The organism is Planktotalea arctica (assembly GCF_002105285.1).
In the GTDB taxonomy this organism is placed as follows: Bacteria; Pseudomonadota; Alphaproteobacteria; order Rhodobacterales; family Rhodobacteraceae; genus Planktotalea; species Planktotalea arctica.
In genome coordinates this window covers 339885-397555 of sequence record NZ_MUHR01000006.1, presented here as the reverse complement: position 1 = coordinate 397555, position 57671 = coordinate 339885, and the positions used below count along the sequence as shown (strand labels likewise).

Annotated in this window: 53 protein-coding genes (1 of these 53 only partly in view); 24 read left to right on the top strand and 29 right to left on the bottom strand. The window is 58.2% G+C overall.

Features of this window, described 5'->3' with window-relative positions; genetic code table 11:
* From gap (B9P63_RS09165) to gap (B9P63_RS09160), 3 genes are all read left to right on the top strand, one after another.
* Positions 1-903: the 3' portion of a type I glyceraldehyde-3-phosphate dehydrogenase gene (gene gap, locus B9P63_RS09165; RefSeq protein WP_085308239.1), read on the top strand. The gene continues 102 nt to the left of window position 1, outside the view; only the last 903 of its 1005 coding nucleotides appear in the window; its start codon lies off the left edge, out of view; it ends in the stop codon at positions 901-903.
* 113 nt (positions 904-1016) lie between these two features.
* Positions 1017-1160, top strand: a complete 144-nt coding sequence (locus B9P63_RS19190) for a hypothetical protein (RefSeq protein ID WP_176219129.1) — start codon at positions 1017-1019, stop codon at positions 1158-1160.
* 82 nt (positions 1161-1242) lie between these two features.
* Complete coding sequence (gene gap, locus B9P63_RS09160) at positions 1243-2244, top strand: type I glyceraldehyde-3-phosphate dehydrogenase (RefSeq protein WP_085308238.1); 1002 nt, start codon at positions 1243-1245, stop codon at positions 2242-2244.
* Between the two features lie 87 nt (positions 2245-2331).
* Here the strand turns inward: gap (B9P63_RS09160) and B9P63_RS09155 are convergent, their stop codons facing one another.
* Both B9P63_RS09155 and B9P63_RS09150 read right to left on the bottom strand, forming a co-directional pair.
* The gene (locus tag B9P63_RS09155; protein WP_085308237.1) at positions 2332-3126 is read right to left on the bottom strand and encodes a phytanoyl-CoA dioxygenase family protein; all 795 of its coding nucleotides are present in this window, start codon (positions 3124-3126) and stop codon (positions 2332-2334) included.
* Positions 3123-4127: a type I glyceraldehyde-3-phosphate dehydrogenase gene (locus tag B9P63_RS09150; protein WP_085308236.1), complete on the bottom strand. Its 1005-nt coding sequence runs from the start codon at positions 4125-4127 to the stop codon at positions 3123-3125. Before B9P63_RS09150 ends, B9P63_RS09155 begins: the two co-directional genes overlap by 4 nt.
* A 168-nt stretch (positions 4128-4295) precedes the next feature.
* On the opposite strand from B9P63_RS09150, the gene B9P63_RS09145 reads away from it, so the two are divergent.
* Genes B9P63_RS09145 through B9P63_RS09135 form a run of 3 tightly spaced genes read left to right on the top strand, consistent with a single transcriptional unit; the run spans position 4296 to position 8285 of the window.
* Positions 4296-5456, top strand: a complete 1161-nt coding sequence (locus B9P63_RS09145; protein WP_085308235.1) for an acyl-CoA dehydrogenase family protein — start codon at positions 4296-4298, stop codon at positions 5454-5456.
* A gap of 1 nt (position 5457) precedes the next feature.
* A complete protein-coding gene (locus B9P63_RS09140) occupies positions 5458-7503 on the top strand; it encodes an acetate--CoA ligase family protein (RefSeq protein ID WP_245830601.1) in 2046 nt (681 codons plus the stop codon).
* Positions 7500-8285, top strand: coding sequence for a carnitinyl-CoA dehydratase (locus B9P63_RS09135; protein ID WP_085308233.1), 786 nt, complete (start codon positions 7500-7502; stop codon positions 8283-8285). The genes B9P63_RS09140 and B9P63_RS09135 overlap by 4 nt, the downstream gene beginning before the upstream one ends.
* A gap of 52 nt (positions 8286-8337) precedes the next feature.
* Here the strand turns inward: B9P63_RS09135 and B9P63_RS09130 are convergent, their stop codons facing one another.
* The 9 genes from B9P63_RS09130 to B9P63_RS09090 form a co-directional block, all read right to left on the bottom strand.
* Entirely contained in the window at positions 8338-8616 is a 279-nt protein-coding gene (locus B9P63_RS09130) for an HlyU family transcriptional regulator (protein ID WP_085308232.1), read from the bottom strand.
* Positions 8617-8633: 17 nt separating this feature from the next.
* On the bottom strand, positions 8634-10610 hold the full coding sequence (rpoD, locus tag B9P63_RS09125; protein ID WP_085308231.1) for an RNA polymerase sigma factor RpoD: 1977 nt from the start codon (positions 10608-10610) through the stop codon (positions 8634-8636).
* A gap of 177 nt (positions 10611-10787) precedes the next feature.
* The gene (gene dnaG, locus B9P63_RS09120; protein ID WP_085308230.1) at positions 10788-12746 is read right to left on the bottom strand and encodes a DNA primase; all 1959 of its coding nucleotides are present in this window, start codon (positions 12744-12746) and stop codon (positions 10788-10790) included.
* A gap of 36 nt (positions 12747-12782) precedes the next feature.
* Positions 12783-13091 carry a hypothetical protein gene (locus tag B9P63_RS09115; protein WP_085308229.1) on the bottom strand — a complete coding sequence of 103 codons (309 nt, stop codon included), beginning with the start codon at positions 13089-13091 and terminating at the stop codon, positions 12783-12785.
* Between the two features lie 53 nt (positions 13092-13144).
* Positions 13145-13666, bottom strand: coding sequence for a sarcosine oxidase subunit gamma (locus tag B9P63_RS09110; RefSeq protein ID WP_245830600.1), 522 nt, complete (start codon positions 13664-13666; stop codon positions 13145-13147).
* The gene (locus tag B9P63_RS09105; protein ID WP_085308227.1) at positions 13659-16589 is read right to left on the bottom strand and encodes a sarcosine oxidase subunit alpha family protein; all 2931 of its coding nucleotides are present in this window, start codon (positions 16587-16589) and stop codon (positions 13659-13661) included. Before B9P63_RS09105 ends, B9P63_RS09110 begins: the two co-directional genes overlap by 8 nt.
* Positions 16586-16858 carry a sarcosine oxidase subunit delta gene (locus B9P63_RS09100; RefSeq protein WP_085308226.1) on the bottom strand — a complete coding sequence of 91 codons (273 nt, stop codon included), beginning with the start codon at positions 16856-16858 and terminating at the stop codon, positions 16586-16588. Before B9P63_RS09100 ends, B9P63_RS09105 begins: the two co-directional genes overlap by 4 nt.
* A gap of 80 nt (positions 16859-16938) precedes the next feature.
* Entirely contained in the window at positions 16939-18192 is a 1254-nt protein-coding gene (locus B9P63_RS09095) for a sarcosine oxidase subunit beta family protein (protein WP_085308225.1), read from the bottom strand.
* 162 nt (positions 18193-18354) lie between these two features.
* Complete coding sequence (locus B9P63_RS09090; protein ID WP_085308224.1) at positions 18355-19785, bottom strand: Glu/Leu/Phe/Val family dehydrogenase; 1431 nt, start codon at positions 19783-19785, stop codon at positions 18355-18357.
* A gap of 341 nt (positions 19786-20126) precedes the next feature.
* Between B9P63_RS09090 and B9P63_RS09085 the strand changes: the two genes are divergently transcribed.
* The 3 genes from B9P63_RS09085 to B9P63_RS09075 are packed head-to-tail and all read left to right on the top strand — an operon-like array spanning position 20127 to position 22641.
* Entirely contained in the window at positions 20127-21536 is a 1410-nt protein-coding gene (locus B9P63_RS09085) for a TadE/TadG family type IV pilus assembly protein (protein ID WP_085308223.1), read from the top strand.
* Positions 21533-22078 (top strand): TadE/TadG family type IV pilus assembly protein, encoded by a 546-nt coding sequence (locus B9P63_RS09080; RefSeq protein ID WP_085308222.1) that lies wholly within the window; start codon positions 21533-21535, stop codon positions 22076-22078. The genes B9P63_RS09085 and B9P63_RS09080 overlap by 4 nt, the downstream gene beginning before the upstream one ends.
* Positions 22079-22083: 5 nt before the next feature.
* The gene (locus B9P63_RS09075) at positions 22084-22641 is read left to right on the top strand and encodes a TadE/TadG family type IV pilus assembly protein (RefSeq protein WP_085308221.1); all 558 of its coding nucleotides are present in this window, start codon (positions 22084-22086) and stop codon (positions 22639-22641) included.
* A 60-nt stretch (positions 22642-22701) separates the two neighbouring features.
* Here B9P63_RS09075 and B9P63_RS09070 read toward each other — a convergent pair whose 3' ends face one another.
* Positions 22702-23205 (bottom strand): hypothetical protein, encoded by a 504-nt coding sequence (locus tag B9P63_RS09070; RefSeq protein ID WP_085308220.1) that lies wholly within the window; start codon positions 23203-23205, stop codon positions 22702-22704.
* Positions 23206-23282: 77 nt separating this feature from the next.
* Positions 23283-24287: an NAD(P)-dependent oxidoreductase gene (locus B9P63_RS09065; RefSeq protein WP_342743585.1), complete on the bottom strand. Its 1005-nt coding sequence runs from the start codon at positions 24285-24287 to the stop codon at positions 23283-23285.
* A gap of 269 nt (positions 24288-24556) precedes the next feature.
* On the opposite strand from B9P63_RS09065, the gene B9P63_RS09060 reads away from it, so the two are divergent.
* Both B9P63_RS09060 and B9P63_RS09055 read left to right on the top strand, forming a co-directional pair.
* The gene (locus tag B9P63_RS09060; RefSeq protein WP_085308219.1) at positions 24557-25729 is read left to right on the top strand and encodes a reductive dehalogenase; all 1173 of its coding nucleotides are present in this window, start codon (positions 24557-24559) and stop codon (positions 25727-25729) included.
* A gap of 209 nt (positions 25730-25938) precedes the next feature.
* A complete protein-coding gene (locus B9P63_RS09055; RefSeq protein ID WP_085308218.1) occupies positions 25939-27024 on the top strand; it encodes a YeeE/YedE family protein in 1086 nt (361 codons plus the stop codon).
* Here the strand turns inward: B9P63_RS09055 and B9P63_RS09050 are convergent.
* From B9P63_RS09050 to B9P63_RS09020, 7 genes are all read right to left on the bottom strand, one after another.
* Positions 26957-28240 (bottom strand): DUF3422 family protein, encoded by a 1284-nt coding sequence (locus B9P63_RS09050; RefSeq protein ID WP_085308217.1) that lies wholly within the window; start codon positions 28238-28240, stop codon positions 26957-26959. The genes B9P63_RS09055 and B9P63_RS09050 overlap by 68 nt on opposite strands.
* A 114-nt stretch (positions 28241-28354) precedes the next feature.
* The gene (locus B9P63_RS09045) at positions 28355-28861 is read right to left on the bottom strand and encodes a hypothetical protein (RefSeq protein WP_085308216.1); all 507 of its coding nucleotides are present in this window, start codon (positions 28859-28861) and stop codon (positions 28355-28357) included.
* Positions 28862-28988: 127 nt separating this feature from the next.
* A complete protein-coding gene (locus tag B9P63_RS09040; RefSeq protein WP_085308215.1) occupies positions 28989-30422 on the bottom strand; it encodes an NAD(P)(+) transhydrogenase (Re/Si-specific) subunit beta in 1434 nt (477 codons plus the stop codon).
* Positions 30423-30435: 13 nt separating this feature from the next.
* Positions 30436-32007, bottom strand: a complete 1572-nt coding sequence (locus tag B9P63_RS09035) for a Re/Si-specific NAD(P)(+) transhydrogenase subunit alpha (protein WP_085308214.1) — start codon at positions 32005-32007, stop codon at positions 30436-30438.
* Positions 32008-32153: 146 nt separating this feature from the next.
* A complete protein-coding gene (locus tag B9P63_RS09030) occupies positions 32154-32606 on the bottom strand; it encodes a methyltransferase family protein (RefSeq protein ID WP_085308213.1) in 453 nt (150 codons plus the stop codon).
* Complete coding sequence (locus tag B9P63_RS09025) at positions 32599-33018, bottom strand: rhodanese-like domain-containing protein (protein ID WP_245830599.1); 420 nt, start codon at positions 33016-33018, stop codon at positions 32599-32601. The genes B9P63_RS09030 and B9P63_RS09025 overlap by 8 nt, the downstream gene beginning before the upstream one ends.
* Positions 33015-33959 (bottom strand): MBL fold metallo-hydrolase, encoded by a 945-nt coding sequence (locus tag B9P63_RS09020; RefSeq protein WP_085308341.1) that lies wholly within the window; start codon positions 33957-33959, stop codon positions 33015-33017. Before B9P63_RS09020 ends, B9P63_RS09025 begins: the two co-directional genes overlap by 4 nt.
* 133 nt (positions 33960-34092) lie before the next feature.
* On the opposite strand from B9P63_RS09020, the gene B9P63_RS09015 reads away from it, so the two are divergent.
* Positions 34093-34845, top strand: coding sequence for an SDR family NAD(P)-dependent oxidoreductase (locus tag B9P63_RS09015; RefSeq protein WP_085308211.1), 753 nt, complete (start codon positions 34093-34095; stop codon positions 34843-34845).
* Positions 34845-35204, top strand: a complete 360-nt coding sequence (locus B9P63_RS09010) for an MmcQ/YjbR family DNA-binding protein (protein WP_085308210.1) — start codon at positions 34845-34847, stop codon at positions 35202-35204. Before B9P63_RS09015 ends, B9P63_RS09010 begins: the two co-directional genes overlap by 1 nt.
* 88 nt (positions 35205-35292) lie before the next feature.
* Here B9P63_RS09010 and B9P63_RS09005 read toward each other — a convergent pair whose 3' ends face one another.
* Positions 35293-35874: a TetR/AcrR family transcriptional regulator gene (locus tag B9P63_RS09005; RefSeq protein ID WP_085308209.1), complete on the bottom strand. Its 582-nt coding sequence runs from the start codon at positions 35872-35874 to the stop codon at positions 35293-35295.
* 89 nt (positions 35875-35963) lie between these two features.
* On the opposite strand from B9P63_RS09005, the gene B9P63_RS09000 reads away from it, so the two are divergent.
* The 3 genes from B9P63_RS09000 (at position 35964) to B9P63_RS08990 (ending at position 41206) form a co-directional block, all read left to right on the top strand.
* A complete protein-coding gene (locus tag B9P63_RS09000) occupies positions 35964-36428 on the top strand; it encodes a (2Fe-2S)-binding protein (RefSeq protein ID WP_085308208.1) in 465 nt (154 codons plus the stop codon).
* Between the two features lie 3 nt (positions 36429-36431).
* Positions 36432-38672, top strand: a complete 2241-nt coding sequence (locus B9P63_RS08995; RefSeq protein WP_085308207.1) for a xanthine dehydrogenase family protein molybdopterin-binding subunit — start codon at positions 36432-36434, stop codon at positions 38670-38672.
* A gap of 215 nt (positions 38673-38887) precedes the next feature.
* A complete protein-coding gene (locus tag B9P63_RS08990) occupies positions 38888-41206 on the top strand; it encodes a Hint domain-containing protein (RefSeq protein ID WP_085308206.1) in 2319 nt (772 codons plus the stop codon).
* On the opposite strand, the gene B9P63_RS08985 is transcribed toward B9P63_RS08990, so the two are convergent.
* The 5 genes from B9P63_RS08985 to B9P63_RS08965 form a co-directional block, all read right to left on the bottom strand.
* On the bottom strand, positions 41207-41986 hold the full coding sequence (locus B9P63_RS08985) for a gamma-glutamyl-gamma-aminobutyrate hydrolase family protein (RefSeq protein ID WP_085308205.1): 780 nt from the start codon (positions 41984-41986) through the stop codon (positions 41207-41209).
* Between the two features lie 166 nt (positions 41987-42152).
* The gene (locus B9P63_RS08980) at positions 42153-42572 is read right to left on the bottom strand and encodes a GlcG/HbpS family heme-binding protein (protein ID WP_425439741.1); all 420 of its coding nucleotides are present in this window, start codon (positions 42570-42572) and stop codon (positions 42153-42155) included.
* Positions 42573-42625: 53 nt separating this feature from the next.
* Positions 42626-44770, bottom strand: coding sequence for a malate synthase G (locus tag B9P63_RS08975; protein ID WP_085308203.1), 2145 nt, complete (start codon positions 44768-44770; stop codon positions 42626-42628).
* 82 nt (positions 44771-44852) lie between these two features.
* Positions 44853-45023 carry a DUF2256 domain-containing protein gene (locus B9P63_RS08970; protein WP_085308202.1) on the bottom strand — a complete coding sequence of 57 codons (171 nt, stop codon included), beginning with the start codon at positions 45021-45023 and terminating at the stop codon, positions 44853-44855.
* Positions 45024-46535, bottom strand: coding sequence for an FAD-binding domain-containing protein (locus tag B9P63_RS08965; protein WP_085308201.1), 1512 nt, complete (start codon positions 46533-46535; stop codon positions 45024-45026). It abuts the gene before it with no gap.
* 96 nt (positions 46536-46631) lie between these two features.
* On the opposite strand from B9P63_RS08965, the gene pepN reads away from it, so the two are divergent.
* The 3 genes from pepN to B9P63_RS08950 are packed head-to-tail and all read left to right on the top strand — an operon-like array spanning position 46632 to position 50345.
* On the top strand, positions 46632-49184 hold the full coding sequence (pepN, locus tag B9P63_RS08960; RefSeq protein ID WP_085308200.1) for an aminopeptidase N: 2553 nt from the start codon (positions 46632-46634) through the stop codon (positions 49182-49184).
* A complete protein-coding gene (locus B9P63_RS08955) occupies positions 49181-49918 on the top strand; it encodes an SDR family oxidoreductase (protein WP_085308199.1) in 738 nt (245 codons plus the stop codon). Before pepN ends, B9P63_RS08955 begins: the two co-directional genes overlap by 4 nt.
* Positions 49908-50345: a hypothetical protein gene (locus tag B9P63_RS08950; protein ID WP_085308198.1), complete on the top strand. Its 438-nt coding sequence runs from the start codon at positions 49908-49910 to the stop codon at positions 50343-50345. The genes B9P63_RS08955 and B9P63_RS08950 overlap by 11 nt, the downstream gene beginning before the upstream one ends.
* A gap of 3 nt (positions 50346-50348) precedes the next feature.
* Here the strand turns inward: B9P63_RS08950 and B9P63_RS08945 are convergent, their stop codons facing one another.
* A complete protein-coding gene (locus B9P63_RS08945) occupies positions 50349-51080 on the bottom strand; it encodes a transglycosylase SLT domain-containing protein (RefSeq protein ID WP_085308197.1) in 732 nt (243 codons plus the stop codon).
* 171 nt (positions 51081-51251) lie between these two features.
* On the opposite strand from B9P63_RS08945, the gene B9P63_RS08940 reads away from it, so the two are divergent.
* The 3 genes from B9P63_RS08940 (at position 51252) to B9P63_RS19185 (ending at position 55320) form a co-directional block, all read left to right on the top strand.
* Positions 51252-52529, top strand: coding sequence for a hypothetical protein (locus tag B9P63_RS08940; RefSeq protein WP_085308196.1), 1278 nt, complete (start codon positions 51252-51254; stop codon positions 52527-52529).
* 436 nt (positions 52530-52965) lie between these two features.
* A complete protein-coding gene (gene gatB, locus B9P63_RS08935; RefSeq protein ID WP_085308195.1) occupies positions 52966-54477 on the top strand; it encodes an Asp-tRNA(Asn)/Glu-tRNA(Gln) amidotransferase subunit GatB in 1512 nt (503 codons plus the stop codon).
* 429 nt (positions 54478-54906) lie between these two features.
* Entirely contained in the window at positions 54907-55320 is a 414-nt protein-coding gene (locus B9P63_RS19185) for a DUF4177 domain-containing protein (RefSeq protein WP_085308194.1), read from the top strand.
* A gap of 79 nt (positions 55321-55399) precedes the next feature.
* Here B9P63_RS19185 and B9P63_RS08925 read toward each other — a convergent pair whose 3' ends face one another.
* The gene (locus B9P63_RS08925; protein ID WP_085308193.1) at positions 55400-55663 is read right to left on the bottom strand and encodes a BolA family protein; all 264 of its coding nucleotides are present in this window, start codon (positions 55661-55663) and stop codon (positions 55400-55402) included.
* Positions 55664-55734: 71 nt separating this feature from the next.
* Here B9P63_RS08925 and B9P63_RS08920 point away from each other — a divergent pair, with 71 nt between their 5' ends.
* Positions 55735-56361 (top strand): J domain-containing protein, encoded by a 627-nt coding sequence (locus tag B9P63_RS08920; RefSeq protein ID WP_085308192.1) that lies wholly within the window; start codon positions 55735-55737, stop codon positions 56359-56361.
* A gap of 4 nt (positions 56362-56365) precedes the next feature.
* Positions 56366-57061, top strand: a complete 696-nt coding sequence (locus B9P63_RS08915) for a DUF2161 domain-containing phosphodiesterase (RefSeq protein WP_085308191.1) — start codon at positions 56366-56368, stop codon at positions 57059-57061.
* An 85-nt stretch (positions 57062-57146) separates the two neighbouring features.
* On the opposite strand, the gene msrB is transcribed toward B9P63_RS08915, so the two are convergent.
* The gene (gene msrB, locus B9P63_RS08910) at positions 57147-57638 is read right to left on the bottom strand and encodes a peptide-methionine (R)-S-oxide reductase MsrB (protein ID WP_085308190.1); all 492 of its coding nucleotides are present in this window, start codon (positions 57636-57638) and stop codon (positions 57147-57149) included.
* Positions 57639-57671 lie beyond the last annotated feature (33 nt).

The following is a 57671-nucleotide window of genomic DNA, read 5'->3' as shown; positions in this document are numbered from 1 at the left end:
AACGCGACGGGCCCGCTGGAAACCTCTGCGCATTTGCTGCGCTATGATAGCATCCACGGGCGTTTCGCCAACGAAGTCAAAGTCTCCGGCAATACAATGGACTTGGGCCGCGGCCCGATGGAAATGTTTTCGACCTATGATCCGCAAGAGCTCGACTGGTCCGGCTGCGACGTGGTTCTTGAATGCACCGGCAATTTCAATGACGGTGACAAAGCCAGTGTCCATCTCGAGCGCGGTGCAAAATCCGTTCTGATTTCTGCCCCTGCCAAGAACGTGCAAAAAACCATTGTATTCGGCGTGAACCACCGCGATCTCGCCGCTGGCGATACGATGATCTCCAATGGGTCCTGCACCACCAACTGCCTTGCGCCCTTGGCCAAAGTCCTTGATGAGGCGATCGGCATCGAGCGCGGGATCATGACCACGATCCACTCCTACACGGGCGATCAGCCGACGCTGGATCGCCGCCATGATGATCTCTACCGCGCACGCGCTGCCGCCATGGCGATGATCCCCACCTCCACCGGCGCCGCCAAGGCGCTTGGCGAAGTGCTGCCGAACCTCAGGGGCAAGCTCGATGGCACCGCGATGCGCGTGCCGACACCGAACGTCTCAGCGGTAGATCTTACTTTCGAGGCAGGCAAAGACGTCACGGTCGAGGACGTCAACGCGATCATGGCTGAAGCCGCCGCTGGCCATATGGGCGCTGTACTGTCCTATGACCCCGAGCCCAAAGTTTCTATTGATTTCAACCACACCACGCACAGCTGCATCTTTGCACCGGATCAAACCAAGGTTGTGGGTGGGCGCACCGTGCGCGTGCTGGCCTGGTATGACAACGAGTGGGGGTTCTCCGCGCGCATGGCCGATGTGGCCGCCGCGATGGGGCGTTTGAACCAGTAAGGTTTTCACCGAATGCAAGCAACGTGTCCGCCGCGCGGGGGCGTTTGCGCCCTTGGCTTTTCGCCCCGCTTGGCTCATGTTGGCGTTGTGCAATTATCAGAGTGCCAAGCCGCATGACAAATACGCTCGCGATCATCCTGGGTAGCCTCGTCATCCTTGCCTTGTTCGCAGATGTGATCCTGACCGACAGCACCAACATCCTCTTTCTTGCCAAGAAGTTTACCGAATTCACCGAATGGATGGCCTTCTGGCGCTAATTGCGGCGGGTGGGGCTTGCTCCCCTTGACTTTAACGGCTCAATCTAATTGTTAGCGCTAACTGAACATGAGGGAACGCAACATGGCCGTAAAAATTGCAATCAACGGATTTGGACGTATCGGACGCAATGTGCTGCGCGCGATCATCGAAAGCGGGCGCACGGATATCGAAGTAATTGCGATCAATGATCTCGGGCCAGTTGAGACCAATGCACATCTTTTGCAATTCGACAGCGTGCATGGGCGCTTTCCGGTCAATGTCAGTCACGATGATAAATCTATCGACGTCGGGCGCGGCCCGATCGCCGTCACTACGATCCGCAACCCTGCCGATTTGCCCTGGGGCGATGTGGATATTGTGTTTGAGTGCACCGGTATTTTCACAGACAAGAAAGATGCGATGGTGCATCTGAAAAACGGCGCAAGCCGCGTTCTGGTCTCGGCCCCGTCAAAGGGCGCCGACAAGACAATCGTATATGGCGTGAACCATCAAAGCCTCACGGGCGATGATCTGATCGTGTCCAATGCGTCCTGCACAACCAATTGCCTTGCCCCTGTCGCAAGCGTTTTGCATGCAGAATTCGGCATCAAACGCGGCTTCATGACCACAGTTCACAGCTATACGGGTGATCAACCGACGCTGGACACGATGCACAGCGACCTCTACCGCGCACGCGCCGCCGCGATGAGCATGATCCCAACTTCCACAGGAGCGGCCAAGGCGGTCGGTCTGGTCCTGCCCGAGCTTGCAGGCAAGCTCGATGGCGTGGCGATCCGCGTGCCAACGCCGAATGTCTCCGCCGTCGATCTGACGTTTGAGGTAGAGCGCGATGTGACGGTCGAAGACATCAACGCAGCCATGCAGGCCGCCGCGAGCGGGCCACTGAAAGGCGTGCTCGATTATACAGAGCGTCATCTGGTGTCGATTGATTTCAATCACGATCCGCACAGCTCGATCTTTGCCGCAGATCAAACCAAAGTCATGGACGGTAACCTGTGCCGCATTCTGGCATGGTACGACAATGAATGGGGCTTCTCCAACCGCATGGCAGACACTGCCGTGCATATGGCGAAATTTATTTAGGGGCCAAAACCCTCTGCGAAGATTTTTGTAACACATCCTTCGCAGAAGGATGTGGGACTCGCCTTTTTGCGCAGAAAAGTTAGACCCTTAGCGCTTTAGCAGCACGGGGAACCAATCCTCGCGCAGCTTTTGTCCTTGGGTCATGTCATGCCCCGGAAACGGCGGTGAGGTCGGGCCGGGCCGCTCCACATAGCGCGCATCATCCCCGAGCAAGCGCAGCGAAAACGCGCGCCGGCGCAGGCCCGTTTCGTTGCCGCGCGCGCCATGCAAAATGGAATAGTTAAACGCCACCGCATCCCCCGGCTCCATCTCCCACTCGCGCACTTCCATGCCCTCGCTGTCCGGATCCGGTACGGGCATATATTTGTCCTCATCGGGGTAAAAGTTAGTTTCCGAAAGCCAACGTGTCGGCAGCACAGGTTTTTCCCAAAGATGCGAGCCAGCCACGCAGCGCAACGAGGCCTCCGTCACAGGATCGAGGGGCGACCAGAAACTTACGGTTTGCCGGCCTTCAACGAAATAATACGGCCCATCCGTATGCCAGGGCGTCGGCTTGGACGTGCCGGGTTCTTTCACCAGCACGTGATCGTGAAACATCTGCACCGTTTGCGAACGCATCAAATCTGCCGCAACCTCCGCCGCCGGACTGTTTTTGATCACCTCTTCAAACTCGGGAATCCGCGTCCAGTTGCAATAATCATCAAAAAACCGGCCGCCCTCGCCCGCTTTGAGGTTTTCCGCAGCAAACGGCCCCGGCTCTGCCATGTTGCGCTCCACACCTTTGCGCAACGTCTCTACATGATCGGCGAACAGCCCTTTGATCAACACCACGCCATCGCGCTGATAGGCGTCGACATGCGCCTGCGTTACCATTGAATTCATTGTATTTCCTCCCGCTGCGCCATGCGCTTCGCCAGTTCCAGCATACGCATCGAAAAGCCCCATTCATTGTCGTACCAGCCGAACACCCGCAGCAATCCCCCTACAGAGACCGATATTTCCGGCCCCACCAACACAATCGATTCCGGGCGCATACGCAAGTCAGAAGACACAAGTGGCTGCTGTGTCCAGCCCAGTATCGGCCCGGTCGCTGCGCGTTTCAAATGATCGCGCACGCCCTGTGTCGTCACGCTTGCGCGGGTTTGAACCGTCAGATCAATCGCCGACACGCTTGCAGTCGGCACGCGGATCGCGCGCGCTTCGATACGTCCTGCGAGATGGGGCAGCACCTCGTCCGTTAGACGCTGCGCGCTGGTCGTCGTGGGCACCATCGACAGAGCCGCAGCACGGCTGCGCGCAAAATCGCCGCGCGGTTTGTCCACCGTCGGCTGGCTACCCGTATAGCAATGCACAGTCGTCATATGCCCGCTCTCCACCCCGTAGCTTTCGTCCAGAATACGTAAAAGCGGCGCAAGCGCGTTGGTCGTGCACGACGCGTTGGACACGATGCGCGCATCGCCCAATTCGCCCTCGTTCGCGCCCAGCACGATCGTCTTGTCGGCGGTATCAGAGGGACCAGAAATCAGCACGGCCCCTGCTCCCGCATCAATCCCGCGCGTCGCAATCGCGCGGTTTCCCGCAAGGCCGGTGCACTCCAGGACCACATCGATTCCGCTAAGGTCAAGAGTGCTTAAATCAGTAACATGATGAAACGCGATCAGCTCTCCATCAAGGACCAAAGCCCCGTCGACAAAGTTTACGTTTCCAAGATAGCGGCCGAAAACACTATCGTATTCAAAGAGATAGGCGCAGGCATCGAGCGGCTCTATATCGTTTATCAAGGCCAGCTCGAACGGCAGATCGTGGCTGCGCAAAATGCGCAGGATCGAGCGGCCGATGCGGCCAAAACCATTCAAGGCTATGCGGGTTTTTCTATTCTCCATGGGGGCAGTCTTTACTCAAAGCGCGCGCTATTCCAAGCGCGCAATTGTACCAAAAGGATGCGCAATTCGTGCGTGCCGTCGCAAACGGGCACTGCATGTCGCAGCCAAGCAGGCGCTTGTCTAACCCCTGCTGCGTCATGGAAGGGACACATTAGAAAAGGCCGCCCTATGCAATTTGGACTGAGCGAAGAGCAAAGCATGATCGTCGATACGGTGCGCAGCTTTGTCGAGAACGAGATTTATCCCCACGAGGCAGAGGTCGAGCGCACAGGCCACGTGCCTGAAGAGCTTGGTGCGCAGATCAAGCAAAAGGTGATCGATCTGGGGTTTTACGCCTGCAATTTTCCCGAAAGCGTCGGTGCGGCAGGGCTGAGCCATCTTGATTTTACGCTGGTGGAGCGCGAACTCGGCCGCGGCTCTATGGCGCTCACGCATTTTTTCGGGCGCCCACAGAATATTCTGATGGCCTGCGAGGGCGAACAGCGCGAGCGCTACCTGTTTCCCGCAGTGCGCGGCGAGCGGATGGATGCGCTCGCCATGACAGAGCCGGATGCAGGATCAGATGTGCGTGGGATGAAATGCAGCGCAGTGCGCGATGGCGGCGATTGGGTGATCAATGGCTCCAAGCATTTCATTTCAGGCGGTGAGCATGCTGATTTCTTCATCGTCTTTGTGGCAACGGGCGAAGATCAAACTCCAAAAGGCCCAAAGAAACGCATCACGGCCTTTCTGGTGGATCGCGGCACCAAAGGGTTTGAGCCTCGGGAGGGATATCGCTCCGTTTCTCATCGTGGCTACAAGAATTACATCCTCGATTTCACCGATTGCCGCCTGCCCGATGCGCAGGTTCTGGGCGAGGTCGATGGCGGTTTCGCAGTAATGAACGAATGGCTCTATGCAACGCGCTTGACCGTCGCCGCCACCAGCGTCGGCCGCGCACGGCGCTGTTTTGATTATGCCCTGAACTACTCCGCCGAGCGCAAGCAGTTCGGCCAGCAGATCGGCAAGTTTCAAGGCGTCAGCTTCCAAATCGCAGACATGATCACCGAAATCGACGCGGCCGACTGGCTTACGCTGTCAGGGTCATGGAGGCTCGATCAAGGGTTGCCCGCGAACCGCGAGATCGCGAGCGCGAAACTTTATGCCACGGAAATGCTGGCGCGGGTGACGGACACGACCCTGCAAATCCATGGCGGCATGGGCCTGATGGACGACTATCCGATCGAGCGGTTCTGGCGCGATGCGAGGGTCGAGCGGATTTGGGACGGCACCAGCGAAATTCAGCGCCATATCATCAGCCGCGATCTTTTGCGCCCTCTCGGAGCCTGACGTGAAGACGCCGGTTTTGACAGGTCTGGATCGCCTTCTTCGTCCAAAAACCATCGCAGTGATCGGCGGCGGCGCGTGGTGCGCCAACGTAATCAAGGCCAGCGAAGCTATCGGTTTTTCCGGGCAAATCTGGCCCGTGCATCCAAGCAAAACCGAGATCGCCGGCAAGGCCAGCTACCCGGATATCAACGCCCTTCCAAGCGCGCCAGATGCTACGTTTCTGGGGGTTAACCGCTACGCCAGCATTGAGTGTCTTTCCTCCCTTTCCAAGCGCGGCGCGGGCGGCGCGGTGTGTTTTGCCTCCGGCTTTGCAGAAGCGTCTGCCGAGCTTGCGGACGGCGCGGATCTGCAAGCTCAACTGCTTCAGGCAGCAGGAGATATGACCGTCTTAGGACCCAATTGTTACGGAATGCTTAATTACCTTGATGGCGTCGCGCTTTGGCCAGATCAGCACGGCGGCGAGCGCGTCGAAACCGGCGTGGCGATCATCACCCAAAGTTCGAATATCGCAATCAATTTAACCATGCAAAACCGCGCTGTTCCGCTCGCTTATGTGCTTACGGCTGGCAATCAGGCGCAAACGGATCTGGCTAGTCTCGGTATGGCATTGCTGCGCGATCCCCGCGTTACATGTTTGGGACTTCATATCGAAGGTATAAATAATATCAATAATCTAGAGAACCTAGCTAATCTATCACATGAACTTGGAAAACCGATATGTGCGATCAAGATAGGCGCATCGGATCAGGCGCAGCTCGCGACGGTTTCGCATACTGCGTCACTCGCGGGAAGTCACACAGGTGCACAGGCGCTGTTAACCCGTCTCGGCTTTGCGCAGCCGCAAAACCTTGCTGCATTTCTTGAATTACTTAAAATTTGGCACGTCAACGGACCGCTCCCCTCTGGACGGATCGCATCCGCCTCTTGTTCGGGGGGAGAAGCGAGCCTGATGGCCGATTCTGCGCAATCTGTCGGCTTGCAATTCCCAGCCTTGAGCCACACGCAATCCACCGCTCTAAACGCCGCACTCGGCCCCAAGGTCGCATTGGCCAACCCATTGGATTACCATACATATATATGGCCTGACCCCAACAAGATGTCTGCAACCTTCGCCGCCCTTTTCGAGGCTGATATCGCCATGGGCATCGTGGTTTTGGATTTTCCGCGTTCCGATCGCTGCGCTCTGGGGGATTGGGATTTCGCGCTAGAGGCGATCTTGAGCACAAAGAAAATGAGCAAAGTGCCCATCGCAGTGCTATCGTCCTTGCCCGACACCATGCCCGAAATGATAGCCAAGAGACTGATTTCGAAAGGTATTGTTCCATTGCATGGAATGGATCACGCGCTTCAGGCGATTGCCCTTGCCCAAAGGCTAAAACCGCATCACCAGACCATCCTGCACCCGATTACCCCGATAAATGCACAAACCCTAAACGAATATGAGGCGAAACACGCGCTGCATGCATATGGGTTGGAGATACCGCGCGGGAACGCTGTGGACACCGCCGATGAGGCCCTGCGCTGCGCTGCACACCTTCAGGCACCATTCGTTTTGAAGGGTATGGGGCTTGCCCATAAATCCGAAGCTGGTGCCGTGCGCGTCGGGCTATCCGATGGGCACGCTCTGCAAGGTGCCATGCAAAACATTAAAAGCGACGGATATCTCGTTGAAGAAATGGTGAAAAACGGAATCGTGGAGATTCTCTTGGCCGTTACGCTCGACCCTGCACATGGCTATGTCCTTACGCTTGGCGCGGGAGGCACCCAGACGGAATTGTTGCAAGACACTGTTTCGCTGATCCTGCCTGTCACCGAAGGCGACACTGCAAATGCGCTGGGAACACTTCGCATCGCGCCCGTTTTAGACGGGTATCGCGGGGCGCAAGCCATTGATCGCCCTGCCCTTTGGCGCGCCATTCAAGCCGTGCAAAACTATGTCATTGCGCATCACGGCCAAGTGCAGGAAGTTGAGATAAACCCGCTGATTTGCACGGCCAACAGTGCCGTGGCGGCAGATGCACTAATCGTCCAAGGAGAGGCCCCATGAGCGACACACCAATCAAAACCGAACGCAGGGGCCATGTGCTCGAAGTGACACTGGATCGCCCCAAGGCCAATGCGATCGATCTCGCAACAAGCCGCATAATGGGGCAGGTTTTCAAAGACTTCCGCGACGATCCTGATCTTCGCGTTGCGATCATCACCGGCGCAGGCGAAAAGTTTTTTTGTCCCGGATGGGATCTGAAAGCTGCCGCCGAAGGCGATGCGGTGGACGGAGATTATGGCGTTGGCGGCTTTGGCGGACTTCAGGAACTGCCCCATCTCAACAAGCCTGTTATCGCCGCTGTGAACGGTATTTGTTGCGGCGGCGGTCTCGAACTTGCCCTGAGCGCAGACATTATCCTTGCTGCAGAGCACGCCAGTTTCGCGCTGCCGGAAATCCGCTCTGGGACGGTGGCCGATGCTGCGAGCGTTAAATTACCCAAACGGATCCCCTATCATATTGCGATGGAAATGCTGTTGACGGGCCGCTGGCTCGAGGCGGACGAAGCTGCACAGTGGGGAATGATTAACCACATCTACCCTGCCCATGATTTGATGAATCAAGCACGCAAGCTCGCTCAACTGCTCGCCTCCGGTCCGCCGCTGGTCTATGCCGCGATCAAGGAAGTCGTGCGCGAGGCGGAGGATATGAAGTTTCAGGACGCGCTCAACAAGATCACCAAGAGCCAGTTCAAATCCATAGAAACGCTGTATACATCGGACGACCAATTAGAGGGCGCGCGCGCTTTCGCCGAAAAGCGCGATCCGGTTTGGAGAGGTCGTTAAAGGCGCTCCTTCGAAGAGGATTCACCGCTTACTTCAGGCCGTTTGACTACGCCTAAAACAATCGCTCGCCCTGTTGGTCGATCATCTGCCGGGCTTTCGCGATGGAGGCGGCGTTGCACTCATCAAGGCTCGTGATCGTATCCGCGCGAATAAGTGTATGGGACTTGGCCGCACCACCCACTTCTTTTTCAATGACGGCACAAAGGCGATAACCCTGCGCTTCCTTCATCGGTTGAGGCGTGATGCGAAAGCCCTGATACTCCACTGTCGTGGTTTTTACCGGGCTTTCGCTCTTATGTTTAGAGCCGAACAGACGGGAGAAAAGCGACATAGCGCGCCCTTTCGCGTTTATTGATCCAAGAAGCTACGCAGCTTGCGGCTACGGCTCGGGTGCTTGAGTTTGCGCAAAGCCTTGGCCTCGATCTGGCGAATACGCTCCCGCGTCACGCTGAATTGCTGCCCCACTTCTTCGAGCGTGTGATCGGTGTTCATGCCGATGCCGAAACGCATCCGCAAAACCCGCTCTTCACGCGGCGTGAGAGAGGACAGAACCCGTGTCGTGGTCTCTTTGAGGTTTTCCTGAATAGCGCTATCGAGGGGCAGAACCGCATTCTTATCCTCAATGAAATCGCCAAGCTGGCTATCTTCTTCGTCGCCAATCGGCGTTTCCAAAGAAATTGGCTCTTTCGCAATTTTCATGACCTTGCGCACTTTTTCCAGCGGCATTTGCAGCTTGGCTGCCAATTCCTCTGGCGTCGGCTCACGGCCAATCTCATGCAGCATCTGGCGGCCCGTGCGCACCAGTTTGTTGATCGTTTCGATCATATGCACCGGAATACGGATCGTGCGGGCCTGATCCGCAATGGAGCGCGTGATCGCCTGGCGGATCCACCATGTCGCATAGGTCGAGAATTTATAGCCGCGTCGGTATTCGAACTTATCAACGGCTTTCATCAGGCCGATGTTGCCTTCCTGAATGAGATCAAGGAATTGCAGGCCGCGGTTCGTGTATTTTTTGGCGATGGAAATCACCAATCGCAGGTTCGCTTCAACCATTTCCTTCTTGGCTTGGCGCGCTTCTTTTTCGCCCTTTTGAACCTGCTGAACGATGCGGCGGAATTCGGAAATATCGAGGCCGACATATTGACCCACTTGCGCCATGTCGCCACGAAGTTCCTCGACCTTATCGGTGGAGCGTTCGATGAACATCTGCCAACCACGGCCGGTCTTTTCGCCCATCTGTTCAAGCCAGTTGGGATCAAGCTCGCGTCCACGGTACGCTTCGACGAATTCACGGCAGTTGATGCGCGCCTGATCGGCCAGTTTCACGATGGAGCTGTCGATGCTCATCACGCGGCGGTTGATGCCGTAGAGCTGATCGATCAAGGCTTCGATACGGTTGTTGTGTAGGTGCAGCTCATTGACCAGAAGCACAATTTCAGAGCGCAGCTTCTGGTAGGTCGCCTCTTGCACCTTTGAGAAACTGTCGTCCTCGTTCAGCGTCGCGGAAATACGGCTGTCCTGCATTTCGGCCAGCTTTTCATAATCTCCGGCGATGATATCAAGCGCCTCAAGGACCTGCGGCTTGAGCGCCGCTTCCATCGCGGCAAGCGACATGTTGGCCTGCTCGTCCTCGTCATCATCATCGTCGTCGCTGCTGATCGGATTGCCATCCGCGTCAAGCTCGGTAGCACCATCGTTTTTTGGGGCAGCCGCGGAATTGGCGGCCACGGGTACAACTGGCGTCGTTTCTTCTTCGCCCATTGTGTTGCCAAAAGTCGCTTCGAGATCAATAACATCGCGCAGCAAAATATCCTCGGAGAGGAGTTCGTCGCGCCAGATGGTTATCGCCTGAAACGTCAGCGGGCTTTCGCAAAGCCCTGCAATCATCGTGTTGCGGCCAGCCTCGATGCGTTTGGCGATCGCAATCTCGCCCTCGCGCGATAGCAATTCGACCGAGCCCATTTCGCGCAAATACATGCGTACGGGATCATCGGTGCGGTCCAGCTTTTCAGCCGTTCCACTGGAAAGCGTGACCTCTTTGTTGGTGCCGGCTGCGACCAGATCGGTCGCACCTTTGTCTTCTTCTTCTTCGTCCTCTTCGGTCACCTGAATGCCCATTTCGGAGAGCATCGACATCACGTCCTCGATCTGGTCCGAACTGACCTGATCGGGCGGCAAAACCGCGTTCAGTTGATCATAGGTGATATATCCGCGCTCACGAGCGTCGGCGATCATCTTCTTGACGGCGGTTTGGCTCATATCAAGCGTATGTGCTGCGTCCTGATCGTCCGATTTACGGTCGTCATTATCTTTGGCGGCCATGTAAATGCTCCTGTTTGAGGCCAGAGCCCCGTGTCGTGATTCGCTCTCAAAGTTCCGGCATCTCTCCGGCACATCAAGTAGTTAGATGATTCGCATTAACCGAATCATATCGCACAGAGGTGATTCGAAAACCCGTTTACCCTGATTTCTTTACTTAATCCTCACCAAAGTGCCAATTCAAGGCTCTTTGGTCACGTTCAACTTCGCCAGCAACTCGTCAAAGGCACTTCTTTCTTCGCGGTTGATTCGCGCGCCGTTGGGACCAGTGTCATATTCCGCCTTATCTTCATGCTCGCTACGCATCGCCAGATTGCGCGCTTGAGCCGCTTGCCCTAGGCGCCATGTAACACTCTCGTCGGCAAGTCCGCCCAGATCTTCCGCCGCTTCCCTTACTTCCGCACTCAATCCCTGCTCTGCTTCCAACTTCGCCAGTTCCTCAGATACAGTCATCATCGCCATTTCGCTGTCACCGGGTCGGCGAATGCAGGGCGTTATTGCGACATGGCCTGCGCTCAGCAGTTTTTCAAGGTTATCCGCGCCGCGTGCGGCGATAATCTTTTCGCGCAACGTCTCTGCGCCAGCATGGGCATGGCTTAAAATCAAATCGCGAAGCGCCCCGTGCTCGCCCGTGCTAAGCTGCATCTCTTCCAACTGTCCCTCGAACTCGGAAACCACATCGGGCGTGCAGATCAGGCTGGCCAGAATCACCGCTTCGCGCATCTGGCGCTGCGTATCTTCACCCGCCCCCGCCAGCAGCGACGCCTTGGTGCCAGCCATCGCCTTGGCAGGCACGTCCTTGCGCCATTCGCCCTTTTTCCAAGGGGTTTTGCGCGCGCCGCCCCCCGTATTGCCGGCACGAAACAATTGCCAGCGCATATCCTTGATCGCCTGCCCATAGTGCGAGCGGATCGAAGGATCACGGATCAGCATGATCTTTTCACGCAATATCTTGTCCAGCGCCGCCTTGCGCTCGGGACTGTCAAAATTCTTGCCCTCGATCTCTTTGTCCCACAAAAGCTGCACCATCGGCATCGCCTTATCCAGAACCGCCTGCACCGCCTCGCGCCCATCGCTACGGATCAGATCATCGGGGTCTTTGCCCTCTGGCATCAACGCAAAGCGCAGGCTCTTGCCCGCCTCCAGCAGCGGCAATGCCAGATCGATCAGGCGCTGCGCTGCGCGCAGGCCCGCTGTATCCCCATCTAGCGCGATGAGCGGCTCGTCAGAAATGCGCCAGAGCAAATGCAACTGGTTTTCCGTGATCGCCGTGCCAAGGGGCGCTACGCAAGCGCCGAAACCGCCCTGTGCCAACGCGATTACATCCATATAGCCCTCTGCTACGATTAGCGGCGCACCCTTGCCCGCGGCCTCGCGCGCGGGGCCGTGATTATAAAGGCTACGGCCCTTATCGAACAAAATCGTTTCAGGCGAGTTAAGATATTTTGCATTGTCATTCGGGTCCATCGCGCGCCCGCCAAACGCAGTGCAGCGCCCGCGTGCATCACGGATCGGAAACATGATGCGATTGCGAAAGGTATCGTATGGCTTGCCGCCCTTGCTCGAGGGTTTGCCAAGCCCTGCTGCAAGAATCTGCTCACCCGAAATCCCTTTGCCACTCAAGTGATCCCAAAGCCCCTGCCAAGCATCGGGCGCAAAACCAACCTCGAAGCGCTGCAGCGCCGCATCATCAAGGCCACGCCGCTCCAGATAGCCGCGCGCATCCGCTGCGCCGCCAGTGAGCAGTTGCAGGCGAAAGAACTGCACCGCTTGCTCCATGACAGCCGCCAGTTCCGTGCGCTCGTCCGCTTTTTCCTGCGCTTGAGGGTCGCGCTTGGGCACTTCCATGCCCGCCTCCCCCGCGAGAATTTCAATGGCTTCCATGAAGCCCACATTCTCTGTCTCGCGCACAAAGGAAATCGCATCGCCCTTGGCCTGACAGCCAAAGCAATAATAAAAACCCTTGCGGTCATCTACATGAAAAGACGCAGATTTTTCCTGATGAAAGGGGCACGGTGCCCACATATCACCCTTGCCCTGATTGGATTTTCGCGAATCCCACATCACTTTGCGCCCGACCACTTGGGACAGGCTCAGGCGCGTGCGCAACTCATCTATGAAACCGGGGGGCAAACTCATCGCGTGATTATCCGCCCTTGCAGGGCCAGAGTCCAGTTACCCTTTGAAGCCTTTGCACTGCTCGGCGAACGCGCCCTCGACATCGCCCTTAAGTTGCTCATCGCTCAAGCCATACACGAAGCTGCTAAGGTAGGGCATCATCTGCAAATGGTTGACCTGACCCTCTTCATATTGGCCTGCAACGCTTAGCATCGCTTCGGTTTCATCACTGCCCCCAATGCGCAAATCCGCCAATTGTTGACTGGCATAGGCCAATTCCTCGCAAAACCTGTCCTTTTTGGACTGCGCAGCGACGGGCATAGCAACTCCCGCACTCAAGGCGGCGAACAAAGCGAAACGGATCATGTGGCAACACTCCTCAAACTTTGTCGTCTATTTAGAGCAGCACCGCCTCAAAGTCACCTGCGCGCAGCCAGCAAGTCCATGGCGCGGCTGATCTCATGCACCATCGTTCCCGCCATGGAGCGGAAGGAAAGCAGCCTGAACGCATCATTGCCCGTGCGCGTGATGTGCAGCGGCATATGCCCCAATTGCGTGCGCGCGCAGTGGCCACGTTTGAATTGGCTTTGGCGCAAATCAATAGGAACAAGCCGCGCAAGCACATCCTCTGCAGCCGCGCCCTTTAACTCCAACGCGCACCACGCATCGCTTTGATCGGTGATCGCAGCATATTTGCCCAGCGCATCCGGTATATCCATTGCAATGGCCAAATACTGCCCTTGGCTAAACCAGACCACATGTCCTGTAGTGCGGCCAACTTTGGGAAAACCTTGCCCAAGCGCCTTTTCAACCGCGTCCAACTGCCCTTTGAACGGCGCAATCGACGCCGCCTTGCCCAGGGCCAGTTCACTCAATTCAACCGCGCCCTTCGCATAGGGCAACAAACCCTCAGCGGGCGATTTCGCAAGTAATTCAACCACGGGTCTTACCCCCTTCCGGATCATGCAAGACAGGCCCATGCACCTCGCATAGCGTTTCAATCCCGCGCATATGATCGACCAGCTTCACCGTCTGCCCATGACGCGCACGGCCATTCTTGAGAAAGCCCATGCCAAGGAAAACGCCCATCGTCGGCGAAAAGCCCACAGACGTGACATAGCCCTCCGAGTGTTCCCGCGTCGCAGGGTTCTCTGGATCAAACAGATGCGCCCCCGCCGTCAGTTGCTTCACCGCGCCAATGGGTTTCAAACCCACAAGCTGCTCACGCTCGGCGCCCAGCAGCCCGGGCCGCGCGGCCATGGTCTGGCCGATGCAATCCTTTTTGGCCGAAATCATCCGCTCCATGCCGATATCAAAAGCCGTCACCCGCCCGTGAATTTCCGCGTGCGTGATAAAGCCCTTCTCGATGCGCAGCACATTCAGCGCCTCCATCCCGTAGGGTCCACCGCCCAGCGCTGCCGCCTTCTCGTTCAAGGCCTCGAACAAAGACGCCCCATAACGCGCAGGCACGGCAATCTCGTAGGCATGCTCGCCCGAGAATGAAATCCTGAACAGGCGCGCATCAACGCCGCCAACGCTCACAGGCCCGCAGGCCATGAACGGAAAGCTGTCGTTGTCTATCAGCATATCCAGCAGGCCATTGAGCAATTCGCGCGATTTAGGTCCTGCAACGGCAAACTGCGCCCATTGCTCCGTCACTGATATCATTGACACGTCCAACTCGGGGCGCAAACACTGGTGCACAAATTCGAGGTGTCGCATCACAGCGCCTGCCGCAGCGGTGGTCGTGGTCATCACGTAATGGGTATCAGACAGACGCGCAGTGGTGCCGTCATCCATCACTGTGCCATCCTCGCGCAGCATTAGTCCGTAGCGCACACGCCCAGGCTTCAGCGTGCTGAAGGTATTAGTGTAAACAAAATCCAGAAACGCCGCCGCATCCGGCCCTTGCACATCGATCTTCCCCAGCGTGCTGACATCACAGACACCGACCGTGTCGCGCACCATGTTCACTTCTCGGTCGCATGATTGACGCCAATGGCTTTCCCCCGGCACTGGGAAATAGCTCGGACGATACCACATCCCCGCCTCAATCATCGGCGCTTTGCGCTTAACCGTACTGTGGTGCGACGTGGTCAAACGCTCCGGCGCAAAACCTTTGCCTTGCGCCCCTGCCCCCATCGCGGCAATTGGTACAGGCGAATAGGGCGGACGGAAGGTTGTCGTCCCCGTCTCGGGTATCCCACGCCCGGTCACATCAGCCAAAATCGCCAAAGCGTTGACGTTAGAGTTCTTGCCCTGATCCGTCGCCATGCCTTGCGTGGTATAGCGTTTCATATGCTCGACCGAGCGGAAGTTTTCCTTAGCCGCTTGTTTGACGTCCTTCACAGTCACATCGTTCTGGAAATCGAGCCATGCGCGCCCCGTGCCGCCTACGGCCCAAAGCGGACTCATACGGTAGGGCGTATCCTCTGCATCGGGCAAATCGGACTTGGCCCCCTTTTTGCCCAGCGCCTCCAACGTCTCCATCGCGGCCGCCTGCCCCTCGGCCAAAGCACCGTGGGTCGAGAACGCACCATTGCACGCACCCGCCGTCACCATCCCTGGAATAGCACCCCCTTTCGGCACAAAACTGGCAATGTCATCTCGCCATTCGGGTCGCCCGTTCATGTGGCAGGTCAAATGCACCGAGGGGTTCCACCCCCCCGACATGGCCAGGCATTCGGTCGCAATCTTCTCCGTGCCGCTTTGCGTGCGAATGGTGACGGCCTCCAGCCCTTGTCGGCCGGTCGAACCGCAAACCTGCGCACCTGTAAACACAGGAAAATCTCCCGTCACCCGCGCATCAGGGCGGCTATCCACCAGCGCGGCCACATGCACACCCGCTGCGCGCAAATCATGCGCCGTGCGGTGCGCGTCGTCGTTATTGCCGAACACTACCACATTGCGCCCCGGTGCAACGCCCCAGCGGTTGAGGTAGCTGCGCACAGCGCTTGCTGTCATGATCCCGGGGCGGTCGTTGTTCTGAAACGCCACGGGACGCTCGAGAGCCCCCGCTGCCAGAATGCTGCGCTTGGCGACAATGCGCCAGAAACAGGCGCGCGGTGCATCCTTACTTGGCGCATGATGCTGGCTGACCCGCTCCAATGCGCCGAACGTGCTTTGATCATAGGCTCCCGTCACCGTGGTGCGCGCCATGATGCGCACGTTCTCCATGCTCGCAAGCTCTGCAATCGCGCGCGCGGCCCAATCACTTCCCGAGAGGCCTTCAACGCCATGCGTCTCAGAGAGCAAGCGCCCCCCCGCCTGCACATCCTCATCCGCGAGTATGACATCTACGCCAGCGCGCCCGGCCTCGAGCGCGGCCATAAGACCCGCAGGCCCCGCGCCGATCACCAGCAGATCACAAAAGGCAAAAGCCTTCTCATACTCAGCCGCGCTCGCAGTGCCACTCACCCCGCCAAGCCCCGCTGCGCGCCGGATCAGCGGCTCGTAAACCCGCTCCCAAAAGGCGCGGGGCCACATGAAGGTCTTGTAATAGAAACCCGCACTAAAGAACGGCGCAGCCAGGTCGTTCACGCCCAGCGCATCAAATCCCAGCGAAGGCCAGGCGTTCTGCGACCGCACCTCAAGCCCCTCATAGATCTCCTGCACCGTAGCGCGCACATTCGGCTCCGCGTCGCTGCCGCGCTTCACGGTGATCAAAGCGTTCGGCTCTTCGCTCCCCGCGCTCAGCACGCCCCTCGGGCGGTGGTATTTGAACGAACGCGCCATGAGGCGAATGTCATTGGCCAGCAGCGCCGACGCGACGGTGTCCCCCGCAAACCCTTGCAAGCGCGTGCCGTCAAAGGTGAAGCTCACAGGGCGCGAGCGATCGATCAAACCTTTGCCATTCACCCTCATGCGCTTGCCCCTTTCAAATCGGTGGCCAAAACCGATTCAAGCACTTCATGCGTCACCGTATTGCGCCTAACCACGATCCAAGCGGCGCAGCCAGCCTCGTGCTGCCACAAATCGCGCGTCACGCCTGCAGGGTTCTCGCGCAGATGCACATAATCATCCCACTCCGCCGCGCCCGCGTCCGGTTCAGGGCGCTGCAAAGCCACCGCATCCCCCATATAATAAAACTCGCGGCGATCTCTCTCACCGCACACCGGACAAATCAAACGCATGCCGTCCCCCAATGAGCGCGCACGCCCTTCATCTTCCCAAATAAACTTCCGCCGGAGGCTCCCGCCATCTCAAGCACCCCCTAGTGTAGATTATGCTGAGAGCCGGTGCCCTCTTCATCAATGATCCCCACACCTGTGCGGAAACGATCCAAACGGAAACCCGTGGCTTCGGAATGATGCCTGCCCGTCGCCATCAGATGCGAAAACACCGATCCCGATCCCGGCACCGCTTTGAAACCGCCATAACACCAGCCGCAATTGAGATAGAGACCCTCCACAGGACTTTTGTCGATAATCGGGCTGCCATCGGGCGTCATATCCATGATCCCCCCCCAGGAGCGCAGCACCTTCGCCTCGCCAATCATCGGCATCAGCGTCATCCCTGCTTCCATCACATGCTCTTTCATCGGCAGGTTCCCGCGCGAGGCATATGAGGCGTAGAAATCCAGATCACCACCAAAGACGAGGCCGCCCTTGTCGGACTGGCTGATATAGAAATGGCCCATGCCAAAGCTGATCACGTGATCAATAACCGGCTTCAGCCCTTCGGTTACGAAGGCCTGCAAAACATGGCTCTCGATCGGCAGGCGCATCCCCGCCATTGCGGCCAGTTGCCCAGAGCGCCCCGCGACGGTCAGGCCAATCTTTTTGGACTTGATCGCGCCGCGCGTCGTTTGAACCCCCGTAACAGCCCCGTTTTCAATGTCGATCCCTGTCACTTCGCAGTTCTGGATAATATCAACGCCGCGCATATCCGCTCCTCGCGCAAAGCCCCAAGCGACCGCATCATGACGCGCGGTGCCGCCGCGCGGGTGCAGCAGACCGCCGTAGATCGGAAAGCGCGTATTGTCGAAATCCAAGTATGGCAGTATTTTTCGCACACCTGCAGTATCCAGCAGCACTGCATCATCGCCCTGATTGACCATCGCATTGCCGCGCCGCACAAAGGCATCGCGCTGACCATCGGAGTGGAACAGATTGATCAGACCGCGCTGCGAGTGCATGACGTTGTAGTTCAGGTCTTCCTCCAGCCCTTCCCAGAGTTTGAGCGAATGGCTGTAAAATTCGGAGTTCCCGTTCAGGAAATAATTCGCGCGCACAATCGTGGTATTACGACCCACATTACCGCCGCCTATGTAACCTTTCTCCAGAACCGCGATATTCGTCATGCCGTGGTTCTTTGCCAGGTAATAGGCCGTGGACAGCCCATGCCCACCGCCGCCGATCACGATCGCATCGTATTCAGCCTTCGGCTCGGGGTCGCGCCAATGGGGCGACCAGCCTTTATTGCCTGTTAGGCCTTCTTTGAGAATGCGTAGTCCAGAAAACCGCATGCACCCCTCCCCGGATATCTCTTTTCGAAATATGCGAGGCTTGCGCGCGGCGCGCAACGTGTTAGCGACATTGCACGTCGTTTTTTCCAAAAGGCGCGAAAATCTTCATCTTCGCGCCCCTTCAGTGCCGTTGGTGCTTCCTTGCGGTCCCTTTTGAACCCGCTAGAGGCCTTTGGCGCGGTAGCTTGCCGCCACTTTTTCGATCGCGACGATATAGGCCGCCGTGCGAAGATCGGTTACGTCCTCACGCTCATGCCAGATCTTGCGCATGGATTGATAGGAAATCCGCATCGTGTCATCGAGGCCCGAGCGCACCAACTCCAGCTCGTCTGCGCCGCGCAGGTATTTCTCTTTGAAACCAGGTGAGAGCTGCCAACCGAGGCCCTTATCGCTGCTCAACCGCTCCAACTCGTCCACGACCAGCTGGTGACGCGATTCTTCTTGGCGGCGCTGCATGCGGCCAAAGCGGATGTGGCTAAGGTTCTTCACCCACTCAAAATAGCTGACCGTCACGCCGCCCGCGTTGGCATACATATCCGGAATAATCACCACGCCCTTTTCGCGTAGAATATCGTCCGCACCAGCGGTTACTGGGCCATTCGCCGCTTCAATGATCAGGTTCGCTTTGATGCGGTCCGCATTCTCAAGATTGATCACGCCCTCGAGCGCCGCAGGGATCAGGATATCGCAATCGGATTCCAGCACCGCTGCGCCATCTTCATGGCCGCGGGCATCGGGATAGCCGCTGACGCCGCCGTGTTTGGTGATCCAGCCATGCACAGCTTCCACGTCCAGACCTTTTTCATCAAAGAGTGCGCCGTCGTGTTCAATGATACCGATAATTTGTGCGCCGTCCTCTTCGCGCAGGAACTTCGCCGCGTGATAGCCCACATTGCCCAGGCCCTGCACGATGACGCGTTTGCCCTCGAGCGTGCCCGTAAGGCCCGCTTTCTTCAGATCTAGATCATCGCGGAAGAACTCGCGCAGCGCGTATTGCACGCCGCGGCCCGTCGCCTCGACGCGTCCGGCGATGCCGCCCGCATTTAGCGGCTTACCGGTCACACAGGCCTTGCCGTTGATGTCAGAGGTGTTCATGCGCGCGTATTGATCGGCGATCCATGCCATCTCGCGCTCGCCCGTGCCCATATCGGGGGCCGGAACGTTCTGCGCCGGATCAATCAGATCACGTTTGATCAGCTCATAGGCAAAGCGGCGCGTAATCAGCTCCAACTCATGTTCGTCGTATTGGCGCGGATCAATGCGCAACCCGCCCTTGGAGCCACCAAAGGGAGCTTCGACCAGAGCACATTTATACGTCATCAGCGCTGCCAGCGCCTCGACCTCGTCCTGATTGACGCCCATCGCAAAGCGAATGCCGCCTTTAACTGGCTCCATATGTTCCGAGTGAACCGAGCGATATCCGGTAAACGTTTCGATTTTTCCGCGCAGGCGCACGCCAAAGCGCACGGTATAGGTCGCATTGCAAACCCTGATCTTCTCTTCGAGCCCCGGCGGCAAATCCAGCAGCGCGACGGCGCGGTTAAACATCAGATCAACGCTTTCGCGAAAACTCGGCTCGTTTGTAGTGCTCATGAACTTCTCCCGTATTGCAGTGCCTGCGTGATGGCGACACCGCTAGATCAAGCCTATGACGATATCGTTAACGCGTGCGACCAAAAACAGACCGCTCACAGCGAATTTGGCCGAACTTGACGCAGGATTCGGGCTTTGCGTCACCGAAGCCTGAAATTCACTTGCGATTTAGAAACAATTTGATTCGTTTCAGCGCCATTGTCCGTGAACCGGTCAAATCGGGCACGGTATCTCCCGTTTCCTGCCCCATTTTCGCCACAAGCCCAGCGCACATCTGAGCGGGACAAATTCCGCCCCAAGTGTGTGTTGCGTTAGGGGCGAAACGGAAAGGACCGATCAAGATGCGCGACAAATTCCGCCTTAACGGCCACGTGCCGAATAAGGGTAACGCTGAAAGGCGCGCTCCCTTTAAAAAGTTCAAGGACGACGAGGAAGGCAGCTTGGTCATCTTTGCAGTCTTCATGGTTTTGATGATCATCACGATGGGGGGCATCGGGGTAGACCTTATGCGCTCGGAGCGTGATAGAACCGTTTTGCAACATACGCTGGACCGCGCCATTTTGGCGGCTGCCGATCTTGATCAGCAACAAGCCCCGCAAACTGTTGTGAATGATTACTTCGAAGCGGCTGGCCTTGAGGACTTCTTGTCCAGTGTCACAGTCGATGAAGGCATCAACTACAAGACCGTCGGAGCCGAGGCCCAGTCGATCACCACCACCGCCTTCATGAAACTTTCCGGCGTCGACACGCTAAGCGCGACCGCCTCCGGTGTCGCTGAAGAACGCATTTCGAATGTCGAGATTTCGATGGTCCTCGACGTGTCCGGTTCCATGGGAAGCAACAACCGCATGTCTCGCCTCAAGACCGCGTCGCGCACCTTTATCGACACGGTGCTCAAGCCCACCAATCAGGGCCTGATCTCGGTCAATATCATTCCCTATGATGAACACGTCAGCGCAGGCTCTGAAATCTACAACGAGCTGAACGTGACAACGCAGCATGGCTTTTCGCACTGTATCGAATTTGACGATTACGAGTTCGAGCAGTCCGGTCTCAACTTCTCCAAGACCTACAAGCAAATGCAGCACACACGCCTCTACGACAGCTGGGGTTTTCAATGCCCGGTTGAAGATTGGGCCGACATCACTGTCTTCAGCGAAGACTCCACCGCTCTGAAAAACCAGATCAACCAGCTTCAGCCAAGCGGCAACACCCATATTTTCATGGGAATGAAATGGGCCGCTGCCACGCTTGATCCAAGCTTCAACTCCGTCGTGACCCAATTGGTCGCCTCCGGCGACGCCGATAGCGACTTTGCCGATCGTCCGGCCGCGTTCGATGATGTGGAAACGCTAAAAACCATCGTTCTGATGACTGACGGCGTGAACACTTCGTCCTACCGCGTTCAGGATTGGGCCTACGACAGCCCCTCCGATTACGCCCACTGGAGCAATTGGGGTATCATCAACTATCTGAACCGCTACGTGCGCTCGAACCAGCATCACCACTACTACTCGACAAAGTACTGGGGGTCCTATGGCGATGATTTGATGGCGAGCGTGTGCGAAGCGGCCAAAGATGATGGCATCGTCATCTGGTCCATCGGCTTCGAGGTAAATGATCACGGCGCGGACATCATGAAAGACTGCGCCTCCTCGCCAAGCCATTTCTTCCGTGTGGAAGGCGTCGAAATTTCCGAAGCATTTGACGCAATTGCGCGCCAGATCAACCAACTGAGGCTCACACAATGAAACAGCTTCTGAACACACTCCGCCGCTTTCGCCGTGCCGAGCGCGGCAACGTCACAGTCGAATTTGCTCTGGTGTTTCCGGTTTTTATCCTGATCCTCACATCGAGCATCGAAATGGGGGTCATCACGATCCGGCAAACTTTGCTGGAACGCGGCCTGGACATTGCGATGCGCGAAGTGCGCATCGGCACCGGCTCGCAATACTCGCACGATGACATCCGCGATATGATCTGCGACGGCGCTGTCATATTCGAGGATTGCGAAGCGAACCTGCGTCTCGAAATGATCCCGAACGATCCACGCGACTATCAGGCCCTGCCCGCGACAGTCGATTGCGTCGAACAGGCGTCCGGCACTAACGTTGTGCTTAACCCTGTCCGCGAATTCAAACGTGGCCAGTCGAACGAGCTTATGATCGTGCGCGCTTGCATGCTCTATGATCCGGTCTTCCCGACATCCGAGCTCGCCTTGTCGCGCACCACCGATCACAACGGCAAAAGCGCGCTGGTCGCCGTCTCTGCATTCACTCAGGAACCGAGGTAATCAACATGATACAGATATTCCTGTCAAAACTGCGCGGCTTCGCGCGCGAAACCAAAGCAAGTGCTTCTGTGGAAGCCGCTATCATCTTTCCCGTGGTTTTTTGGGCCTACGCGGCAATGTTCACCTACTACGAGGCTTACCGCGCGCAAGCTGTTGCCGAAAAAGCCGCCTACACGATTTCGGATATGATCAGCCGTGAAACCGAAGCGATTACGCCAGATTACATGACAAACGCGCGTCACATTTATAAAGACCTCTCGGGTCTGAGCCCGGGTGAAACCGCGCTGCGCGTTACACTGCTGCGCTGGGACGCCAATCAGAACCGTTTCAAGATAGACTGGTCCCAGCGCCGCGGCGACATCCCGCGCCTGCGCAACCGCGATGTGCGTGACTACGACGCGCTGTTGCCACCCCTGATCGCGAACGAGCGCATCATTCTGGTGGAAACCGCGTCCGATTACGAACCCGCGTTCAGCGTCGGACTGGCCCCGCGCGTGATCGAGACCTTCGTCTACACGCGCCCACGCTTTGCACCGCAAATCGTTTGGGACAGCAACGGCTAAGCGCCTGCGTAATAAAGCAAGACCAACGCCGCACCGAGCCATCCGCTCGCGCGGCGTTTTCTATTTTGCCGGGATGCCCGCTTTGAGATCGCGCTCCGCGATCAGGATCGCCAGCGCTTCGGCCATCCCCTTGGTCTGGGGCGCACCTGTGACGCCGCCCACACCGATCTTGCGTGAAAACGCCCAGAACATACCCGGGGCCCAGCGGCGCGCACCCTTTTGCTTCAAGGTCACCAGAAACCCGTTGGAGGGTTTGAATGCGAAGGCCCCACGCTCGACCTTTTTGATAGTGTCGAGTTCGGCCAAGATGATACCGCCCTGCACGCGCAGCTGCGTTGCAGTCAGCTCGATCACCTGCGCCGTAGCAGTATGCAAACGCATCGCACAAAATAGCCCGAGCAACCCTGCAAGGATCAAGAATATTTGCGACGGCCCGAACGGCACGGCCAGCGCGAGATAGATCAATAGCCCGCCAAGCAGCAAAAGCATCCCCGTCCCCAAAAAGCGGCGTGGCGGCGAGGCATAAAGCGTGGCGATGACAGGTTCGGACACAGGTTCAGGCATGGGTACAGGCCCCCCTCGATTGGATCAGTTCTTTCTTCCCCTACATGCAAGTTTGCACGAAAGCGAGAGGCGCTCGCCTACCTGCGCACGATCACCTCCGCGCCAGCCTCCTCGGGTTCATCATCGACCATTTGCGCCGGAAAGCCGGGCGCTGTGATATCAAGGCCCGTCGCTTGCTCGAGACGCTTGATGATATTAGGCGACAACTCGCGCGGGCCAAAGCGCGCGATGCCATCGTTGAAAATCTCGATCAAGAGCGGGTTCACCTGCAAGGGCACTTGCGCGCGATCCGCAACCGCCTGAAACAGGCCTATATCCTTGGCGACAAGATCCATGGTGAAGGAAATATCGCGGCTCCCGTTCAAAATGACCTGGCTTTCGGTTTCATGCACGAAAGATGTGCCAGACGAGACGCGGATCGCCTCATAGGCGGTTGCAAGGTCCATGCCTGCGCCTTTGGCCACCGTGAGCGCTTCTGCAACAGAGACAAGGTTGGCGGTAGCGAGATAATTGGTAATCACTTTCAAGATGCTGGCAGAGCCAAGATCACCCGTGTGCAGCACACGCCGCCCCATAATGGTCAAAAGTGGCAAAATCCGCTCGAAAGTGGCGCGCGCGCAGCCTGCAAAAATAGCAATATTTCCGGTATCGGCACGGTGACATCCCCCCGAGACAGGGCAATCCACCGCCGCGCCGCCCGCGTCGATCACGAGCGCGCCGAGCCGCTTGACTTCCGCCTCATCCGTAGTGGACATTTCCATCCAGATTTTGCCCTCTTTCACCTCTGGCAGCATCTCTTGCATCACTGCATCGGACGCCGCGGGGCTTGGCAGGCAGGTGATCACCGCATCACATGTGCGCATAAGCTGCGCAGGGCTTACACCCTTTCTAGCTCCCAGAGCGACAGATTTGGCCACCAAGCCTTCTTCCAGATCATGCACGGCAAGATCAACGCCATTGCGTAGCAAACTCCCCGAGAGTTTGCCGCCCACATTGCCCAGCCCGATAAATCCGATTTTCATGCCACTCTCCTTGATTTTCATCGCGAGATTGAAAGCGCCTTTGCGACCCGTCGCGCCTATTCGCGACCGATCTGCCCGCCGAAACCGCGTCAACAGTGAGTTTATTGGCAAGATGAAGAGGAAACTTGCACCAAGGTAACCACCCGTTAAGGTTAATCGCCTAGACAGAGCCTACCCGGATAGCTGGAGAGCGATCCCGGGTGCAAGGTGAAGCTCCGGTTGGCTTTTTCAATAAAGGTCAATCGGGGTGGAACGCATTGCCGCTTCATCTTGCCCATAAACTCAAATCCGGCACTTGCACCGCGTGCTTCGCTCGCTAGGCTTGCGCCATGACATATCTGCCCAACCACCCCGCGCACGAAAATGATGCAGAAGCGGGCATAGAGGTCACTGAGGGGTTCGAGCCTTTCGTGCAGCGCAACGACGTGTTCACCCGCGCCTTTTGGGACAAAAACGTCCGAAACAAGAAAACCGATGCGTTTTTCGCCTCCTATCGCATGGAAGCCGCGCCACGGCGCGGTGACGGGTTTACACAACGCGATTTTGCATTGCGCAACGCCTCCTGGCTGATTTCCGATATCGTGTCCGATCGCGGCGCAGAGAGCGGCGCGCGCGAGGGGTTCCAGGCACCAATCGCCTATGACACGCCCGTCGCACCAGATCAGATCAAAGTGGATGATCCCACCAAGATGAGCGCCGAAATCAAGCGCATCGCCCAGTTTTTCGGTGCCGACCTTTGCGCCGTCACCACACGTGATGATCGCTGGCACTACGCCAGCCGCGTTGACACCCGCGACATGAGCGAAGCGCCAAACGATTTGCCCGAGGGCATCACACATGTGATCGTGCTCGGGCATCAAATGGAGAAAGAGCTGGTCTCCACCTACCCCTCGGCCCTTGCCGGCGCAGCCACGGGGCGCGAATACAGCCATGAGGCAGCAATCGTTATGCAAATGGCGGCCTATATCCGCAATCTAGGCTATGAGGCCGTTGCCTCGATGAACGATACGGCATTGGTTATTCCTTATGCGCTCAAAGCGGGCCTTGGCGAATATGCGCGCAACCAGATGGTGATTACGCCGCAGTTCGGCCCGCGTTTGCGGTTTTCCAAGATATTTACCTCGTTGCCGCTGCAGCCGGACGCGCCCAAAAAACTGGGCGTCAGCGAGTTTTGCAACATCTGCACAAAATGCGCCGATGCTTGCCCGGTAAAGGCCCTGCCCTTTGGCGCGCCGACCCAAAGCCATCAGAAATCAAGCATCAAGGGCGTGCGCAAATGGACTTCCGACGCAGAGAAATGTTTCAGCTTTTGGGCCAAGATGGCCTCTGATTGTGCGATCTGCATGCGGGTTTGTCCGTTCAATCGCGATTTCACCAAATGGCATCATCGCCTGTGGCTGAAGCTGGCTTTGTCGCCTGCACGCAAAATTGCGCTTTGGTTTGACAAGGATCGTGGAGGGCGAGTGAAACCATCGCAGTGGTGGGGCGCCATTGGCAAATAAACATGCGCGGTTTGCGCAGGTCGGGATTTACAGAACCATGTTCAGGCTTCCGTGCATTATTGGAACGTTGATCTATTTCTTGACATAAATTCAGAACAGAATTCTAAAAAACCACTCAAGAACGCCCTACGTCGGATTTGACTTCCCTACCAAGCGCCTTCACTTGAGACGGTATTCTGCCGCGCGCAGAGGCGTTTGGAGGCACTGACATGTTCGAAACCATTTTGGAAATCACCGGCTGGGACATCACGCCAAGAGCCGCATCCGTCGCCCTCGCTTTGGCCATTGGCCTTGCCTTTGGCCTCCTTGCAGAGCGCTCCAAATTTTGCCTACGCAGCGCGCTGGTGGGCACGGCGCGCCGCGCCTCCCTAGGGGTCTGGCTCATGGCGCTCGCCTTTGCCGTGACCGGCACACAGGCGGCGGTCTTTGCAGAACTTGTCACATTTGAGGATCATCGTTTCTTCGCAGCAGACCTGCCCATCGCAGCGATCCTCACGGGCGGAGCAATGTTTGGCGCGGGCATGGTGCTGACACGCGGCTGCGCATCGCGCCTGACGGTTCTGGCAGGTACAGGCAATCTGCGCGCACTATTCGTGATGGTGATTTTCGCAATCATGGCCCATGCTACGCTCAAGGGCATTCTGGCACCTGTGCGCACTACATTAGGGGCGTTCACAGTAAATCTGGGCGAGATCACGGGCTTTGCAGCCCTGCCCGGCGGCGCGCTCTTTTGGGCAAGCCTGATCGCTCTTGCTGCGCTCACCTTGGCCCTGCGCTCCGGCGCGCAACTCAAAACCCTCACAATCTCAGCGGCTCTCGGCCTGCTCGTTCCAGCCGCATGGGTCGGCACGGGCTTCATCCTGTTTGACGAATTCGACCCCATTGCGCTCGAAAGCCTGTCGTTCACATCGCCCATGGCGGACAGCCTGTTCTGGTCGCTCGCCTCCACGTCCATCCCCGCAGGCTTTGGAGCAGGACTTATCGGCGGCGTTATCGCTGGCGCACTGATCGCTTCGTTGATTTTCGGAAGCTTCCAGTGGCAAAGCTTTGAGAGCCCTGCGCAAACGGGCCGCTATATCGGGGGCGCAGTATTGATGGGCATCGGCGGCGTTCTGGCTGGCGGCTGCACCGTGGGCGCGGGCCTTGCAGGCATCCCGACCCTCAGCTTTGCCGCGCTCGTCGCGCTTATGGCGATCGTTGCAGGCGCGCTGATGACAAACGCGCTGCTCAACCGTGCGTCTTCTTACGGATCCGACGCACGCCAAGCCACACAAGCAACACTACCGGCAGAGTAACCGCCGCCGTTATGACCCCCTTGCTGACCTCTATGAGGTCCGTGAGGGGGTAGAGCAAATAGGCCACGAGCGAGACGGCATAATAGCTGATCGCGACCACCGACAACCCCTCCACGGTCTCTTGCAAACGGTATTGCATGTCCGCGCGCCGATCCATGCTCTCCAGCAACTTCTGGTTCTGCGCAGAGCGATCCACATCCACGCGGGTTCGCAAAAGTTGTGCCGCCCTGATCGCCCGCTCCGCCATGCTTTGCAAACGCCCTTGCGTCGATGTGACCGTGCGCATCGCAGGATCAAAACGGCGCATCATGAATTCGGCCAACGTCTGCCGCCCCTCGAACGGCTGCTCGCGCAGCGCCGCAATGCGCTGGCTGACGATAGCCTCATAGGCACCCGTCGCACCGAAGCGATAGGAGCTCGCCGCTTGCAGCGCCTCCAGCTCGGTCGAGACATGCAGCAGATCGTCCAGCTGGGTTTCCGCCTGTCCGCTCGCATTTTGCATCTGCGTCATCAGCTTGGTCAACTCAAAATCCAGCTCGCCCATACGCGGGCTAAGATCGCGCACATGGGCAAACCCAAGCATAGACATGGATTTGTAAGTCTCGATCTCGAAGAGCCGTTGAACAATGCGGCCAATGCGCCCCTGCCCGACGCCCGCCCCCGCGAAAATCGCAAAGCGCGTGTGCCCTGCGGGATCAATGTGAAAATCCCCCGCCACGATTGCCGCCCGGTCCAGAACAGAGCTGACCGCAAGGCTTTCGCGCACGAACCAGTCGCTGACCTTGCTCTGGATAATGCTGGTGTCATGCTGCGCCTCGATGCGCAGCGTGCACGAGGTAATGCGCTGCCCCGGCGCTGCAGCAATCCAGTCCTCGGGGAAAACGTCAAAATCATGGGGGTCAAATGCGCGCTCGCTCAACCCCTCCAAAAGCAGCGTGAGCGTCACAAATTCTGTGTGCCGCTCCCATTTGATCCGGTGCCGCCCAAGCGCACCAAAGTAATGTGTCGCACCCGGTTGCGGATGCGGCGCGCCGTAGCGATCAAGCAGCTCCACCAGATGCGCAAGGTCTGCCGCCGCCGCCTCCGGCCCTGCGCCGCCCTGATGTTTCAGCGCCAGAAACACGGCGCGCGAGCCTGCGGAGACGCTCGGAAACGGGCGCGCGTGCAGCTCGTTCGAGAGTTGATAGCGCAGCGGATGATCCGTGATCGGGGGCATAGATGCGAGCCTTGGCAAGAATGAACTTGCCAAGGTTTAGCAAGCGCCCCCTGCGCAATCAACAAAAACTATTATTTTCAGTCGCTTAGTGGAATACCACGGCATACCGAAGCCTTAGGAAGCGCAACCACTTCCAATAATCACCGCACGCGCCTCGGCGTCGAAAACACTGCTCTGCACGGTGCCATTCCCAGACATGTGCACCTCAGCACCCGCAATTTCAGAGCCATTCACCGTGATCTGGCGCGCGCTTGACGTGTCATCAACGTCAATAGTGAAACTAATGGGCATCCCCATGGGAAGCTGCGTCATAGTCAGCGTCAGGCTTTGATCCCCATCCTTCACATCGCTGATGCCAGAAACCAGATCGCGGCCCGCAACCAACTCGAAAGGTTGGAAAACCTCGACGCCGCTGCCCTGCTCTGTGACGTCGAAAATCAGCGCACCAGCAGAGGGAGTCAGGTCGATCGTAATGTCAAATGGACCGCTCAGACAATCTATCGTTGATGAAATTTCAAAGCGATCCTTGGGCGCCCCCTCGATAAACTGTACATTCAGATCGGCCAGCACGGCTGAACCGAACACGAGCGTGGCGGCGGTAAAGGCAACGAGCGTTTTCATATTCAGCTTATCCTAATTTCTAAGGAAGATGATGGATTGCCAGCGTCGAAATTGCAAATCACGATCCCCGGAACGAAAAAAGCCCCGCCATATTGGCGGGGCTTTTCCTTGTACCTTGCAATCGACTTTAGTCGATCATCGGCAAAAGCTTGTTCAGGCTCTCTTTCGCATCGCCGTAATACATGCGGGTATTTTCTTTGTAGAACAGCGGGTTTTCGATGCCCGAGTAGCCCGTGCCTTGGCCGCGTTTGGACACGAACACCTGCTTGGCTTTCCAGCACTCAAGCACTGGCATACCAGCAATGGGTGAGTTCGGATCGTCCTGCGCCGCGGGGTTCACGATGTCATTCGAGCCGATCACGATCGCCACGTCCGTGGACGGGAAGTCCTCGTTGATCTCGTCCATTTCCATTACGATGTCATAGGGCACTTTGGCCTCGGCCAAGAGCACGTTCATGTGACCCGGCAAGCGCCCCGCAACAGGGTGGATCGCAAAGCGAACCGTCTTGCCCTGCGCGCGCAATTTGCGCACCAGTTCCGCCACAGCCGCCTGCGCCTGCGCCACCGCCATGCCGTAGCCCGGGATGATGATCACGCTGTCCGCCTCGTTCAAAGCGCTCGCGACGCCGTCGGTGTCGATCGCCACTTGCTCGCCCTCGACCGCCATCTGCTCGCCCGCAGGTCCGCCAAAGCCGCCCAGGATCACGGAGATGAACGAACGGTTCATCGCCTTGCACATGATGTAGGACAAGATCGCACCGCTTGAGCCGACCAGCGCGCCAACCACGATAAGCAAATCATTCCCGAGGGAAAAACCAATCGCCGCAGCCGCCCAGCCGGAGTAGCTGTTGAGCATCGACACAACCACCGGCATATCCGCGCCGCCGATGCCCATGATCAAATGGTAGCCAATGAAGAGCGCCGCCAAAGTCATCAGGGCCAGTGGCAGAACACCGCCCGTGTTGACGTACCAAATCAGTGTGATCAACGACAATCCTGCCGCCGCCGCGTTCAACATATGACCGCCCGGCAGTTTCGTCGCCGCACTATCTACTTTGCCCGCCAGCTTGCCATACGCAATGACGGAGCCTGTGAAAGTGATTGCGCCGATGAAGATACCAAGGAACAGCTCGACCCGCAGGATGCCAATCTCAACACCATCCTTCTTGGCCAAGAGCGCAGCAAAGCCTTCAAGCGCTTTCTTCTGCGCATCATCCATCGCCAGAACACGGCCCAGTTCGATATGTGCGATCAAGCCCACGAAGACCGCCGCGAGGCCGACCAGAGAGTGCATCGCAGCGACCAGTTCGGGCATCTGCGTCATCTGCACTTTCGTCGCCAATTGATAGCCGATCGCGCCGCCGCCAATGATCATCAGCACCGACAAAAGCCAATAGCCAGACCCCGGCCCGACCAGCGTTGCCGCCACCGCCAGCGCCATGCCGACAATGCCATACCATACCGCGCGTTTTGCGCTTTCCTGCCCTGACAAACCGCCCAAAGACAGAATGAACAGAACCGCTGCAACTACGTAAGCTGCTGTTGTAAAACCAAATTCCATCAATCCAGCCCCCTTACGATTTCTGGAACATGGCGAGCATACGCCGTGTTACAAGAAAGCCGCCGAAAATGTTGATGCCCGTCATAAAGACCGACACAGCCGCGAGCAGGATCACCAGGAAAGAGCCCGACGCGATTTGCATCAGCGCCCCCAGAATGATGATCGAAGAAATCGCGTTCGTCACCGCCATCAGCGGTGTGTGCAAGGAATGCGCCACGCCCCAAATGACTTGGAAGCCGACGAAGACCGCCAGAACAAAGACGATAAAGTGCTGCATGAAGCTCGCAGGTGCCACAAGACCCACGCCCAGCAAAAGCACCGCACCAACCGTCAGCAGCGTAACCTGGCTCTTGGTCTGCGCTTTGAACGCTGCAGTTTCCGCCGCGCGCTTTTCTTCCGCTGTCAGTTCTTTGATCGGCTCTTTCTTCTGCGCCGCAATCGCCTGGATCTTTGGCGGCGGCGGCGGGAATGTGATCTCTTTGTCAAACGTCACGGTCGCGCCGCGAATGACATCATCTTCCATGTTGTGATTGATCTGGCCGTCCTTTTCAGGGGTCAGGTCGGTCATCATGTGGCGAATGTTGGTCGCATAAAGCGTCGAGGCTTGCGCCGCCATACGTGATGGGAAGTCGGTGTAGCCGATGATGGTCACGCCATTGTCAGTCACGATTTTCTCGTCCTTGACGGTCAGCTTGCAGTTGCCGCCCTTTTCCGCCGCGAGATCGACAATGACCGATCCGGGCTTCATCGCGTCGACCATGTCCTTGGTCCAAAGCTCTGGCGCTTCGCGGTTCGGGATCAGGGCTGTCGTGATGACAATATCCATGTCCGGAGCGATCTCGCGGAACTTGGCAAGCTGCGCGGCGGCAAACTCGGGGCTGGACACGGCAGCATACCCGCCCGTCGCTGCGCCGTCGGCCTGTTCCTCGTTGAAGTCGAGAAAGACGAACTCGGCCCCCATGCTTTCAACCTGCTCGGCCACTTCGGGGCGCACATCGAAGGCATACGTGATCGCACCAAGAGATGTGGACGTGCCTATGGCGGCCAATCCGGCCACGCCCGCGCCCACAACCAGAACCTTGGCTGGCGGAACCTTACCCGCCGCAGTGATCTGACCTGTGAAGAAACGCGGGAAGTTGTTGCCCGCCTCGATCACCGCGCGATACCCCGCGATATTCGCCATGCTCGACAGGGCATCCATCTTCTGCGCTCGGCTGATGCGCGGCACCATTTCCATGGCAATTACGTTCGTGCCCTTTTTCTTGGCCGCATCCATGCCTGCGTCATTCGCCGCCGGCGTGAAGAAGGAAATCAACGTCTGACCCTCCCGCATCCGCTTCAACTCCGCCGCCTCCGGCTGGCGAACCTTGGCGACGATGTCGGCCCCTTTCCAAAGTGCTGCGGCGGTCTTTACGACCTCAACGCCAGCGTCCTTGTAGAGCGCATCGGAGAAACCGGCATTCGCGCCAGCGCCCGTTTCGATCATGCAGTCATATCCGAGTTTCTGAAGCTGCTTCGCGCTATCAGGCGTCATGCCTACGCGGTTCTCCCCCTCGAACACTTCTTTAGGTGTTCCGATTTTCAATGGTCTGTCCCCTTTTTTTGGAATGGGTTAATCTCTTGTGCCAGCCGCTTACGCAGGATCAACTAAGTCCCTAAAGGGCAAGTGCGCGTCAGACAAGCGCGTGTCGCTCTGCGCTCTGCTCATGTCGCAAAAATTACACGCGACAATCAGACCCAGCGCCTAACATCTTGGCAATAACGGGCAAATGCAGCTCTGAACTTGCGGCGCAAGCGGTCTTCTTCGGGTATGATGAAGCGCTTTTCGATGATCCAGACGAAGATCGGGATCAACGCTAGCGCTATTACCGCATCAAAGCGCAGAATCAGCCCCGCCAATATCAACGTATCACCTGCGTAGATCGGATTACGCGAGCGTTTGAAGATGCCCGAGACCACCAGTTTTTCCGCCTCGCGGTGCGGGATCACAGTGGTCTGCATGCGGCGCATTTCATAAACGGCAAGGCCCATCAGGATCACGCCGCCGCCCACCAACAGCCCGCCTGCGAAATCCGCCCAAGCACCCCCGAAACTCAGCCCGAGGGATGCGTTCACACTGGACCACCATGCCAGAAGGATCGCACCAAGCAGCCACAGCGGCGGAATGTCGATCCATTTAAGCATCAGGAATATATCCTGCATGACTGGACCAGCCACGCAGACCGGTTTGCAACACCAGCACGTTTTCGCGCCCCATCACGCGCGCGGCAAAGGCCGCCTGCGCCGAAAGCGATCCGGTGTTACAGACGAAAACAACCATACCGGTCTCGGGGATTTCATCGAGGCGCGATGGTACCTCGCGCCATTCGATATTGACGGCACCCGGAATGGTTTCCTGCGCGAATTGCTCCGCATCGCGCGTGTCCACGAAATAGATCGAGTGGAATACGTCCTCTGTCAGCTGTGCCGGCTCGATGATGCCCGCATCATAGGTGGCAAAGTCCATGTAGTCGATTAAAGCCTCCGAAAGGTCATCGGCGGCCAGGGGAGGGGCGAGCGCGGCGATCAGCGCTGCTGCTTTAAGCGCGTGTTTCATTCGAATTCCATTTCCTCGTAAACGCGCCCTGCATTCTTGGTCGCCAGTTCCTCGAACGTATCAAGGTGGGCGAAGGGGGTTTGATCGACGTAATAGGCCTCTGCCAGATCACCACCATTGTCCAGATGTTCTCCGATCTTCTCGCGCAGATAAACCAGATAATCATGGGTGTAGCGGCGCACCTGCGCGAGGTTGGTGGGGTGGCCGTGCCCCGGAATGATGTATGTGGGATTGAGCGGCTCGAAGGCAGTTTCCCAGGTTTCCACCCAGCAGCTTGTGCAGGTGTCCGGAAAGATCGGTGGCATGCGTTCATGAAAGGCGATATCGCCCGCGATCATCATCGACCATTGCGGAATCCAGACTTGCGTATCGCCGGGGCCGTGCGCGGGGCCAAGGTGCAGCACTTCCAGCGTGAGATCCCCCATGGTGATTGTCTCGCGATCGGCAAAAGTACGCGTCGGCGCGACGATGCGTGTGCCCTCCGCCTTGTCGCGGTTGTAGCCCTTCATACCCTCCAGAATTTGGAACCCGTTTTCAGCCACCTCATGCGCCGCATCTTCATGCATCAAGATCTCGACGCCCTGGTCCGCCCAGTAGGAGTTGCCGAGCACCGCATGCCCCTGCCCGTTCTCGTTTATCACCAGTTTGACCGGTTGATCGGTAATCAGCTTGATCTCGTCGTGCAGCGCTTTGGCAAGGCGCGCCGAGGCACCGCCGTTCACCACGATCACACCCTCGCCGGTGATGACAAAACTCAGGTTGTTGTTGTGTCCCGAATTTTCATAGGTCGGCGGCGCAGTCGCGCCGATCGCTGAGAACACATTGGGGATAAACTCGACAGGTTTCGAGTAAAGCTCTGATTGTGGATACTGATCGGCGATATCTTCGCTTGCGATCAGCGGGCTGGCAGCGAGCAGTGCAAGTGTCAGGACTTTGCGCATGTAGGCCTCCTTTGGGTTACTTACACATTCACAGAACTGCATAGGTATGTAAAGCGGCGTGCAAAGTGACGGAACGGCGCGACTTGTCACACTGTGCAAGCGCTATAGGGTGAGCGCAAAGGGAGATTAGAATATGGATCTGAACGGCAAACACGCATTGATCACAGGCGGCGGCACGGGCATCGGCCTTGCCATCGCAAAAGCATTGGCCGAGGCCGGCGCAGAGGTCACGATTACAGGACGGCGCAAGGAGGTTTTGGAAAAGGTCGCGGGCGGACGCATTCATGCGCTGGCGATGGACGTCGCCGATGAGGCCTCTGTCGTGGAGGGCTTTGCAAGCGCCGTCGCGGCGCGCGGCCAGATTGCGATTTGCGTGGCGAACGCTGGCATCGCAGAAGGCAAGGCGCTGCATAAAATGGATATGGCGTTTTGGCGCAAGGTGATCGGCATCAACCTTGATGGTGCCTACCTGACCATGCGGGAAGCGATGAAATCTATGACGGGGCTGGAGTACGGCCGCGTCATCGCAATCGCCTCCATCGCGGGCATCAAGGGTCTGCGCGGCGCGCCTGCCTATACTGCGTCCAAACATGGAATGATAGGCCTCGTGCGGGGTCTAAGCGAGGACTACATGGGCACGCCCATCACGTTCAACGCGATTTGCCCCGGCTATGTGGACACGGCGATCGTGTCCGAGAACACCGTTTCCATCGCGGCGCGCGCAGGCATCACCGAAGAGCAGGCGCTGAAGATGATGGTCCAGACCAACCGCCACCAACGCCTGATCACCCCCGAGGAAGTGGCGCATACTGCAATGTACCTGTGCGATCCAAACTCCGGTTCGATCAACGGTCAAACCATGGAGATTGCCGGCGGGCAGATGTAATGCTCAGCCGCGCGGCGATCAACGCCTACTGCAAGTCCCTGCCCCATACGACACATGTTGTGCAATGGGGCAATTCGGACGTGTGGAAGCTGGGCGGCAGGGTGTTTGCGGTTGGCGGCTGGGCGGATGGCGACAATGCGGTGAGTTTCAAGGTAAGCGAGTTGGGTTTCGAGGTGTTAAGCGACATGCCCGGCATCCGCCCCGCGCCCTACCTCGCCTCGCGCGGTATGAAATGGGTGCAGGTCTACGGCGATCCGGGGCTCGGGGATGCAGAGCTTAAGGCGCATCTAGAGGCAAGCTACGAGATGATCAAAGCCAAGCTGACCCGTAAATTGCGCAGCGAGCTTGGTTTGATCTGAAGGAGCGCGCAAGCGCGCACAGGATTAGCATGCCCGTGGGGCATGCGGGTTTTGCCTCCGGCGGCGATATTTTGCGAAAGAGGAAGGGTTAAGGCAGGAGACCTTTTCCCAAGAGCTGCGCCAGCGCCGCGCTGCGTGCCTTGTAGATCGCGTAGCTGGGGGCCGGGTTTTTCAGGCCATCATAGGACGACATGATTGTTTGCGCGGTGAGGACGGGATCCTCGCATATGATGCGCTGGTCATGCGCCTCTCGGCGCAGCCAATCGGCCAGCGCGGAGCAGATGTTTTGCGCGATCTCCTCGGCACGGCTCAGCACTGCACCGCTTTTGATATCCATCAACTCATTGCCGTGTTTTGCGTCCAGCAGCACTTCTTTGATGCCATCGGGATCGAAGGCGGCGAACAGATCGCCGATCACCGCCGCAGGGCTGCCAGATTGGGCGAGCCGCGCGAGGATCGAGCGTTGCACCGTGTTCAGATATCCAAGCACCAGAAAGTTGAACACATCCTCTTTGCTTTGGAAATGCAGATACAGCGCAGGGCGCGACATGCCTGCCTTATCCGCGATGCGCTGCATAGATGTTTTGCGAAATCCATGCTCTGCAAAGACCGCGAATGCTGCCTTTGCGATTAGTTTTTGTTTTTCAGATTCAGGTGTTTCGCGGATCATAGCGCACGTTTGACAAAAATAGATAATTTTGTCAATTGACACCCTGACACAAAGACCTATTTTTGTCAGATGGTTTTGGAGAACGAGCAATGGCGACTGAAATAACCGTAAACGGCAAAGCGCGCAGCGTAGATTTGCCCGAAGACGTACCCCTTCTATGGGTGCTGCGTGACGAGTTGAACCTTACCGGTACCAAATACGGCTGCGGCGTTGCCGCCTGCGGTGCCTGCACAGTTCATATTGACGGGGTCGCAGTACGCTCGTGCCAGACCGCACTCGGGGATGTGGACGGCGACGTGACCACGATCGAGGGGCTTGGCACGCCGCAGGCCTTGCATGCGCTGCAAGCCGCATGGATAGAACATCAAGCCGCGCAATGCGGCTTTTGCCAGTCGGGCCAGATCATGCAGGCTGCCAGTTTGTTGGCGCAAAACCCCGCTCCGAGCGATCAGGACATCGACGACGCAATGCAGGGCAATCTGTGCCGCTGCGGCACCTATCCACGCATCCGCGCGGCGATCCACAGCGCCGCCAAAGCCACGCAGGGAGCGTAGATCATGGCCTCATTCAAAAAAATCGCCCGTCGTACGTTTCTGATCGGCTCTGCTGCCATCGTTGGCGGCGTCGCATTCGGCACCTACAAATTTACGCGTCCGCTGGAAAATCCGTTGGAGGCCGGCCCGAACGAGGCGGCACTCAACCCGTTCATCTTCATTGATCAGAGCGGCGTTACCATCATCACCCCGCGCGCGGAAATGGGGCAAGGCGTACACACCACACTGGCCGCGCTCGCCGCAGAAGAGCTTGATATCGCTTGGGAAGATGTGCGCGTGCTGCACGGCCCACCGGCGCAGGCCTATTACAACAGCGCTTTGATGCAGGCCGCTTTGCCGGTCGCCGAATATTCCAAAGGCGCGTTTATGGAGACGGTTTCCGAAGCGCTGGGACAGGCCAACAAACTGCTTGGCATGCAACTTACCGGCGGCTCCACCTCGATGAAGGACGGCTATGAGCGCCTGCGCCATGCCGGTGCCAGCGCGCGCGAGACGCTGAAACTGGCCGCCAGCGATGCACTCGGGGTGTCGGTCAGCAGCCTGCGCACCGAAAACGGGCGCGTCATCGCGCCGGATGGCAATTCGGTCAGCTATTCTGATATGGCGACGCGCGCGGCTAAGATTGACCCACCGCAGGTGGAGCTGCGCCCTGCGTCCGAGTGGAAATACCTCGGCAAGACCATGCCCCGCGTTGATATGACCGGCAAAGCCACAGGCACCGCTGAGTTCGGCATCGATGTACGCCGCGAGGGGATGAAGTTCGCGACGGTGCGGATGAATCCACGCCTTGGCGCGCCCATGCTCTCGATGGATGCAAGCGCCGCAGAGACTATGCCGGGCATCGAAAAGATCGTCGCGCTCGATGGCGGCTATGCAGTGATCGCCAGCAACACATGGCTCGCCTTTCAGGGCGCCGATGCGGTGCAGGCAGAGTGGGGCGATGCGCCCTACCCGGCCGAACAAGGTGCGATCTGGCAAGCGATCGAGGACAGTTTCGAGGGCAAAGCCAATTCAACCCTGCGCGACGACGGCGATGCAGATACGCCCGTTCAGGGCGCGACCGAGATCACCGCAGAGTACCGCATGCCCTTCCTTGCCCATGCCACGATGGAGCCGATGAACGCGACCGCGCTCTACACAGGCGATGCGCTGGAGGTCTGGTGTGGCAACCAAGGGCCGACGATCGTGCGCGATCGCTGCGCCGAGGCCGTCAATCTGGCCCCCGAGCAGGTCACGTTGCACACCACCCTTATGGGCGGCGGATTTGGACGGCGCGGCGAAAGCGACTACGCAGTGCTGGCCGCGCAGGTCGCCAAGCAGATGCAAGGCACCCCGGTTCAGCTGACCTGGACGCGCGAAGAGGACATGTCGCACGACTTTTTCCGCCCTGCCGCGATTGGCCGTTACAAAGGAGCAGTAAAGGATGGCAAGGCTGTGCTGCTCGATGCCAAGGTCGCAGGCCCGTCCGTGACCATAGGCGCAATGAAACGCCTGACAGGCTTTACCGCCGCTGGCCCCGACAAGGTGCATGTGGAGGGCGCGTTCGATCAGCCCTATCAAATCCCCAATTACCGCATTGCAGGTCACCTGACGGACATTGCGATCCCCGCGGGATTTTGGCGCGCTGTGGGCAACTCGGTCAACGCGTTCATGCACGACAGTTTTCTCGATGAACTCGCCCATGCCGCCAGCGCGGACCCGCTCGAATTCCGCCTCTCCATGATGCGCCATGAACATGCGCCCTCTGCTGGCACGCTCGAAGCGGTGCGCGATATGTCGGGCTGGAGCGGCAAGCGCGAGGCAGGCGTCGGGCGCGGCGTAGCCTTTGCCCATAGCTTCGGTACGCCCGTGGCGCAGGTGATCGAGGTCATTGACGAGGACGGCGCAATCCGCATCAACCGCGCGTGGATCGCGGCCGATCTTGGCATCGCGCTCGATCCCGGCAATCTTGAGGCACAGATGTATGGCGGAATGATCTACGGTCTGTCTGCGGCCGCGTTTGGCGAGATCACTTTTGCAAGCGGCGCGGTCGAGCAAGGTAATTTCCCCGATTATGACGCGCTGCGCATGCACAATGCGCCTGTGACCGAGGTGCAAATCCTTGCCAGCGGCGGATTTCTGGGCGGCGCAGGCGAGCCGGGAACCCCGCCCGCGATGTCCGCGCTCACCAATGCGATCTTCGATCTGACAGGCAAACGTGCGCGCACATTGCCCTTGATGCACGAGTTTGATCTGCTGGTTTAAGCGCAAACGCCGTTTTGCATATACTGCGCGCTTCATCCCCTTGAGGCGCGCAGTTCTCGTTTCCCGACCTGCCCCATGTCCGCCATAATCCCATAAAACTATCTGAAAATTGTCTTAATTCACGCGCAAACGCGCCGTGAAGCAATTGTATCCATTCTGGAAACGCCGCGGAAACACACTGTTTCCCTTGCGGTTCCAAGAAAGGAAACAGGCGCATGCCCATTGGATATCTGGTGACACTCGGCGACGGCGTGCTTGATGTGAACGATTCCATTGATGGCACGCAGATCACCTTTACCACCGCCAGCATTATCGGCTCGGGCGGCTGGAATTGGTCCGGTGTCTGGGCGGGCAATGGCGTTTTCTATTCCAACATTGGCGATTCAGGCGTTTATCACGTGGCCACGGATGGCAACGTCTATTTCGTCCCCACCAGCTACGACATTCTGAGCGGCACCGCCTATGTCACTTCCGCCCCCGCTTACACGGCGACAACGTATGTCTCCGGCACCAGCGGCGCGGATATTATCGATGCCGGCTATACTGACAGCGAAGGCGATCAAATCGATGCCGGCGACGGCACCGGTGCCTCCGGTCACGAAGACACGGTACATGCGGGTGATGGCAATGACAGTGTCGAGGCGGGCCTCGAGAACGATCTGGTCTACGGCGGCGGCGGCAACGACACGTTAGAGGGCGGTTCGGGCAATGATACCCTCTACGGGGACAGCGATCCGGTCTTTGCAGGCGGCGTCGCGGGCAATGACAGCATCCTCGGCGGCGCGGGCAATGACGCGATCTTCGGCGAGGGCGGCGCGGACACGCTGCGCGGCAATGGTGGCAACGACACGATCTCCGGCGGCGCAGGGGATGATACGCTCTTTGGCGGCGGCGGCAACGACACGCTTGTGGGCGATGCAGGCAATGACAGCATCAACGGCGGTTCCGGCAATGATTTCATCGGGGCTGCGCCGAGCGCTGACAGCGCCGCGCTCGATTGGAGCGACGTCGATGCAAACGGCACTTTCGAACTAGAGGGCGCGGCAGGCACGCTGAACGTTACGCTCAGCACCACGACCAACGGTGCGGGGCAAACCGCCAACGCGACAAGCCAAGGCTCTCCCTCCGCAAGCGGCCTGTGGGTGTCGAGCGTAACCGATCCGATCACCACCACCATGACCTTCGATGCAGAGGTCGAGAACGCCAGCTTCGAGATTTACGATATTGATCAGAGCGCAGGGTCCTGGGATGACCTGCTAACCATCATCGCGCTCGATAGTAATGGCAATCAGGTCACGGTGAACTTCTCCGATCTGGACGGGCTGCACTCGGTGAGCGGCGACACGCTCAATGCCGATGGCATGGCCAGCGGCGGCGTTGAAACTTCGGGCGCGGACGATTCCGTCACCGTCTCAATCACCGGTCCCTTCGTGCAGTTGATCTTTACCTTCGACAACGGCGAAAGCGCATCCAACAGCGGCACCTTCGGGGTCAGCAACATGACGCTTGACTTCACTGCCAATCTGGACGGCGAGCCGGGCGATGACACGATCGACGGTGGCTCGGGCAGCGATACTATCTTCGCAGGTAGCGGTGATGACAGCATTTCCGGCGGCACGGGCAGCGATATCCTGCACGGCCAAAGCGGCAATGACACGTTCAACGTGGCAGAGGGCGATAGCGCCTATGGCGGCGACGGCGATGACTATTTCAACCTGGTCGATCTGGGCGAGAGCATCGGCGCGGGTGCCAACATCTTCGTGCAAGGCGATGAGGGCGATGAAACGGATGGCGACACGCTGAACCTCGGCGCGCTCGGCAATCGCAACGATATCACCTATTCCAATCTGGACGATGCGGCAGGCGGGCTCAGCGGTACGCTGACCCTTGCCGATGGCACGCTCCTCACCTTCGAGAATATCGAGCGGATCATCTGCTTCACCCCCGGCACGCTGATCGACACGCCGCACGGCGCGCGCGATATCGAGACGCTCAAAGCGGGCGATCTGGTGAATACCCGCGATAGCGGTGCGCAGCCGATCAAATGGATGGGTGCGCGCACCCTGCCCTGCACCCCCGCGACCGCGCCAATCCGGTTCGAGATGGGCGCGCTTGAGGGGCTGACGCGGCCCCTGACCGTCTCGCCGCAGCACAAGATGCTGATCTCGCACTTTGCGTGCGATTTGCTGTTCGGCCAGCAAGAGGTGCTCTGCAGCGCCAAACATATGCTTGGTGCGGGAATCGCGCGCCATGGGCAAAGCATGGTGCGCTATATCCATCTCATGCTCGACACCCATCAGGTGATCACCGCCAATGGCGTGCCATGCGAGAGCTTTCACGCCGGCCCCGAAGGTCTCAAGGCACTCTCCGGCGCGTCCAAGGCGGATCTATTCAAGGCGTTTCCCGCGCTCGAACATGACCCCTTTGCGCATGGCAAGGCCGCATGCACCTGCCTAAAAGCCGATGAAACCCGGCTCCTGATGGAGGAAATCGCGCTGGCCAACGCTTGGCTGGCTGAGCGCCGCGTCGCGTAATTAGGCGCTCTTGCGCTTTGCGGCTCCAAGCCGGGCAGCGCGATAGCTGCGCGCAGCGGTGCCAAAGGCCTCGAACAGTGGCCTTGAGACCGGATCAGCCGCCGCATTCCACTCGGGATGCCATTGCACCGAAGCAGTAAATCCGGGCGCGTCCTTCACGTAGATCGCTTCTGGCGTGCCATCCTCGGCCTCGCCGTCAATCACAATCCGAGCGCCTGCGCGTTTGATCCCCTGCCCATGCAACGTATTGGTCATCACCTCGCGCGCGCCAAACAGGCGGTGAAACATCCCGCCCTCGCTCAGGCATACCTTGTGACGGATCTCGAATTTTTCCTCCAGCGTGCCATCGGGCGGCATGCGGTGGTTCATCCGCCCCGGCAGATCGCGGATTTCAGGATAAAGCGTGCCGCCCATAGCGACATTCACCTCTTGAAAGCCCCGACAAATCCCGAAAAAGGGTTGCCCCCGCTCGACGCAGGCGCGCACCAGCGGCAGGGTGATCGCGTCGCGCTCCCGATCAAAATCGCCATGCGCTTCGGTCTCCGCTTCGCCGTATTCTTCAGGATGCACGTTGGGTCGCCCGCCGGTCAGCAAAAAGCCGTCGCACTGCTCCAGCAATTCGGGGACAGACACATAGCGTGGATCGGTGGGGATCAGCAAAGGCATACAACCCGAAACCTCGGCAATCGCCTCGGAGTTCATAGTTCCCCCCGCATGGGCGGGATATTGATCATTTATCAAATACGAGTTGGAAATAATACCTACGATTGGGCGCGTCATGCGGGCTCCGAAGTGTTTAATGTTTCATCAGCCTATATCGCGTCTCAGGGCAGGCTTGCAATGGAGCAGATTACGAGCCTTGGGCCACACAAAAAAAGGCGCTGCAAAACACAGCGCCCTTTTGTTCATTTTTCAAGAAGTTATGCGCGCGAATGCCGCTTCATTCTCAAGCGACGCCAACCAAACCGGCAGCCGCCAATCCGGCCAGCCCTGCCTCAGCGTCATTTTCAGATGTATCGCCAGTAACACCGACGGCACCGACCACCGTTTCACCGTCTTTAATCAGGATACCGCCTGGCACCGGCACAACTTGTCCGCCAAAAACACCATTCACAGCGGCCATGAAATAGCCTTGCTGATCAGCGCGCGCCATCTGCGCAGAGCCGGGCATGCCGAGCATAACCGCACCATAGGCTTTGCCCTGCGCAATCGCGTAACGCCCCGGCGATGCGCCGTCCTGACGCTCGAACGCTATCAAATGCCCCCCTGCGTCAAGCACAGCAACCGATAGGGGTTTGAGCCCCATCTTTGCGCCTGTTTGCAGCGTTGCTGCGATGACTGTGCGGGCCTGCTCTAAAGTAACCATTATTTAGGGCTCTCTTTCATTTATAACTCTGGACGGGTTTAGGTGATTTCGCGTTAAGAAACGCTTGCCTTCAGTTCCAAACGGCGCGCATGCAAAACCGGCTCCGTGTAGCCCGAGGGCTGCGCGCGCCCTTCAAACACCAACTCGCAGGCCGCCTTATAGGCGATGGTATCAAAGCCCGGCGCCATCTTGCGATAAAGGTTATCGCCCTCGTTCTGACGATCCACGACCTCTGCCATCTTCTGCATCGCCGCGCGCACCTGATCTTCGCTAACCACGCCGTGATGCAGCCAGTTCGCTAGCGCCTGAGACGAAATACGGCAGGTTGCACGATCCTCCATCAGGCCTACGTCGTTGATATCAGGTACTTTTGAGCAACCCACACCTTGATCGATCCAGCGCACCACATAGCCCAGAATGCCTTGCGCATTGTTCTCGACCTCGCGCTGCACCTGCGGCTCGCTCCATTTCTGGTAGTTCGCCAAAGGCACTTCGAGCAGCGTCTCCACATAGGCACGCCGCCCGCCCGCCTTCAGCTTGTCCTGCACCGCAAACACATCAACCTTGTGATAATGCAGAGCATGCAGCGTCGCCGCTGTCGGGCTTGGCACCCAAGCGCAATTCGCGCCGGATTTGGGATGCTCGATCTTTTGCTCCAGCATCGCAGCCATTAGATCAGGCATGGCCCACATGCCTTTGCCAATCTGCGCTTTTCCTTGCAGACCACATTCCAAACCAATGTCCACATTCAGGTTCTCATAGGCCCCGATCCAAGGCTTGCGCTTGATGAAATCCTTGCGGCTGAACGGTCCTGCTTCCATCGAGGTGTGAATTTCATCGCCCGTGCGATCCAGAAAGCCGGTGTTGATGAAGGCGACGCGCGATTTCGCGGCGCGGATACATTCCTTGAGATTGGCCGAGGTGCGGCGCTCCTCATCCATGATACCGATTTTCACAGTATTTTTGGGCAGGCCCAAAACCTGCTCGACCTGCGCGAAAATTTCATCGGCGAAGGCAACTTCTTCCGGGCCGTGCATCTTCGGCTTCACGATATAGACCGAGCCATGGGTGGAATTGCCGCTCTCGCGTTTCAGGTCGTGCATGGCGATCATCACGGTGCACAGCGCGTCCATGATCCCCTCGCCAATCTCGATGCCATCGCGGTCCAGAACCGCAGGGTTGCTCATCAAATGACCCACATTGCGCACCCACAAAAGCGCGCGGCCCTTCAAGGTCACATCGCCGCCATTCGCGGCCATGTAAGTGCGATCCCCGTTCAGGCGCCGCGTCATCTGCGCGCCGCCCTTCTCAAAGGTCTCCTCAAGATCGCCGCGCATCAGGCCCAGCCAGTTGCGATAGGCCAGCGCCTTATCCTCGCCATCGACGCAGGCAACACTGTCCTCGCAGTCCATAATCGCCGAAAGCGCGCTTTCCAGCACCACATCCGCAAGCCCCGCCTGATCGCGGCACCCGATAGGGTGGGTGCGATCAAAGACCAGTTCCACGTGCAGCCCATTATTGCGCAGCAACACCGCCTCAGGCGCTTTAGGATGGCCTTTGTAGCCGATGAATTTCTCGGGGCTGTCCAGCGGACAATCATCCACCAGCAGCGCGCCGTCTTTCACATGATAGCGCTGCGCATCCGCATGCGAGGCGCCGTCAATTGGAAACGCTTCGTCCAGAAACACCCGTGCTTTGGCCACAACGCGCGCACCGCGTCCTTTGTTATAAGGCCCCTTTGGTGCGGGCGTGCCCATCGCATCGGTGCCGTAAAACCCGTCATACAGGCTGCCCCAGCGCGCGTTCGCCGCATTCAGCGCAAAGCGTGCATTGGTGATTGGAACCACCAGTTGCGGGCCTGCGATGCTGGCGATTTCGGGGTCCACATTGGTTGTTTCAATCTCGAAATCCGCGCCCTCGGGCAGCAAATAGCCAATCTCGCGCAGGAAGTCCAAATAGACGCTCTGCTCTATATCCTTCGCACGGTGTGCAATGTGCCAGGCGTCAACCTTAGCTTGGATATCTTCACGCTTTGCCAACAATGCGCGGTTCTTGGGGCCAAGCTCATGGGTCAGCTTTGACAGACCTGCCCAGAACGTGTCCGCAGCAACTCCCGTGCCGTCCAGCGCCTCGTTTTCGATGAAGTCGGCAAGGATCGTATCGACCTGCAAACCATGCTTTTCTATCCGCTGCGTCATGCGACTCTCCTGCTTTTGTATACCGTCGCGTACGACCTAAGGCAGAAATCTGGATTGGGCAACAACGCGGCCACCGAAAAGACTATTTGGAAATTTGCGAAAGTTTCTCGGAGCCCTTCTCACGCTTGCACCGCTCGGAGCAAAATTTCACCTCATCCCAATCGCGCGCCCATTTCTTGCGCCATGCAAAGGGCTTGCCGCAGCGCGCGCAGTCCTTGCTGGGCAAGTGTTCTTTCTTGATCCCGCGCGGCATTTAAAAATCAAAGCCCATTTGCCGTGTATCCTTTTCCACCTTCGCCGTTTTGCGTGCGCCATCGCGCACAAAGCGCCCTTGGCGATCTTTGCGAGAGGCATGTTTGTCTACGATTTGCGCTGCCTCATTGCGAAACGCGCCGCCTTTGCGCACGCCCCAGACCGCTTCGCGCGCCGCGCGGGCGGCAGCAGCCACATCGACAATCGGCTCCGGGTAAGCCAGCCCCGTCGCCCCGTTCCAAAGCCATGGCTCTTGCAGGGTATCAAGCGGCACATTGAAAAGTTCGGGGCACCAGCGACGGGTAAAGACCCCCTCTGGATCCTGATCCAAGCCCTGTTTGATCGGGTTGTAGATGCGGATCGTGTTCATCCCAGTCGTGCCCGATTGCATCTGCACCTGGCTCCAATGGATGCCAGGTTCGTAATCCGTGAACAGCCGCGCCAGAATAGGCCCCGTGCTGCGCCAATCGAGCCAGAGCTGATAGGACGCAAAGGCCATCACCATGGAGCGCATGCGAAAGTTAAGCCAGCCCGTCGCGCGCAGATAACGCATGCAGGCATCCACAAAAGGCACCCCCGTTTCGCCCATAGCCCAAGCGCGCAGGCGTGCCCCGTCGCTTTCAAACGGGCGCAGGCGCTCATAGGCGGAGTGCAGACAGCGGATCTCGATGCGCGGGGCGTCTTCGAGCTTTTGGATAAAATGATCGCGCCACGCGAGGCGGCTTTGTAGCGATTTGAGCGAGCCGCCCCAGCCCTCGCGCGTACCCTTTACCTCGCGCTGGCGCGCTGCCGTGGCCTGCACCACTTCGCGCAGGGAAATACTACCAAGCGCAATATGCGGACTAAGCCGCGAGCAGGCCCATTCCCCCGCCAACGGCGAGGACATGGCCTTGCGGTATGGTTTGCCGCGCTCGCTCAGGAAGCCGCCAAGCAGGGACAGTGCCTCTGGCCGCCCCCCCGTTTGACGCTGTGGACATAGATCATCGCCAAGGTCCAGATCAGGGATTTGACTGTGCTGCGCCGCAATCGGCGCCAGCGCCTTTGGCACATCGACGCGCTGCGCAAACATATAGGCGTCGCGCCCTTTGGCCCAACCATCGCGCCCTTGCAGGCGCCGCTGCACTCCGCAGCCCTGCAGCTCGTCCCAGATGATGCCCTGAGCGCGCGCCCATGCCTTAACACGCAAATCCCGCTTGTAGGTCCACAGATTGCCCGTCTCTTCATGGCTGACGATGCGCTTTACTGCGAACCTGTCCACAGCGCGCGCAAGGCACTCCACCGCATCGCCCTGCTCCACCACCAAAGGCGCACCTAAGCCCGCGAACTCCTCTGCAACCAATCCCAGGCACTCTCGCGTAAAGCCCCATTGCCGCGCGGAGGTATCGGGCAGCGCCCAGTATTCTGGCTCGATCACATAAAGCGGAACAACAGGCGCACCAAAGGACGCCGCACGCGCCAGCGCCGGATGGTCATGCACCCGTAAATCCCGTTTGAGCCAAAGCAGCGTTGTCATTCGCGCTCACTTAGCCCCGTCGTGCCAAAGGTCAAAAGCGCGCTTGTCCCTGCGGCTGCGATCATTACGTTAAGAGCAACCCAGCAGGAGAGCCCCATGCGCGACGCCGCCCCCAAGACGATCTACCTCAAAGACTACACGCCCTTCGGATATACTGCGCAGTCTGTGCATCTCAGGTTCAAACTCGCCCCCAAAGCCACGCGCGTGATATCGCGCATCGCCTTTGCGCCAAACCCTGATGCGACCGACAAGTCGTTCTTTTTGCACGGCGAGCAGCTTGATCTGAAATGGGCGAAGATCAACGGCGAGGCGATCACACCGCAGATTTCCGAAGAAGGGCTGAGCTGCGATGCTCCCGATGAGCCGTTTATCTTCGAGGCAGAGGTCGAAATCAGCCCCGAAACCAATACCGCGCTTGAGGGGCTTTATATGTCGGGTGGCATGTATTGCACCCAGTGCGAGGCCGAGGGTTTTCGCAAAATCACCTACTACCCCGACCGCCCCGATGTAATGAGCACCTTCACCGTGCGCGTTGAGGGCCCGCATCCCGTGCTTTTGTCCAACGGCAATCCCGGCGACAGTGGCGATGGATTTGCCGAATGGCATGATCCCTGGCCCAAGCCCGCCTACCTGTTCGCGCTGGTCGCGGGCGATCTGGTGGCCCATCCCGACCGCTTCACCACCATGTCCGGCAAGGATGTCGATCTGAACATCTACGTGCGCGCGGGCGACGAAGACAAATGCGCCTTCGGCATGGAAGCGCTGAAAAAGTCGATGATTTGGGACGAAAAAGTCTATGGTCGCGAATATGATCTGGATATTTTCAATATCGTCGCGGTCGATGATTTCAACATGGGCGCAATGGAAAACAAGGGCCTGAACGTCTTCAATTCCTCCTGCGTGCTCGCGTCCCCCGAGACTTCGACCGATAGCAATTTTGAACGCATCGAAGCGATCATCGCCCATGAGTACTTCCACAACTGGACCGGCAATCGCATCACCTGCCGCGACTGGTTCCAACTTTGCCTGAAAGAAGGGCTGACGGTCTACCGCGACAGCCAGTTCACCTCCGATCTGCGCTCTGCCCCCGTCAAACGTATCTCTGACGTTATTGATCTGCGTGGACGCCAATTTGCCGAAGATGGCGGCCCCCTCGCCCATCCCGTGCGACCAGGCAGCTTTGTCGAGATCAACAATTTCTATACCGCGACCGTCTATGAAAAGGGCGCGGAAGTCATTGGCATGCTGAAAACCCTCGTCGGGGACGAAGCCTATGCCAAAGCGCTCGATCTTTACTTTGATCGCCACGATGGACAGGCCTGCACGATTGAGGATTGGCTACAGGTGTTCGAGGAGGTCACAGGCCGCAACCTCAAACGCTTCAAGCGCTGGTATACGTCCGCAGGCACCCCGCGCCTGCACGTCAAGGAAAGCTACAAGAATGGCCGTTACAAGCTGACCTTCCGCCAAGAAACCCCGCCCACGCCGGGCCAGCCGCAAAAGAAGCCTCGCGTGATCCCGATTGCCGTGGGTCTGCTTGGCGTGGATGGCAAAGAAATCGTGGCTACGCAGGTTCTGGAAATGAGCAAGCGCCAGCAAAGTTTCAAATGGGAGGGCCTCAGCGCCAAACCTACCCCCTCCATCCTGCGCGGCTTTTCTGCGCCCGTGATCCTTGAGCGTGACACCGATGACGCGCAGCGTGCGTTCCTGCTCGCCCATGATACCGACCCGTTCAACCGCTGGGAAGCGGGGCGCGAACTCGCGAAATCCACCCTACTGGCGATGATCGAGACCGGCGCCGCGCCAAGTGCAGGCTACCTTGATGGCATGCTCGCCGTGTTGCGCGATGACACGCTCGATCCCGCCACCCGCGCGCTGATGCTGGGATTGCCAAGCCAGTCAGACCTGACACAAATCCTAGCCGACAAAGGCGTTACGTCTGATCCCCAAGCGATCTATGACGCGGTGCAAACCCTGAAACTGGCGATGGCGCAGCACATGCAGGACACCCTGCCGCGCATTTATGCGGCCTGCCAAGTCACCGGCCCCTATTCGCCCGAGGCTGAACCCGCTGGCAAACGCGCGCTTGCTAATGCCGTGCTCGCGCTCGGTTCGCGCCTCGATGGGGGCAAGGCCGCGCAGGAGCAATATGACAGCGCGGATAATATGACCCAGCAGCTTTCTGCGCTTGCCTGTCTGTTGCAAGAGAATGTTGGCGATGCCGCCCTTGCCAAATTCTACCAGCAATGGAAACACGACCGCCTCGTGATGGACAAATGGTTCGGCCTGCAAGTCAGCTACGCCGCACCAGAGGACACCGCAAAGGTGGCCGAAACCCTCACGCAGCACGCTGACTTCGATCACAAGAACCCCAACCGCTTCCGCGCCACGCTCGGCGCGCTTGCGATGCACCACGCGGGCTTTCACCACATTTCGGGCAAAGGCTACACGCTGCTCGCCGATTGGCTGATCACGCTTGACCCGCTTAACCCGCAAACCACCGCGCGCATGTGCTCTGCGTTTCAGACGTGGAAACGTTACGATGCAGGCCGCCAAACCATGATGAAAGCCGAGATCGAGCGCATTCTGGCGCAGCCAAGCCTCAGCCGTGACACAACAGAAATGCTCACGCGGATATTGGCTGCATGAGCCGCCCTGTCCTTTTGATCACAGGCGCAAGCGCGGGCATCGGCGCCGCCTGCGCCCGGCTTGCGGCAGAGCGTTATGATATCGCGCTTAATTATCGCTCTGATCAGGCTGGCGCAGAGGCGGTGAAAGCCGATTGCGAAACGCAAGGCGCGCGCGTGATCCTGTGCCGCGCAGATGTGAGCAAACCAGAGGACATCACTGCCATGTTCGCGCAAATCGACGCGGAGTTTGCGGGCCTCGATGCGCTGATCAACAACGCGGGCATCGTCGGTCAAACCGCGCGCGTGACGGATCTTTCTTACGCACGCATGCGCGAGATGTTCGATGTGAACGTCATCGGCGCAATCCTTGTGGCGAAAGAGGCGGTGCTGCGCATGCAAGCCCGCAGCAAAGGCGCGATCGTCAATATTTCCAGCGCCGCCGCGCGGCTTGGCTCGGCCAATACCTATGTGGATTACGCCGCCTCCAAAGCGGCGATCGAGACCTTTTCAAAGGGATTGTCGGACGAGGTCTGCGCGCAGGGCATCCGTGTAAACGCGCTGCGCCCGGGGATCATCGAAACCGGCATTCACGCCAAAGGCGGCGATCCCGATCGCGCTGCGCGATTTGCCTCATCGGTGCCGATGCAGCGCACGGGCAGCGCCGAAGAAGTCGCCAAGGGCGTGCTTTGGCTGCTGTCGGATGAGGCCTCTTATGTGACGGGTACAGTGCTGGATGTGACCGGTGGGCGCTAGCGCCTATATCTTTAGCCGCTCTGCGCGCAGCGCAGCCGCGATCGGATGGGTCGCCGCGTGGTGGGCCGCGCTGGTAATCCTCTATTTCGTGATCGACGCCGCGCCGGTGATCGTGCTCCTGCTCGGCGCGGTCAGCCTGCCCGCTCTCTTCGATATCGGCGCGGGTGCCACATCAACGCTGCGCATCGACGCGCAGAAAATCGAGTGGCGCTCTGGTGCGCGCGGCGCGCATCTACCGCGTGGCCAATTGAAATCGGTACGCCTCGACACGCGGCTTGATCTTTCCCTGCGCATGACCTTGATCACCGATCAGGGTGGCAAAATTCGCCTGCCCTATGAATGCGTGCCAAAGGCCGATGCGATCGAGAAAGCGCTGAAATCCTACGATATCCCGTATGAGCGTCACCACTTCACGCTTTTGTCCTGAACGTCAGGGCCGCATACGCGGTCGCACGGCACCTGATTTGCGGCAGTATTTTTGCTGGCGTGTCCAACCCGCGATATCCTCGCGTTTGGCGCTGATCCGCATCGGGCCCCAATCCGCCGCAACCCCGCGCCAGCGCGTGTCCTTGCTGGCCATCACCTTGTCGCGCGGCATGACCACGGCCAGAATGCGAATGGCGCAGCTTAGATTTGACGGGCCGTGCTTGAGCCCCTCGCGGCTGGGCGCGGTACATTTATAACCCCGCGCCGTCGCGGGTAGAATTTGCAAAAGCCCATACCAACGCCTCCCGCCCCCGACGGCGGCCTGCCTGTAAGTGCTCTCGTGTTTGGCCAGCGCCGACAGGAAGCCTGCCCAAAAGGCGGCGCGCTGATCCAAGTCCGCCGCTGAATAGGCCGGGCACCACTGTTCAATATCGCGCGGCACGGTCTGTAGGATCGGACGGCCATGTGCCTTAAGCGCGGAAATCGCAGCGCGCGTCCAGATGCGCCCCGCGGGGCGATGATCCCAGCGTGCCCGCGGCACTGCGTCGCCGCCCACGCGCCGTTTCGGGCGAGGCGCGCTTTGCGGCGCAAACCGCGATAACGCCTCATTTGAAAGCGTGGCCGCGCTTGTGGGCGCGCCCGGGTTGAATTGCGCGCGCGGCTCGCCGTGTAGCCCTGTCGCACCCCAAGCGCCAAGCCAAACAGCCGAAATCAATGTAAATTGCGGGCATCTCATCGCGCAACTCTGCCAGCGCGCCGTGACCTAGCGCGAGTGCTATGGTGATTTGCCTGATCATGATTGCTCTTGGAAACAGTCTGTTCTCGCCCACGGCGCGCCACGATTGCGCCTGAATGCGGCAACATAAACTCCTCAACGCATTATTGAGCTGAGTGAAAGTTTTACACCATGTCCCTTTTTAAATCCTTGACGTCTCGCTTGCCGGGCACCCGCATTTCACGTCGCAGTAAAGTCTCTTCGACGCGGCTGCAGCACCAGAACCCAACAAATGAATTGCCCGATCTCGACAAGTTATTGGTGATCCCTGTTTCCAACGAGCCGCGCGAGGAAAAATTGCGCAGCTACTATTTCAATCAGGGCCAGTTTCTTGCCCGACAGGAGCGTTGGGAAGACCTGTCCAAATTGGTCAACCTCGAAGACGCGAGCCGACGCACCTCTGGCGGCGGCATGCCTGTGTCCGAATTACTCTGTCAGGGCGCGCGCTCTGATGTGGTCGCACTGGCAGAACATCTGCTGATCGACGGCGATCCCGAAGAAAACAAACCCTTGAGCGATGCGATTTCAGCGCTCGAAACCATTCTTGGCGAAAACCGCGAAGATCACGTAATAGCCACCGTCGTGGCTATGGCCCATCTTGATATCGCATGGGCTTGGCGCGGTACGCACGCGGCATGCGACACACCTGCGCGCAATATCGAGGCCTTTGATCTTCACTGCACACGCGCGCGGCAGGTACTAGATCCGTTCTGCGGCATCGAACTTGACAGCCCGTTGGTCACTGCGGCCAGATGCGCCTTGCTCGTGGGAAATCCAAGCGCAAATGCGCGCGTTGCAGATGATTATGAAGACCTGATCGACCTCGCTCCTTTACAGCAACGCCACATCCGTGCCCTTGGCCATCATATGCTGCCACAGTGGTTTGGCAGCTACGCAGCGCTGGAACTTGAAGCACGGCGCACCGCAGCGCGCACGCAGGACATCTGGGGGGCCGGCGCATACACTTGGACGTTTTTCGACGCGCTGCTGGTCGATCCAGCCTGTGCATCGGTTCTGGATGTGCCGTTCTTTCTTGAAGGGCTGCGCGATATTCTCGAGCGCTCCAAAGATCAACACAATGCAAATCTCTTTGCGTCGTTTGCCGCAGTCTCGATCCCGAATGCTGCGCGTTTGTGCGCTGATGATCTTGCAGCCTCCGGCGCGCTTGATCAAATCCAGAAAGCCGCACAATGGATCATGTCCGAGCATCTGCATGAATTACATCCCCTGATCTGGGGGCACGCGATGGAGGGGTTCGACAATCAAGCGCGGATCGCTTCGATCGATGCCTTGTTCAAACAGGGCCGTGAAAAAGCCAATCAGGTGTTCATGCGCTTCTTCGGCGAGCAGATGCAAAAGGGTAACGCGCTGATTTTCACACCTCAAGGGCTTTACGTGCAGCAGGCCTGACGCGGAAGTTATCGGTCAGGCGCATGCGGTATTTCTGGCTTGAACGCGCGCTAATCACATAAACGCATTGCATCGATGCCCTATCATTCTGGGCGGTACAAAATGGATCAAGCCGACTTGGGTGCCATCAAGAACGCAGCCCTACCGAACAATCCGTAGAGGTTCGGTTGCATTTGCTGTCCGGTCTGATGCGCTGGCTCTGTGGTCTCTCGCCCCAGCCTTTCGTGCACGCAGCTTTGTGCGCGCTTTAACGTCATTTGCAAAGGGTTGGAGGCCAGTCTGGACGCCGCTGCCTGCACTGCGCAATCTACCGATTCCCCGATGCACCATGGAATAAGTCCAGTGTCGTCATTTTATCCCCGCATCGCCCCTCTTGCCCTGCATGCGCCTGTGCCATAGAACGCCTGAAAAGCCCTGATTTCATGGACCCTGCCCGATGCTAGATCTGACATTTGACGCCCCCAAAGTGAAAACCATCGCCGGCGCGAAACACGACTGGGAACTGGTCATCGGCATGGAGGTGCATGCGCAGGTCCAATCCAAGTCCAAGCTCTTTTCCGGCGCTTCAACACGTTTTGGCGCAGAGCCGAATTCGAACGTCGCTTTCGTCGATGCGGCAATGCCCGGAATGCTTCCTGTTATCAATGAGTTCTGCGTCGAGCAGGCGGTGCGCACCGGCCTAGGTCTCAAGGCGAAAATCAACCTGTTTTCCGCTTTTGATCGCAAGAATTACTTCTATCCGGACCTGCCGCAAGGCTATCAGATTTCCCAGCTCTACCACCCCATCGTGGGCGAGGGCGAAGTCATCGTGGACATGGAGCCGGGCATCGCACGCCGCGTGCGCATCGAGCGGATTCACCTCGAGCAGGACGCAGGTAAATCCATTCACGACATGGATCCCAACATGTCTTTTGTCGATCTGAATCGCACCGGCGTGGCGCTGATGGAAATCGTATCGCGCCCCGACATTCGTGGCCCCGAAGAGGCGGCTGCTTTCGTCGTCAAACTGCGCCAGATCCTGCGATACCTAGGCACTTGCGATGGCAACATGCAGAGCGGATCGATGCGCGCGGACGTGAACGTGTCGATTTGTCTGCCCGGTCAGTACGAAAAATTCATCGAGACGGGCGATTTTGCCCATCTCGGCACGCGCTGCGAGATCAAGAACATGAACTCCATGCGCTTCATCCAGCAAGCCATCGACGTAGAAGCCAAACGCCAGATCGCCATTGTGGAAGCCGGCGGAAAGGTCGATCAGGAGACCCGCCTTTATGATCCGGACAAGGGTGAAACCCGCTCCATGCGCTCCAAAGAGGAAGCGCATGATTACCGATATTTCCCCGATCCCGACTTGCTCCCTCTGGAGATTGAACAGGCTTGGGTGGACGACATCGCGAAGAGCCTACCCGAGCTTCCCGATGAGAAAAAAGCGCGGTTTGTCAAAGACTTCTCTCTTAGAGAATATGATGCTTCGGTCCTTACGGCAGACGTCGATAGCGCGGCCTACTTTGAAGCCGTCGCCGCGGGGCGCGATGGTAAACTTGCTGCGAACTGGGTCATTAACGAGCTATTCGGTCGCCTGAAAGCGGATGAAAAAGATATCACCGATAGCCCCCTCACGCCCGCACAACTGGGCGGCATTATCGATCTGATCAAATCCGATACGATCAGCGGCAAGATCGCCAAAGACCTCTTCGAGATCGTTTACACCGAGGGCGGCGACCCTGCTGCCATCGTAGAGGCGCGCGGCATGAAGCAGGTCACAGACACGGGCGCCATCGAAGCTGCGCTCGATCAGATTATCGCCGACAACCCCGCACAGGTGGAAAAGGCGAAAGAGAACCCAAAGCTCGCTGGATGGTTCGTCGGTCAAGTGATGAAAGCCATGGGTGGCAAGGCCAATCCCAAGGCCGTAAACGAGTTAATTGCGAAGAAACTGAACGGTTAAGCCACGCCTCCTCCTGCGGATCACAGGTATGAGAATCGTTAGCTAGGCCTGCATGGCGCTGAATTTCTCAAGCAAGTACACATCGTCATCGTTTCGCGCATTCGCGCGCACCAGCCGCGCGCCCATGCGTTGTGATCCGCAACAAGGGCGCGACTGCGGCAGTGCCAAACCAAGTGAGAAAAAGGTTCAATGCCTATGGAGGTAGAGGTTTTGCCTGCACTTCAATTCAAAGGCATCTCGAAACTGCTAGATGCGACATCCCATGATCACAGCGCTTTAGCCCTCTACACGCCTGAAATGACGCATCCCCATGGGCGAGCATGAAATGTCGCCTATGAGGGCCGGCAATGAAACCGTCCAAAGGCACCTCTTTCCAGAAAAGACGGCACTTGGTAAGACTGCTCAACCGCATTTGCAGAAAGCCCCGCCATGACCACCTACCACTACAAAGTCATCCCCGCCCCCACGCGCGGTTTGCGCGGCAAAGGCGTAAAAGGCGCAGAGGGCAAATTCGCCCATGCGCTCGAACAGGTGATGAACGAAATGGGCACGGCAGGCTGGGAATACCAACGCGCTGAAACGCTTCCTTGCGAGGAACGCTCTGGCCTGACGTCCAAGACGACGACGTTTCGCAACGTGCTGGTGTTCCGCCGCCCATCGGGCACCGATATCGACGCCTTCGCGCCCAAACTGCTCGATGCGCCAGAACGAGAAGCCGAACCCGATGGAATCGAGTTAGAAAACCCCGAAGCCGAGGACTACGAAGTGGACGAAAAAGCAGAACGCAACCTGAACGATCCACTCAAAATGCGTGCCGATCAACTCGCCCGAACCAGCGAGTAATCTTCCTCTTTCATCAAATATCGCGGGGGAATCCGCGAATGCGGATGGGGGCAGCGCCCCCACACCCCTAAACCAGCGCCTACCCCGGCACATCCAGATCCAGCGCCAAGGCGTGAATGCGCCCGATCAGATCAGGCCCCAGCGCAGAATGCACCATCCGGTGCCGTTTGATCCGGCTCTGCCCCTTAAAAGCGGCTGAGCGCACCATCACATTGTAATGGCTCTCGCCACCCTCTTGAAACCCTGAATGCCCCCTATGACTTTCACTGTCATCCACCACTTCAAGCTGCACAGGCGCCAGCGCCACTTCCAGCTTTGCGCGAATTTCATCTGTCTTTGACATTTTTGTCGAACTCCCCTTCTAACCGCCGTCAATTCCTCTATTGTTATGCGCCTGATGCGACGAGGTGAGCAATGCAAAAGAAAAACGATCCCTTCGGTTTCGATATGTCGGTTTCTTCCGCAAAGAAGAAAAATCCGCGCGGTCGTCGGGGGATGTCCGGGGAATCGGAAACCTCAACACGCGTGTGCCAACACGATGGCTGCGAGTTGCCCGGCAAGTTCCGCGCGCCGCGCGCGCCGGACGTGCTCGATGATTTTATCTGGTTCTGCAAGGACCATGTGCGCGAGTATAATTTGAAGTGGAATTTCTTCAACGGCACGACAGAGGCCGAACTCAACGCGCAAATGTCCAAGGACAAAGTCTGGGAGCGCGAGACCAAACCGATGAAAGACCCCGAGCAGGCCGCATGGGCGCGCCTCGGGATCGAGGACCCCCACCAAGTGCTTGGCGTCAACGCGACGCGCAATCCCGGCAAAGGCGGCGGCGCGGCCAAGCGCCTGCCCCCGACCGAGCGGCGCGCGATGGAACTGCTGGAGGCCAAGGATTTCTGGACCAAGGCGGAAATTCGCAAGTCCTACAAGGCGCTTATCAAAGTGCTGCACCCGGATATGAATGGCGGTGATCGCTCACAAGAAGAGCAATTGCAAGAAGTCGTCTGGGCGTGGGAGCAACTCAAAGACAGCCGGAACTTCAAGTAAAGCCATGCGCGAAAGTGATCTCTATGCCCCTGTGAAGTCCTTTTTGGAAGCGCAGGGGTATGAGGTTAAAGGCGAGGTTGGTAAACTCGATGTAATGGCCATGCGCGGAGATGAACCGCCTGTGATCATAGAACTCAAGACCGGCTTTACCCTGTCCTTGTTTCATCAAGGGGTCGAGCGGCTCTCGATCTGCGATCGCGTCTACATCTGCGTGCCGCGCCCCAAGGGCAAGGCTGGCCTCAAATCCATCAAAAACAACAAGGCGCTGTGTCGCCGCCTCGGGCTGGGTCTGTTGACTGTGCGCACCTGTGATAATTTCGTGGAGGCCCATGCCGATCCTGCGCCCTATGTGCCGCGCAAATCAACGAAAAAGACCGCGCGGCATCTGCGCGAATTCCAGCGCCTCGTGGGGGACCCGAATACAGGCGGCATGACGCGCCAAGGGCTCGTCACTGCCTATCGGCAGGACGCGTTAAAATGCCTTGGGTTTCTGGAAGGACACGGACCAACCAAAGCGTCAGACATCGCTAAGTCGACCGGCGTGCCGGGCGCGCGTAACCTCATGGCAGCCAATCACTACGGATGGTTCGAACGTGTTTCAAAAGGCATCTATTGGCTGAGCCCAAAGGGCCAAGATGCTCTGGCAGAATATGAGGCAGAACTGGACGCGATTCGAGAGCTTTATCCACCACCAACCTGAAGCGATCAGCAGATTATTCATGCGAATAATCTGCTTAAGAAAATCTTCGCAGAAGATTTTCCGCCCCGTTGATTTTCGCAGAAAATCAAGCCGGTTTGAACACCAGCGATACACCGTTCAGACAATGACGCTTGCCCGTGGGCGCAGGCCCATCATCAAAGATATGCCCGAGGTGCGAGCCGCAGCGGCGGCAATGGCATTCAGTTCGCAGGGAAAACAGCTTGCGATCTTCCTTGGTCCCGATCGCGCCCGGCAAGGACTGGTAGAAGCTCGGCCAGCCCGTACCACTGTCATACTTATGCTCGGAGGCATATAGCGGCAGCGCGCAGCCACGGCACTCATAGGTGCCGGCCGCGTAATTCTTGTCGAGGGGCGATGAAAACGGCCGCTCTGTCCCCTCTTCGCGCATCACCTTATATTGCTGCTTGCTCAGCATCGCTTTCCATTCTGCGCTGCTGCGTGTGACTTCAAAACCCTGCGTCGCAGCGACGCTTGGGCGTGCGGTGAACGCACCCATTACGGACATGGCAGACAGGCCCGTGACAGCACCTGCAGAGAGGAAAAAACGTCGGTTCATATCTTGGCTCCTTTGCAGTCAAAATGGAGCGGC

Coding starts and splice junctions, on each gene's coding strand:
- B9P63_RS09040 (WP_085308215.1), bottom strand. CDS start 30,422: ATGGAATTTGGTTTTACAACAGCAGCTTACGTAGTTGCAGCGGTTCTG.
- B9P63_RS08985 (WP_085308205.1), bottom strand. CDS start 41,986: ATGACGCGCCCAATCGTAGGTATTATTTCCAACTCGTATTTGATAAAT.
- B9P63_RS09060 (WP_085308219.1), top strand. CDS start 24,557: ATGACATATCTGCCCAACCACCCCGCGCACGAAAATGATGCAGAAGCG.
- rpoD (WP_085308231.1), bottom strand. CDS start 10,610: ATGGCCGCCAAAGATAATGACGACCGTAAATCGGACGATCAGGACGCA.
- B9P63_RS08925 (WP_085308193.1), bottom strand. CDS start 55,663: ATGTCAAAGACAGATGAAATTCGCGCAAAGCTGGAAGTGGCGCTGGCG.
- B9P63_RS09020 (WP_085308341.1), bottom strand. CDS start 33,959: ATGCGCAAAGTCCTGACACTTGCACTGCTCGCTGCCAGCCCGCTGATC.
- B9P63_RS09055 (WP_085308218.1), top strand. CDS start 25,939: ATGTTCGAAACCATTTTGGAAATCACCGGCTGGGACATCACGCCAAGA.
- B9P63_RS08975 (WP_085308203.1), bottom strand. CDS start 44,770: ATGACGCAGCGGATAGAAAAGCATGGTTTGCAGGTCGATACGATCCTT.
- B9P63_RS09155 (WP_085308237.1), bottom strand. CDS start 3,126: ATGAATTCAATGGTAACGCAGGCGCATGTCGACGCCTATCAGCGCGAT.
- dnaG (WP_085308230.1), bottom strand. CDS start 12,746: ATGAGTTTGCCCCCCGGTTTCATAGATGAGTTGCGCACGCGCCTGAGC.
- B9P63_RS19190 (WP_176219129.1), top strand. CDS start 1,017: ATGACAAATACGCTCGCGATCATCCTGGGTAGCCTCGTCATCCTTGCC.
- B9P63_RS08955 (WP_085308199.1), top strand. CDS start 49,181: ATGAGCCGCCCTGTCCTTTTGATCACAGGCGCAAGCGCGGGCATCGGC.
- B9P63_RS09100 (WP_085308226.1), bottom strand. CDS start 16,858: ATGCGTTTGATTTGTCCGGTGTGCGGTGAGAGAGATCGCCGCGAGTTT.
- B9P63_RS08945 (WP_085308197.1), bottom strand. CDS start 51,080: ATGAGATGCCCGCAATTTACATTGATTTCGGCTGTTTGGCTTGGCGCT.
- B9P63_RS09150 (WP_085308236.1), bottom strand. CDS start 4,127: ATGGAGAATAGAAAAACCCGCATAGCCTTGAATGGTTTTGGCCGCATC.
- B9P63_RS08940 (WP_085308196.1), top strand. CDS start 51,252: ATGTCCCTTTTTAAATCCTTGACGTCTCGCTTGCCGGGCACCCGCATT.
- B9P63_RS08920 (WP_085308192.1), top strand. CDS start 55,735: ATGCAAAAGAAAAACGATCCCTTCGGTTTCGATATGTCGGTTTCTTCC.
- B9P63_RS09130 (WP_085308232.1), bottom strand. CDS start 8,616: ATGTCGCTTTTCTCCCGTCTGTTCGGCTCTAAACATAAGAGCGAAAGC.
- gap (WP_085308238.1), top strand. CDS start 1,243: ATGGCCGTAAAAATTGCAATCAACGGATTTGGACGTATCGGACGCAAT.
- B9P63_RS09105 (WP_085308227.1), bottom strand. CDS start 16,589: ATGAGGGTGAATGGCAAAGGTTTGATCGATCGCTCGCGCCCTGTGAGC.
- B9P63_RS09005 (WP_085308209.1), bottom strand. CDS start 35,874: ATGATCCGCGAAACACCTGAATCTGAAAAACAAAAACTAATCGCAAAG.
- B9P63_RS09090 (WP_085308224.1), bottom strand. CDS start 19,785: ATGAGCACTACAAACGAGCCGAGTTTTCGCGAAAGCGTTGATCTGATG.
- B9P63_RS09025 (WP_245830599.1), bottom strand. CDS start 33,018: ATGAAACACGCGCTTAAAGCAGCAGCGCTGATCGCCGCGCTCGCCCCT.
- B9P63_RS09095 (WP_085308225.1), bottom strand. CDS start 18,192: ATGCGGTTTTCTGGACTACGCATTCTCAAAGAAGGCCTAACAGGCAAT.
- B9P63_RS08980 (WP_425439741.1), bottom strand. CDS start 42,572: ATGGTTACTTTAGAGCAGGCCCGCACAGTCATCGCAGCAACGCTGCAA.
- B9P63_RS08995 (WP_085308207.1), top strand. CDS start 36,432: ATGGCCTCATTCAAAAAAATCGCCCGTCGTACGTTTCTGATCGGCTCT.
- B9P63_RS09000 (WP_085308208.1), top strand. CDS start 35,964: ATGGCGACTGAAATAACCGTAAACGGCAAAGCGCGCAGCGTAGATTTG.
- B9P63_RS09080 (WP_085308222.1), top strand. CDS start 21,533: ATGAAACAGCTTCTGAACACACTCCGCCGCTTTCGCCGTGCCGAGCGC.
- B9P63_RS09070 (WP_085308220.1), bottom strand. CDS start 23,205: ATGCCTGAACCTGTGTCCGAACCTGTCATCGCCACGCTTTATGCCTCG.
- B9P63_RS09030 (WP_085308213.1), bottom strand. CDS start 32,606: ATGCTTAAATGGATCGACATTCCGCCGCTGTGGCTGCTTGGTGCGATC.
- B9P63_RS09135 (WP_085308233.1), top strand. CDS start 7,500: ATGAGCGACACACCAATCAAAACCGAACGCAGGGGCCATGTGCTCGAA.
- B9P63_RS09115 (WP_085308229.1), bottom strand. CDS start 13,091: ATGATCCGTTTCGCTTTGTTCGCCGCCTTGAGTGCGGGAGTTGCTATG.
- B9P63_RS09075 (WP_085308221.1), top strand. CDS start 22,084: ATGATACAGATATTCCTGTCAAAACTGCGCGGCTTCGCGCGCGAAACC.
- B9P63_RS08915 (WP_085308191.1), top strand. CDS start 56,366: ATGCGCGAAAGTGATCTCTATGCCCCTGTGAAGTCCTTTTTGGAAGCG.
- B9P63_RS09145 (WP_085308235.1), top strand. CDS start 4,296: ATGCAATTTGGACTGAGCGAAGAGCAAAGCATGATCGTCGATACGGTG.
- B9P63_RS09085 (WP_085308223.1), top strand. CDS start 20,127: ATGCGCGACAAATTCCGCCTTAACGGCCACGTGCCGAATAAGGGTAAC.
- B9P63_RS08965 (WP_085308201.1), bottom strand. CDS start 46,535: ATGACAACGCTGCTTTGGCTCAAACGGGATTTACGGGTGCATGACCAT.
- B9P63_RS08990 (WP_085308206.1), top strand. CDS start 38,888: ATGCCCATTGGATATCTGGTGACACTCGGCGACGGCGTGCTTGATGTG.
- B9P63_RS08970 (WP_085308202.1), bottom strand. CDS start 45,023: ATGCCGCGCGGGATCAAGAAAGAACACTTGCCCAGCAAGGACTGCGCG.
- B9P63_RS09010 (WP_085308210.1), top strand. CDS start 34,845: ATGCTCAGCCGCGCGGCGATCAACGCCTACTGCAAGTCCCTGCCCCAT.
- B9P63_RS19185 (WP_085308194.1), top strand. CDS start 54,907: ATGACCACCTACCACTACAAAGTCATCCCCGCCCCCACGCGCGGTTTG.
- msrB (WP_085308190.1), bottom strand. CDS start 57,638: ATGAACCGACGTTTTTTCCTCTCTGCAGGTGCTGTCACGGGCCTGTCT.
- pepN (WP_085308200.1), top strand. CDS start 46,632: ATGCGCGACGCCGCCCCCAAGACGATCTACCTCAAAGACTACACGCCC.
- gatB (WP_085308195.1), top strand. CDS start 52,966: ATGCTAGATCTGACATTTGACGCCCCCAAAGTGAAAACCATCGCCGGC.
- B9P63_RS09045 (WP_085308216.1), bottom strand. CDS start 28,861: ATGAAAACGCTCGTTGCCTTTACCGCCGCCACGCTCGTGTTCGGTTCA.
- B9P63_RS09015 (WP_085308211.1), top strand. CDS start 34,093: ATGGATCTGAACGGCAAACACGCATTGATCACAGGCGGCGGCACGGGC.
- B9P63_RS09050 (WP_085308217.1), bottom strand. CDS start 28,240: ATGCCCCCGATCACGGATCATCCGCTGCGCTATCAACTCTCGAACGAG.